At 70.8% G+C, this 40,723-nt stretch carries 37 protein-coding genes, 1 tRNA gene and 2 pseudogenes (1 of these 40 cut by a window edge); 28 read left to right on the plus strand and 12 right to left on the minus strand.

The window, feature by feature from the left end; genetic code table 11:
* Window positions 1-1,648, minus strand: partial view of an acetate--CoA ligase gene (acs, locus tag AB0C19_RS24215; RefSeq protein ID WP_357188854.1) — the 5' portion only. 317 nt of this gene lie to the left of the window's left edge; the window shows 1,648 of its 1,965 coding nt (coding positions 1-1,648); the start codon lies at window positions 1,646-1,648; its stop codon lies off the left edge, out of view.
* Window positions 1,649-1,867: 219 nt separating this feature from the next.
* Here acs and AB0C19_RS24220 point away from each other — a divergent pair, with 219 nt between their 5' ends.
* The gene (locus AB0C19_RS24220) at window positions 1,868-2,614 is read left to right on the plus strand and encodes an oxidoreductase (protein WP_357188856.1); all 747 of its coding nucleotides are present in this window, start codon (window positions 1,868-1,870) and stop codon (window positions 2,612-2,614) included.
* Between the two features lie 18 nt (window positions 2,615-2,632).
* On the opposite strand, the gene AB0C19_RS24225 is transcribed toward AB0C19_RS24220, so the two are convergent.
* Window positions 2,633-3,436: an HAD-IB family hydrolase gene (locus tag AB0C19_RS24225; protein WP_357188858.1), complete on the minus strand. Its 804-nt coding sequence runs from the start codon at window positions 3,434-3,436 to the stop codon at window positions 2,633-2,635.
* Window positions 3,437-4,085: 649 nt separating this feature from the next.
* Between AB0C19_RS24225 and AB0C19_RS24230 the strand changes: the two genes are divergently transcribed.
* The 10 genes and pseudogenes from AB0C19_RS24230 to AB0C19_RS24275 all read left to right on the plus strand — a co-directional run bounded on the left by AB0C19_RS24230 (window position 4,086) and on the right by AB0C19_RS24275 (window position 11,627).
* Window positions 4,086-4,289 carry a hypothetical protein gene (locus AB0C19_RS24230; RefSeq protein ID WP_357188860.1) on the plus strand — a complete coding sequence of 68 codons (204 nt, stop codon included), beginning with the start codon at window positions 4,086-4,088 and terminating at the stop codon, window positions 4,287-4,289.
* A 111-nt stretch (window positions 4,290-4,400) separates the two neighbouring features.
* Window positions 4,401-4,955 carry a sigma-70 family RNA polymerase sigma factor gene (locus AB0C19_RS24235; protein ID WP_357188862.1) on the plus strand — a complete coding sequence of 185 codons (555 nt, stop codon included), beginning with the start codon at window positions 4,401-4,403 and terminating at the stop codon, window positions 4,953-4,955.
* On the plus strand, window positions 4,955-5,965 hold the full coding sequence (locus AB0C19_RS24240) for a CU044_5270 family protein (protein ID WP_357188864.1): 1,011 nt from the start codon (window positions 4,955-4,957) through the stop codon (window positions 5,963-5,965). Before AB0C19_RS24235 ends, AB0C19_RS24240 begins: the two co-directional genes overlap by 1 nt.
* A 220-nt stretch (window positions 5,966-6,185) precedes the next feature.
* Entirely contained in the window at window positions 6,186-7,289 is a 1,104-nt protein-coding gene (gene ssd / locus AB0C19_RS24245; protein WP_357188866.1) for a septum site-determining protein Ssd, read from the plus strand.
* A complete protein-coding gene (locus AB0C19_RS24250; RefSeq protein WP_357188868.1) occupies window positions 7,286-8,497 on the plus strand; it encodes a TadA family conjugal transfer-associated ATPase in 1,212 nt (403 codons plus the stop codon). Before ssd ends, AB0C19_RS24250 begins: the two co-directional genes overlap by 4 nt.
* A 725-nt stretch (window positions 8,498-9,222) precedes the next feature.
* A pseudogene (locus AB0C19_RS24255) lies at window positions 9,223-9,816 on the plus strand (hypothetical protein); the annotation flags it as partial.
* A gap of 182 nt (window positions 9,817-9,998) precedes the next feature.
* Complete coding sequence (locus AB0C19_RS24260) at window positions 9,999-10,580, plus strand: type II secretion system F family protein (protein WP_357188920.1); 582 nt, start codon at window positions 9,999-10,001, stop codon at window positions 10,578-10,580.
* Window positions 10,581-10,603: 23 nt separating this feature from the next.
* Window positions 10,604-10,771 carry a DUF4244 domain-containing protein gene (locus AB0C19_RS24265; RefSeq protein WP_357188870.1) on the plus strand — a complete coding sequence of 56 codons (168 nt, stop codon included), beginning with the start codon at window positions 10,604-10,606 and terminating at the stop codon, window positions 10,769-10,771.
* Window positions 10,772-10,854: 83 nt separating this feature from the next.
* The gene (locus tag AB0C19_RS24270; RefSeq protein ID WP_357188872.1) at window positions 10,855-11,214 is read left to right on the plus strand and encodes a TadE family type IV pilus minor pilin; all 360 of its coding nucleotides are present in this window, start codon (window positions 10,855-10,857) and stop codon (window positions 11,212-11,214) included.
* On the plus strand, window positions 11,214-11,627 hold the full coding sequence (locus AB0C19_RS24275; RefSeq protein ID WP_357188874.1) for an Rv3654c family TadE-like protein: 414 nt from the start codon (window positions 11,214-11,216) through the stop codon (window positions 11,625-11,627). The genes AB0C19_RS24270 and AB0C19_RS24275 overlap by 1 nt, the downstream gene beginning before the upstream one ends.
* 532 nt (window positions 11,628-12,159) lie before the next feature.
* Here the strand turns inward: AB0C19_RS24275 and AB0C19_RS24280 are convergent.
* The 3 genes from AB0C19_RS24280 to AB0C19_RS24290 all read right to left on the minus strand — a co-directional run bounded on the left by AB0C19_RS24280 (window position 12,160) and on the right by AB0C19_RS24290 (window position 15,584).
* Window positions 12,160-12,738, minus strand: coding sequence for a hypothetical protein (locus tag AB0C19_RS24280; protein ID WP_238684778.1), 579 nt, complete (start codon window positions 12,736-12,738; stop codon window positions 12,160-12,162).
* A gap of 164 nt (window positions 12,739-12,902) precedes the next feature.
* Window positions 12,903-13,112: a hypothetical protein gene (locus tag AB0C19_RS24285; RefSeq protein ID WP_328651309.1), complete on the minus strand. Its 210-nt coding sequence runs from the start codon at window positions 13,110-13,112 to the stop codon at window positions 12,903-12,905.
* 99 nt (window positions 13,113-13,211) lie between these two features.
* Window positions 13,212-15,584 carry a DEAD/DEAH box helicase gene (locus AB0C19_RS24290; RefSeq protein ID WP_357188922.1) on the minus strand — a complete coding sequence of 791 codons (2,373 nt, stop codon included), beginning with the start codon at window positions 15,582-15,584 and terminating at the stop codon, window positions 13,212-13,214.
* Between the two features lie 188 nt (window positions 15,585-15,772).
* Here AB0C19_RS24290 and AB0C19_RS24295 point away from each other — a divergent pair, with 188 nt between their 5' ends.
* The 9 genes from AB0C19_RS24295 to AB0C19_RS24335 all read left to right on the plus strand — a co-directional run bounded on the left by AB0C19_RS24295 (window position 15,773) and on the right by AB0C19_RS24335 (window position 26,083).
* A complete protein-coding gene (locus AB0C19_RS24295; protein WP_357188877.1) occupies window positions 15,773-16,129 on the plus strand; it encodes an STAS domain-containing protein in 357 nt (118 codons plus the stop codon).
* Complete coding sequence (locus tag AB0C19_RS24300) at window positions 16,126-16,563, plus strand: ATP-binding protein (RefSeq protein ID WP_238684776.1); 438 nt, start codon at window positions 16,126-16,128, stop codon at window positions 16,561-16,563. Before AB0C19_RS24295 ends, AB0C19_RS24300 begins: the two co-directional genes overlap by 4 nt.
* Window positions 16,564-16,879: 316 nt before the next feature.
* A complete protein-coding gene (locus AB0C19_RS24305; protein ID WP_357188879.1) occupies window positions 16,880-19,240 on the plus strand; it encodes a sodium-translocating pyrophosphatase in 2,361 nt (786 codons plus the stop codon).
* Window positions 19,241-19,343: 103 nt separating this feature from the next.
* On the plus strand, window positions 19,344-19,883 hold the full coding sequence (locus AB0C19_RS24310) for a hypothetical protein (protein ID WP_357188881.1): 540 nt from the start codon (window positions 19,344-19,346) through the stop codon (window positions 19,881-19,883).
* Window positions 19,874-20,635 (plus strand): hypothetical protein, encoded by a 762-nt coding sequence (locus AB0C19_RS24315; RefSeq protein WP_357188883.1) that lies wholly within the window; start codon window positions 19,874-19,876, stop codon window positions 20,633-20,635. Before AB0C19_RS24310 ends, AB0C19_RS24315 begins: the two co-directional genes overlap by 10 nt.
* Window positions 20,636-21,077: 442 nt before the next feature.
* Window positions 21,078-23,918 carry a type I DNA topoisomerase gene (gene topA, locus AB0C19_RS24320; RefSeq protein ID WP_357188885.1) on the plus strand — a complete coding sequence of 947 codons (2,841 nt, stop codon included), beginning with the start codon at window positions 21,078-21,080 and terminating at the stop codon, window positions 23,916-23,918.
* Between the two features lie 142 nt (window positions 23,919-24,060).
* Window positions 24,061-24,690: a TetR/AcrR family transcriptional regulator gene (locus AB0C19_RS24325; protein ID WP_357188887.1), complete on the plus strand. Its 630-nt coding sequence runs from the start codon at window positions 24,061-24,063 to the stop codon at window positions 24,688-24,690.
* Window positions 24,687-24,986: a hypothetical protein gene (locus AB0C19_RS24330; RefSeq protein ID WP_357188889.1), complete on the plus strand. Its 300-nt coding sequence runs from the start codon at window positions 24,687-24,689 to the stop codon at window positions 24,984-24,986. The genes AB0C19_RS24325 and AB0C19_RS24330 overlap by 4 nt, the downstream gene beginning before the upstream one ends.
* Window positions 24,983-26,083, plus strand: coding sequence for a GDSL-type esterase/lipase family protein (locus AB0C19_RS24335; protein WP_357188891.1), 1,101 nt, complete (start codon window positions 24,983-24,985; stop codon window positions 26,081-26,083). Before AB0C19_RS24330 ends, AB0C19_RS24335 begins: the two co-directional genes overlap by 4 nt.
* A gap of 30 nt (window positions 26,084-26,113) precedes the next feature.
* Here AB0C19_RS24335 and AB0C19_RS24340 read toward each other — a convergent pair whose 3' ends face one another.
* Window positions 26,114-27,430, minus strand: a complete 1,317-nt coding sequence (locus tag AB0C19_RS24340) for a D-arabinono-1,4-lactone oxidase (protein WP_357188894.1) — start codon at window positions 27,428-27,430, stop codon at window positions 26,114-26,116.
* A 226-nt stretch (window positions 27,431-27,656) separates the two neighbouring features.
* On the opposite strand from AB0C19_RS24340, the gene AB0C19_RS24345 reads away from it, so the two are divergent.
* Window positions 27,657-28,262 (plus strand): TetR family transcriptional regulator, encoded by a 606-nt coding sequence (locus AB0C19_RS24345; RefSeq protein ID WP_357188924.1) that lies wholly within the window; start codon window positions 27,657-27,659, stop codon window positions 28,260-28,262.
* 50 nt (window positions 28,263-28,312) lie between these two features.
* Here AB0C19_RS24345 and AB0C19_RS24350 read toward each other — a convergent pair whose 3' ends face one another.
* Window positions 28,313-29,518 (minus strand): amino acid deaminase/aldolase, encoded by a 1,206-nt coding sequence (locus tag AB0C19_RS24350; RefSeq protein WP_357188896.1) that lies wholly within the window; start codon window positions 29,516-29,518, stop codon window positions 28,313-28,315.
* 307 nt (window positions 29,519-29,825) lie between these two features.
* Between AB0C19_RS24350 and tmk the strand changes: the two genes are divergently transcribed.
* The 6 genes from tmk to ricT all read left to right on the plus strand — a co-directional run bounded on the left by tmk (window position 29,826) and on the right by ricT (window position 35,829).
* Complete coding sequence (gene tmk, locus AB0C19_RS24355) at window positions 29,826-31,925, plus strand: dTMP kinase (protein ID WP_357188926.1); 2,100 nt, start codon at window positions 29,826-29,828, stop codon at window positions 31,923-31,925.
* Entirely contained in the window at window positions 31,925-33,187 is a 1,263-nt protein-coding gene (locus tag AB0C19_RS24360) for a DNA polymerase III subunit delta' (protein ID WP_357188898.1), read from the plus strand. The genes tmk and AB0C19_RS24360 overlap by 1 nt, the downstream gene beginning before the upstream one ends.
* Window positions 33,188-33,309: 122 nt before the next feature.
* Window positions 33,310-33,639, plus strand: coding sequence for a YbaB/EbfC family nucleoid-associated protein (locus tag AB0C19_RS24365; protein WP_007454690.1), 330 nt, complete (start codon window positions 33,310-33,312; stop codon window positions 33,637-33,639).
* Between the two features lies 1 nt (window position 33,640).
* On the plus strand, window positions 33,641-33,946 hold the full coding sequence (locus AB0C19_RS24370; protein ID WP_357188900.1) for a hypothetical protein: 306 nt from the start codon (window positions 33,641-33,643) through the stop codon (window positions 33,944-33,946).
* The gene (locus tag AB0C19_RS24375; RefSeq protein ID WP_328651296.1) at window positions 33,946-34,626 is read left to right on the plus strand and encodes a hypothetical protein; all 681 of its coding nucleotides are present in this window, start codon (window positions 33,946-33,948) and stop codon (window positions 34,624-34,626) included. The genes AB0C19_RS24370 and AB0C19_RS24375 overlap by 1 nt, the downstream gene beginning before the upstream one ends.
* A 363-nt stretch (window positions 34,627-34,989) precedes the next feature.
* Window positions 34,990-35,829 carry a regulatory iron-sulfur-containing complex subunit RicT gene (ricT, locus tag AB0C19_RS24380; RefSeq protein ID WP_238684762.1) on the plus strand — a complete coding sequence of 280 codons (840 nt, stop codon included), beginning with the start codon at window positions 34,990-34,992 and terminating at the stop codon, window positions 35,827-35,829.
* 154 nt (window positions 35,830-35,983) lie between these two features.
* Here the strand turns inward: ricT and AB0C19_RS24385 are convergent, their stop codons facing one another.
* Entirely contained in the window at window positions 35,984-37,738 is a 1,755-nt protein-coding gene (locus AB0C19_RS24385; protein ID WP_357188903.1) for a metallophosphoesterase, read from the minus strand.
* A gap of 144 nt (window positions 37,739-37,882) precedes the next feature.
* On the opposite strand from AB0C19_RS24385, the gene AB0C19_RS24390 reads away from it, so the two are divergent.
* Window positions 37,883-37,959 (plus strand) — tRNA-Thr (locus AB0C19_RS24390).
* Window positions 37,960-38,051: 92 nt separating this feature from the next.
* Here AB0C19_RS24390 and AB0C19_RS24395 read toward each other — a convergent pair.
* The 4 genes and pseudogenes from AB0C19_RS24395 to AB0C19_RS24410 form a co-directional block, all read right to left on the minus strand.
* Complete coding sequence (locus AB0C19_RS24395) at window positions 38,052-38,738, minus strand: site-specific integrase (protein WP_357188905.1); 687 nt, start codon at window positions 38,736-38,738, stop codon at window positions 38,052-38,054.
* A gap of 95 nt (window positions 38,739-38,833) precedes the next feature.
* Window positions 38,834-39,229, minus strand: a pseudogene (locus AB0C19_RS24400) (hypothetical protein); the annotation flags it as partial.
* A 283-nt stretch (window positions 39,230-39,512) separates the two neighbouring features.
* Window positions 39,513-39,974, minus strand: a complete 462-nt coding sequence (locus AB0C19_RS24405) for a hypothetical protein (protein ID WP_357188907.1) — start codon at window positions 39,972-39,974, stop codon at window positions 39,513-39,515.
* On the minus strand, window positions 39,971-40,384 hold the full coding sequence (locus tag AB0C19_RS24410) for a hypothetical protein (RefSeq protein WP_357188909.1): 414 nt from the start codon (window positions 40,382-40,384) through the stop codon (window positions 39,971-39,973). Before AB0C19_RS24410 ends, AB0C19_RS24405 begins: the two co-directional genes overlap by 4 nt.
* Between the last annotated feature and the right edge of the window lie 339 nt (window positions 40,385-40,723).

The following is a 40,723-nucleotide window of genomic DNA, read 5'->3' on the forward strand; positions in this document are numbered from 1 at the left end:
TCGCGCCGACGACAGCCGCCTCGGCCACCGACGGGTGCGACACCAGCGCCGACTCCACCTCGGTCGTCGAGATGTTGTGCCCGGACACCAGCATCACGTCGTCCACCCGGCCGAGCAGCCAGATGTGCCCGTCGTCGTCCTTCTTCGCACCGTCGCCGGCGAAGTACATGCCCTGGAAACGCGACCAGTACGTGTCGATGAACCTGTCGTCGTCACCCCAGATGGTGCGCAGCATCGACGGCCACGGCTCGCGCAGCACCAGGTAGCCGCCACCACCGTTCGGCACCGACTGGCCCTGGTCGTCCACCACGTCGGCCACGATGCCCGGCAGCGGCGTCATCGCCGAACCCGGCTTGGCCGCTGTCACCCCCGGCAACGGCGAGATCATGATCGCGCCCGTCTCGGTCTGCCACCAGGTGTCCACCACCGGCAGCTCGCCCCGGCCGATGTGCTCCCGGTACCACATCCAGGCCTCCGGGTTGATCGGCTCGCCGACGCTGCCCAACAGGCGCAGCGACGACAGGTCGAAGCCCGCCGGGATGTCGTCGCCCCACTTCATCATCGTCCGGATCAGGGTGGGAGCGGTGTACAGGATGCTCACCCCGTACTTGTCGATGATCTCCCAGAACCGGCCCTTGTTCGGCGTGTCCGGGGTGCCCTCGTACATGACCTGGGTGGCGCCGTTGGAGAGCGGCCCGTACACGATGTAGGAGTGCCCGGTGACCCAGCCGATGTCGGCGGTGCACCAGTAGACGTCCGTCTCCGGCTTCAGGTCGAACACCGCGTGCGTCGTGTACGACGCCTGGGTGAGGTATCCGCCGGTGGTGTGCAGGATGCCCTTCGGGCGGGCCGTGGTGCCGCTGGTGTAGAGGATGAACAGCGGGTGCTCGGCGTCGAACGGCTGCGCGGTGTGCTCGGCCGAGGCGGTCTCCACCGTCTCGTGCCACCAGTGGTCCTTCTCCGACCACGCCACGTCCTCGCCGGTGCGGCGAACCACGAGCACGTGCTCCACCGACGGGGAGTTCGCCACCGCCTCGTCCACTGTGGGCTTTAACGCCGACGGCTTGCCCCGCCGGTAACCACCATCCGCGGTGATCACCACCTTGGCGCTGGCGTCCTGGATCCGGTTGCTCAACGAGTCGGCGGAGAAGCCACCGAAGACCACACTGTGCGCGGCGCCGATCCGGGCGCACGCCAACATGGCCACCGCCGCCTCCGGGATCATCGGCAGGTAGATCGCCACCCGGTCGCCGGCGGTCACCCCCAGGTCGGTGAGCGCGTTCGCCGCCCGGCAGGTCAGCTCGTGCAGGTCCGCGTACGTGATGGTGCGGGTGTCGCCCGGCTCGCCCTCCCAGTGGATCGCCACCTTGTCGCCCCGGCCCGCCTCGACGTGCCGGTCCAGGCAGTTGTACGCGACGTTGAGCTGCCCACCCACGAACCACTTCGCGAACGGCGGGTTCGACCAGTCGAGCACCTCATCCCACTTCTTCGACCAGGCCAGCCGATCGGCCTGCTTCGCCCAGAAGGCCAGCCGGTCGGCCTCCGCCTCGGCGTACGCGTCGATGGTGACGTTGGCGTGCGCGGCGAGTTCGGCCGGCGGGGGGAACTGGCGCGTCTCGTTCAGCAGATTGGCCAATGCCTCGCTCATGCCGTGACTCCTCATCCTCGGGGTGACCTGGGTCTCGATGGCACGAGGGTAGTCGCGGGGCCCGCGAGCGGCCACGGCTGCCCACCGCGTCGCGCCGAGCGGCCCCCGCCGCGCGCCCGGCGGCCCGTCCCCGTCGGTACGCCCCCGGGGCGGGTGGTCCCGGTCGCGTTGCGGGCGGGTGCGGCCCGCCGCGCCGGGCCGGGTCGTTAGCGTGGCGGGGTGACCACCGACCCGCTCGCCCCGCTGCTCGCGCTCGCCGACATCACCGCCGCCGTCGACCAGGCCCGCGCGCGGTTCGACCAGGCGCTCGGGCACCGGGCGCTGCGCCGGCACGGTGGACAGGTCGCCGCCGAGGTCAGCCTCCGCTCCGCGGTGGCCAGCGCGGCCCTGGAAGGGGCCGGGCACGAGCGTGAGGCGGTCCGGGCTGGCACAGTCACCGACCCGGTGCTCCAGGGCTCGCTGCGGGTCGCCGGAGCGCTGCCGGGCCTGAGCGAGCTGTGGCCGAAGGCGCCCCGGCAGGCCCTCGCGAAGCTGCACGTGCTCGCCGCCCGGGACCTGGTGTCGGAAGCCGAGCTGGGCCGCCCGATCGCCGACCCGGTGGTCGGCACCCGGCTGGACGGGCTGGCCGGCCTCGTCGCCGGCGGCACGAAGGTCTCCCCGCTGGTGCTCGCCGCTGTCGTACACGGGGAGTTGCTGAACCTGCGCCCGTTCGCCGGGCCGTCCGGCGTGGTGGCCCGCGGGGCCGCCCGGCTGGTGCTGCTCGCCAGTGGCCTCGACCCGCGTGGCCTGCTCCCCGTCGACGTGGGGCACCACGAGCGGGAACCCGAGTACGTCGGCGCGGCCGGCGCCTTCGCCACCGGCACCCCGGACGGGCTGCGCTCCTGGCTACGCCACTACATGGCCGCCGTCGAGGTCGGCACCGACCAGCTCACCGCCATCGGAGACGAGATCCTCGCCGCCGCCTGAGCAGTTGGACGGGTGGTTTCAGGCGGTGGTGGCGGCCCGGGTACGACGGTGCCTGCCGTACCAGGCGATGCCGATGGCCACGCCCACCCCGACCCCCAGGGCCGCCGCGGCCACCGGGACCGCAGGACGTTCCCGCAGGCGCCGGCCCAGCGGGATCGGGTGCCGGAACTCCAGCACCGGCCACGCGTTCTCCGAGGCCAACTTGCGCAACTGCCGGTCCGGGTTGACCACGCTCGGATGACCGACGCACTCCAAGAGCGGGCGATCGCTGTACGAGTCGGAGTAGGCGTACGAATCAGCCAGGTCGTAGTCCCGGGCGGCGGCCAACTCGCTGACCGCATCGACCTTGCTCGGGCCTGCCGCGTAGAACTCGACCTCGCCGCTGTACCGGCCGTCTTTCACCGTCATCCGAGTGGCGATCACGTCGGTCACCCCGAGCAACTCGCCGATCGGCCGGACCATCTCCTCGCCGGACGCCGACACCAACACCACGTCCCGCCCAGCCGCCTGGTGCTCCACGATCAGGGCGGCGGCTTCGGCGTACACGTAGGGGTTGATCAGCTCGTGCAGCGTCTCCGCGACGATCTGGCGGACCTGCTCCACCTGCCAGCCCTTGCAGAGCGCAGCCAGGTAGTCCCGTGTTCGGGCCATGGTCTGCTCGTCGGTGCCGCCCAGCCGGAACATCAGCTGCGCGTACGCCGACTTGACCACGTCACGCCGGGTGATCAGCCCATCCCGGTAGAACGGACGACCGAACGCCAGGGCGCTCGACTTGGCGATGACGGTCTTGTCCAGATCGAAGAAAGCGGCACTTCGGCCCACGGCGCGAAAGTCTAGCCGGATGGTCTATCGTCGGCGGGTGCCCGGGGTCATGCCACCCCTCAGACCTGCGGGCTCTCCGCTCCGCGTGATCACGCTCACACTCTGCGAGGAGATTTTCGCAGTGAGTGGAGGCAGCACCACTCGACGTGACGGGCCCGCTCAGGCAGACTTGTCCGTACGACGAGCTTTCACATCCTCGAAACAGGCAGACCCTCAGCGGTTGCACCCCCCGTGACCGCTGAGTGGTTCGGCTCGACCCCCCCGGAGCCGAACCTCCGACGACCCCCGTCTCCCCCCGACGGGGGTCGTCCCTTTTCCCCTGGAAACGCTCCATCGCAGGAAGCACCTGTGCTGAGCGGTACTGCTCCTCCCCACCTCTTCGCACGGACCGTGCGATCGCCACGTCGCGTGTAATTTGCCAAACGGGACGAGCCGGGGAGGAAACACGTGGCTGCTGGTGGTTTCTCGCCGAAGCGGCTGGCTCGGCTGCAAGGGTTGCTCGAGCACCACGTCGAGTCCGGCTTCGTCCCGGGCATGGTGGTCGTCCTCGCCCGGCACGGCGAGGTGCACATCGAGCCTGACCCCCACGCAGAAGGCAACCTCCGGGTTCTGGCCGGGCTACTTCGACGCCATCGGCTGGGGTTTCGGAATGTCGGTCCGGACCCGGCGTACGCACCTCGGGCCCTCGGTCGGCAGTTACGGATGGCCCGGTTTCTACGGCACCGCCTGGTACAACGACCCCGCCGAGGACCTGACGACGATCGTGTTCATGCAGCGGGCGCACGCAGGTGACCAGCGGCTGCCGATGTGGCACGACTTCTGGACCACCGTCTACCAGGCGATCGACGACTGAACGCATCGCTCGTTTTCCCGATCGGCGGCACCCGCCCTCGGCCGTGCGGTAATCCCGGGGCCCTCAGCGACACAAGCCACTGTGAGAGTCGCCGAGGCAATGGGGGTTCGGGTGGGTCCACCGAAGAAGCGGGACGAGGGCTGGTTCACCAGGCTCTACGCCGCCGAGTACGAGCACATGGTCCGGTACGGCCTGCGCCGGCTCGCTGACCGGGATGCATCGGCGGAACTTGCCCAGGAGGTCTTCGTCGTCGCCTGGCGTCGCCGCGTCGAGGTGCCGGACCGCAGCCTGCCCTGGCTGTACGGGGTGGCCCGGCGCCTGCTGGCGAACCAGTGGCGGTCTCGACGCAGCACACCGGACCTCCTCTCCATCACCGATGTCGACCTCGAGCGGCTGGCCGGATCGTCGGGCGCCGACACGACAGTCGGGGTCGCCGACGTCCGGGCCGCTCTGGCCACCCTCAACGATCTCGACCAGGAAATCCTCCGGCTGATCGGCTGGGAGGAGCTGACGGTGTCCGAGGCGGCCAAGGTTCTCGGTTGCACCGGGGCGACCGCCGCGGTGCGCCTGCACCGCGCCCGCCGTCGTCTTGCCGAAGCAATGTCGGGCCGGCCCGCGCAGACCCGGCGTAGCCCGGTGTTGGTGACCATTCGAGAGGATCTGTGATGTTCGGAGCAGAGCGCACCCGTACTCTTCTGGGCCCGGCCGACCCGGCCCGGAACGCCGCTGTCGGGCCGCCGCTGGTCTCGGCGCGCGAGCTGATCGAACGCGCCAGCGCTACCGAAACGGTCGCCGAGCATCGTCACGTACGCCCGACCCGCCGGCTGGTCCTGACGGCCGGGACGCTGGCGGTCGCGGTCGGTGCCGTGGCGGTGCTCCAGCCGTTCGGCGAGGACGCACCGGACACGCCGGTCGGGCCGCCGGCGGCAGCGGGGTTGGTGCTCGTGCCGGTCGCGTACCAGTTCGACGCGGATCCGCCGGCCGCCGGTCCGCAGCTACGCATGCTGGCCGACAAGATCAAAGACGCGGGGTACGACCACCAGAGCGGGCGCTACATGTATCACCACACCAAGGTGTGGGGCAGTCCGGTGATGACGTCTGCCGACGGTCGCCACCACGTGGCCTTTGCCAGTGAGACGAAGATCTGGCAGGCCCTCGACGGGACCGGTAACCAGATCAGGATCCAACTGGAGCCGCAGTACCCGGACCAGGAGTCCCGGGACTACTGGCAGCGCGAGAGCGCTGCGCGGCCAGCAGCCACCGGCACCCCCGCACCGAGCGTCAGGCCGCTGTCGCCCGAGGATGTCAGGCCGCTGTCGGCCGACCCGTCGGAGCTCCGGGAGCGGCTGAAGGTCGAGTACGGCGCGGGGGCGGCGAGCAAGTGGGTCGGCACGCTCTACGCGCAGTACGTCGTGCCGCGTGCGACCCGAGCGGCGGTCCTGCGGGTTCTCGCCGACGTGCCCGGCTTCCGCTGGCGGGGGCAGGTCACGGACCGTGCCGGCCGCAAAGGAGTCGCCGTCACCTTCGACGACCGCGAACACGACCAGCAATGTCTTCTGATCTTCGATCCGAAGACGGGCGAATTGCTCGCCGATGAGCTGTTGACGCTGTCGCCAGTGCGGATCAGCTCGTACAAGGTGATCCTCGATGCCGCTTGGACAAATCAGCCCGGCTGACCACCGACTCGCGGGGCCGCTCCTTTCGGGAGCGGCCCCGCTGTTTTTGGCTCAGCGGCGCTAGCTGCTGATGTGCCCGTGCCCGTAGCAGATCAACTGTCTCGGCGGGGATTTTCCACAGGCCACCAGGTTGTCCACAGGCGACGACATCTGGGCGGCCCGTGGGGCGGATTCCGAGCACTGTCGGCGGCATACCAGAGCCCGACCGCTGGAGGCCGCGATGCCACCCCGTACCACGGTTCCGCCGATCCGCCGGCTCCCGCTGGTCGTCACCGGCGACGACGAACTGCTCGATGATGTGCTTCGGCTCGCCGCCGTTGGCGGGACCGAGGTGGAGCTTGCCCGCGACCCAGCGGCTGCCCGTACCCGTTGGCTTCCCGCGCCCCTGGTGCTGCTCGGCGCCGATCAGGCGCAGGCGTGTCTGCGCGCCCGGTTGCCGCAGCGGCCCCGGCTGGTGCTGCTCGGCCGGGCCGGTCAGCTCGACCCGGGCTGGCAGATCGCCGAGCTGATCGGGGCCGAGCACGTCGCCACGCTGCCGGCCGCGGAGCCGTGGTTGGTGGATCGGTTCGCCGAGCATGACCCGGACCGTCCGGCCGGCGTCGGCGCCCGCGTCGTAGCGGTCCTTGGTGGGCGGGGCGGCGCGGGCGCGAGTGTGCTCGCCGGTGGTCTTGCGGTGACCGCCGCCCGGGCCCGGCTGCGCACCCTCCTGGTCGACGCCGACCCGCTCGGTGGTGGTCTCGACCTCGTGCTGGGCTGGGAGCAGCTGGAGGGCCTGCGCTGGCCGTCGCTCACCAGCGCCGACGGGCGGGTGGACGCCCCGGCGCTGGTGCAGGCCCTGCCCAGCCGGGGTGACCTCGTGGTGCTCTCCTGGGACCGCGGCGAGATGCTGACGTTGCCAGCGACGGCGATGGCGGCGACCGTCGACGCGGCCCGGCGTGGGCGGGACTTCGTGGTGATCGACCTGCCCCGACAGTTGGACGACGCGGCAGTGGTGGCGCTGCAAGCCGCCGACCAGGCGTTCGTCGTCGTGCCGGCCGAGTTGCGTGCCACCGCTGCGGCCACTCGCGTGGTGGCCGCGGCCGCCCCGCACTGTGCTGCGCTCTCGGTGGTGGTGCGCGGGCCTGCCCCCGGGCGATTGCGGGCGTCCGAGGTGGCACGCGCGCTGCGCCTCCCGTTGGCCGGCACGCTGCGTCCCGAGCCGGGGCTCTGCCGTGGGCTGGAACGGGGCGAGGCGCCGGCCGCCGGGGGCAAGGGCCCACTGGCCGTGCTCTGCCAACGGATCGTCACCGACCTGACCGGCGTGCCGGCCACGGGTGCGGCATGACCGCCGGGCCGGAGGACGGCACGCTCGCCGCCCGGGTACGCCAGCGGATCGCCGCCGCCACCACCCCGGTCACCGCGGCGGCGATCGTCTCCGCGGTACGGGCCGAGCCCACCGCCGCGGTGCTCGGTGACACGGCCATGCTGCGGATCGCCGACCGGGTGCGCGACGACCTCGTCGGCGCCGGGCCACTGGCGCCGCTGCTCGCCGATCCGGAGGTCACCGACGTTCTCGTCAACGGCGCGCGGGTCTGGGTCGACCGCGGATCGGGGCTGCACCAGGTCGCCGTGCCGCTGGGTTCGGTGGAGGACGTCCGCCGGCTGGCGCAGCGCCTGATCGCCAGCGCGGGGCGGCGGCTCGACGACGGCTCGCCGTACGCGGACGCGCGGCTTCCCGACGGCACCCGACTGCACGCCGTGCTGCCGCCGGTGGCGACCGAAGGTCCCTACCTGTCCCTGCGGACCTTCCGACACCGGCCGTTCACCCTCGACGAGTTGGTACGCCAGGGCACCGTGCCGCGACCGCTGGCACCACTGCTCGCCGCCGTCGTCGCGGCCCGTCTGGCGTACCTGGTGACCGGGGGCACCGGTTCAGGCAAGACGACCCTGCTCAACACGTTGCTGGGGATGGTGTCGGCCACCGAACGGATCGTGCTGGTGGAGGACGCCGCCGAACTGCGTCCCGGACATCCGCACGTGGTGGGGCTCCAGGCGCGTACCGCCAATGTGGAGGGTACGGGCGTTGTCAGTCTGGCTGACCTGGTCCGACAGGCGTTGCGGATGCGTCCGGACCGGCTGGTGGTCGGGGAGTGCCGGGGCGGTGAGGTGGTCGATCTGCTGGCCGCGCTCAACACCGGCCATGACGGGGGTGCCGGCACGCTGCACGCCAACACAGCGTCGGACGTGCCGGCCCGGTTGGAGGCCCTGGGCATGTTGGGTGGGCTGCCTCGCGCCGCGCTACACGCCCAGGTGGCCGCCGCGCTGCAGGTGCTGTTCCAGGTACGACGTGGCGATCGAGGTCGCGTCCTGGAGTCGGTCTGCCTGCTGCTGCCCGAGGGGCCCGAACGGATGGTGACCGTCGTGCCCGCCTGGGTGCGCGGCAGTGGGCTCGGCCTCGCCGCCCGTGCCCTCGGGGCGCTGCTGCGGGAGCGTGGGGTGACGGTGCCGCCCATTCTCAGCGAGCCGTGGCCCGGATCGGCGGGTCCGGCATGACTGGCGAGACGATGCTGGTGGCGGCGCTGCTGCTGGTCGCCGCTGTCCTGGTGGCGTGGCCCATGCGGAGCATTCGGGCCCGTCGACGTCGCGTGCTGGCACCGGGACGGAGGGCCGGCGGCGTCGATCCGGATGACGCCCTGGTGCAGTGGATCAGGGAACTAGGTCGCACGCCGGGCGGGCCGGTCGATGGCACCGGCGCTGCCCCGGGACATCCAGTTGGCATCGCGTTCGAGTCGGCGACTACTGCGGGCGCCAACGGACGACGGACGGCACTCGGCTGGCCCGACCGGGACGTCACCCGCAGCCCGAGGTGGCCGGGGGCGGCAGACGGGTTCACGCGTCCAGAGGGCTCTACGCGCCCGCCGACCCGTCGGGATCCCCGACGGCCGACCGGCACCGCCCGCCCGGAAGTGGCTCCCACCATGCTCGACGCTGAACAACGGTCGGGCGTATCGGCGGCCACGACCACGATCAGTGTCAGCGGTGTGGACGCGGCTGGTCGGAGTGACGTCTCCGGTCCGGCAACCGCAGATGGGCACAGCGACCTGGACGCCGGCTGTCGGGGCGACGCGTCCGCCAAGGCGGCGTCCGATGGGGCGGCGTCCGGCGGGGTGGCGTCCGACGGGTGCGCGATCGTTGATTGTCGTGCCCACGGGCGCGTCGGCCCGACCGACAGAACGCCGGGTACGAACCCGTCGGTGCGCATCTCGCGATCGACGACGCGCGTGCTGCCGGTGGTCGGTCTGCTCGGGGGCGGTGTGGGTGCCGTGGTCGGTGGTCCGGTGGCCGCGGTCGCCATGGCCGGGTACGGCACGCTGGCCGTACGCGCCGCGCTGCGCTGGCGAGTGAACCGGAGCGCCGAGCGGAGCCGACGACATGGGCTGGACCAGCTCTGCGGCCTCGCGGCGGACCTACGGGCCGGCCTGCCCGTTTCACACGCGCTTGACGTCACAGCCATCGAGAGTGACGGGGCGAGCCGCCTACGTCAGCTGACCTCGGCGGCGGTGCGCTTGGCCGACCAGACCGGTGCGCCGCTGGCGGAGCTTCTGGAGCGGATCGAGGCGGACGCTCGGGCAACCGACCGGGGTCTGGCCGCGGCGGCCGCCCAGGCGGCCGGTGCCCGGGCCACGGCCTGGCTACTGGCGGCTCTGCCGATCGGCGGGATCGGGTTGGGGTACGGCATCGGCGTCGACCCCATGGCGGTGCTCCTGCACAGCACTGTCGGCGGTGTTAGCGCGGTTGTCGCGGTCGCACTTCAGGTCGTGGGCCTTCTGTGGGCGGAACGGCTGGGCGCGACACCGGGGCGGGCAGAATGACGGCCCGCGGCCCAGCCGGCCGGCCCAACCCAGCCGGTCAACGCAGACCGGGGAGCCAACGCAGCGGGGCAGGCCAACGCAGCGGGGCAGGCCAACGCAGCGGGGCAGGCCAACGCAGCCCAGTCGGCCAAGCCAGCTCGGCGAGCCAGCCCAGCTCAACCAGGCGGCGGCGGCCGGACGCGATCCGGCTCGTGGCGGTGTTGGCTGGGCTCGCCGTGGCCATCGTCGTCGAGGGCTGGCTCGGGCTGCTCGGCGCTCTCCCGGCCGCGTTCCTGCTTGATGTCCTGTTGCGGCGGATCGAGTCGCCCGCTGTGCGGAGGCGGCGGCAGCAGGAGGCCGCTGACCTACCGCTCGCCGCTGACCTGCTGGCTGCGGCGATGCGGGCGGGTGCCCCAGTGGATCGCTCGGTGCTGGCCGTCGCCGAGGCGCTGGACGGGCCGCTCGCCGGCCGGTTGGCCCGGGTTGGCCGCACGTTGCTGCTCGGTGGTGGCCCAGCAGAGGCATGGTCCGCGCTGGACGGCGTGCCCGGCGCCGAGCGCCTGACCTCGGCGGCGTTGCGCTCGGCCAACAGTGGTGCCGCCCTGGCCGGCGCGCTGACCCGGCTCGCCGACGACCTGCGCGCCGACCGTGCCACCGCTGCGGAGGCATCGGCCCGGCGGGCGGGTGTGCTCATCGTCCTGCCGCTGGGGCTCTGCTTCCTGCCGGCGTTCATTCTCGCCGGACTCGTGCCGGTGATCGTCGCCGTTCTCGGCGATGTGCTCTGACCCATCGAGAAGGGGAAACAGTAATGCGCAAACTCATCGATCGCCTACGCGGCGATGCCGGGATGAACACGGCCGAGTACGCCGTGGGCACCCTCGCCGCGGTCGCCTTCGCCGGGATCCTGTTGAAGGTGCTGACCTCCGGCAACGTCCAGTCGGCGCTGACCGCTGTCATCGACCGGGCGCTGAAGTGATCGGGCGCCGGCGGGCCGGCCGCGATTCAGGGTCGAGTGTTCCCGGGCTGGCGGCACGCGGCGGGCGGAGACTTCGCGTCCTCGTGCGGACCGTTGGCGGGGACCGGGGGTCCTTCACCGCCGAACTGGCGGCCGGCCTGCCGGCGCTGCTCCTGCTTCTGCTGGCCGGCCTGACCGCTGTCAACGCCGTCAGCGTGCAGGCGGGTTGCCTGCACGCGGCCCGGGAGGCTGCGCTAGCCGCCGCCCGGGGCGCGGACGGCAGCGCGGAGGGTGGCCGGGCAGCGCCGCCGGGGGCGGCGGTGTCGGTGTCCGTCGACGGCGACCGGGTGCGGGCGACGGTAAGGGCACCCGTCCGGACGTTGGGCGGTCGGCTACCGCGAATCACAGTGGTCGCCACCGCCGTCGCCGCCGTCGAACCGGGCGCGCATGAGGGGAGCTGGTAGTGCAAAGAGATCCGTCACCCCGCTCCGGTCGAGAACCGGCTGCCGGAGGGCTCGTTGCTGGCCGGCCGGACCGGCAGCGAGGTGGCGCGACGGTCCTGCTGCTGGCGATGGGGCTCGTCCTCGTGGTGTTCGGGACGTTCGGCGCCGCCATCGTCGCCGCCGGAATGGCGAGCCAGCGAGCGGCTGTGGCAGCCGACCTCGGCGCGCTGGCCGGGGCAGCCCGGGCGCTCGACGGCGACGCTGCGGCTTGTGCGTCCGCGTCCGACCTCGTCGGTCGCAACGATGGCCGGCTGGTCGGCTGTCGCCTCGACGGGCTGGACGTGCTGGTGACGGTCGAGGTGGCGTTCACGCCACTACCCGGCCTGACGCGGGTGGCCGCAGCGAGCGCCCGCGCCGGTCCGGTGCGAGGCTGACCCTCGCGGCGGCGTCACTGCTCACCGCCGCGTCCGGCGGCGCGGTGCGGGCAGCCCAGGCGCGCCCCGTGGTCGGGCGCGGCGTGCGCAGGGCGGGGCCTGTGGAGAGAGCGGCCTGTGGCGTTCCCGAATTGACTCGTGGTGCGGCACCAGGCGCAGGTACGGGCCAGCGCGTGGCCGAAGGAGCCAGGGCCCTGGTGGGATTGGTGGGTGCTGTGGAGCTGAATCGGTTACGACATCAAGGGTGATTCGTTTACGACATCAGCTCCAGAGGGGGACCGGACCCGTCAGGACACCGAGTCACCAACGGCACGCCGCCCGAGAGTGCGGCCGACGGCCTGCCGGCCGGGGATCGCGCCCGACGTCTGCCGGTCGGGGATCACGGCCTGCCGGCCGGGACTGGTCGAGGTCCAGGTCCCGGCCGGCTGCCGAGGATTGGGTGGCCGCGACGGCGACCGTGGTGGGTCGCCGCGCCGAACCGCACCGAACCGAACGGCACCGCCCCGCGCCGCCCTGGTCCAGGCCGGGTGTGTCAGCGGGCCTGGAGCGCGTCGAGGGCGACGGCCATCGCGATGACCAGGCGGCGGTCGATCTGCGGGTTCTGCACCTCGACGACGTACTTGTCGCGCAGGCCCCACTTCTTGACCACGGTGAAGACCGGCTGGCCGTTCGCCGTGAAGTCGAAGTGGTACGGCAGCCAGGACAGCGAGTCGACGAATCGACGCAGCAGTGCCACCGGCATGCTGCGCTCCTGGCCCGTCACCTGCGGCAGGCCGCCCTGCTCGACGTGCCAGGTGGACCGCAGCAGCGACTGGGCGAAGTCCTTGCGGAACAGGCCGATCGCGTTGCCCGCAGCGTCGGTGACGTCGTACGTCGCGCCGAGGTCGATGCGCTGGCGGGCCTTGAAGCCGAGCAGAGGCTGCTGCTTGGAGTCATCCGTGTAGATGGTCACCTGCTCCTTGAAGGCGAGCCGCTTCTGCTGCGCGAACGCCAGCAGCTCACCCTCGGTGCCGTCGGGGGAGACCGCCCGGACCTCGTACTGGTTGACCATCATGCGCAGTCGCTGGCGGATGTGGAACTGGTGCTGGCCCTGCAAGTTGTCGAGCTGCATGTGTACTCCTCTGGGGGTTGGTGCGCCGGAGTCTCGCACAGCCCGACAACCGTCGCGCTCCCTGCTGCCCATGATCAGTTGCTGCTGGGTAGCCGTCGCGGTCGCCGGACGACTACCCAGCACGGAGTGGTCACTGGTGCCCTAGCAGGATCACTCCGAAGACCTCAGCGACTGTCGACGGAGGTCGCGGCCCGCAGCGACCAGGTGTTCAGGACCTGGTGGATGCCGCGCAGCCGCTCGTTGATCTGTTCCAGCCGTTCCGCCTGGGCCAGGGCGGCCAGTGCCGACCCCAGCGCGATCTGCTGGTCGAGGGTGAGATTGTCCTGGTCGATGGTGTAGAGCAGGTCGACGGTCTCGGCGATGGTGTCGGCCACAGCTTCTCCTCGGGCACGGGGGGCGATCAGCAACATTGGCATCGATGGAAGCGCTCCCACATCATTGTGCCCCGTGCCATGCCGATTCATGCAAGCCGGTCAGTTGGGCAGGTTCGTCAACACCACGTCGAGCACCCGGATCGCGTCCGGTTTGGAGAGGGGATTGTTGCCGTTGCCGCATTTCGGTGACTGCACGCAGGACGGGCAGCCGGCCTCGCAGCCGCACTCCGCTATCGCGTCCCGGGTGGCCCGCAGCCACGCCGCCGCCGTTCCGTACGCCCGCTCGGCGAAGCCGGCGCCACCCGGATGCCCGTCGTAGACGAAGACGGTCGGCGCCTCGGTGTCCGGGTGGATGGCGGTGGAGAGCCCACCGATGTCCCACCGGTCGCAGGTGGCCATCAGCGGCAGCAGGCCGATCGCGGCGTGTTCGGCGGCGTGCAGAGCGCCCGGCACGTCGGCCGGCTGGACCCCGGCGAGGGCCAACGACTGCGGTGACAGGGTGAACCAGACCGCCACAGTGCGCAGCTCCCGGGCGGGCAGGTCGAGCGGCCGGGTGTCGATCACCTCGCCGGTAGCGATCCGCCGCCGCTGGTACGACACCACCTGGCTGGTCACGTCCACCTCGCCGAGGAACATGCCGACCGGGCCGGCGTCCACGTAGGAGCGCACCGACACCACTGACAGGTCGGTGACGTCGCGGGCGTGGGTGGACCAGTCCGGCTCCTCGGCGCGTACCAGCGCGCAACCGTCGGCCAGGTCGAGCTGGTCGACCACGTACGAGACGCCCTGATGCAGATAGACCGCGCCGGAGTGCAGCAGGAAGTGCGACGAGCCGCCGTCGACGGTGCCGAGCAGCCGGCCGGTCGACGACTCCACCACGGCGACCGGGGCGCCGCCCTCACCGCGCAGGTCCACCTCGGGCCGCTCCCGGTGCCGCCAGTACCAACCGGTGGGCCGCTGCCGCAGCGCCCCCGCCGCGACCAGCTGGTCGACCGCCTCCTTCGCCCCGTCGCCGAAGAGCACCAGGTCGGCCGGGGTGAGCGGTGCCTCCACCGCGGCGCAGGCGAGCTGCGGTGCCAGCACGTACGGGTTGGCCGGGTCGAGCACCGTCGCCTCCACCGGCGCGCCGAAGATCGCCTCCGGGTGGTGCACCAGGTAGGTGTCCAGGGGGTCGTCCCGGGCCACCAGCACCGCGAGGGCCTCCTGCCCGGAACGCCCGGCGCGGCCCGCCTGCTGCCACAGCGACGCCCGGGTGCCCGGGTAGCCGCAGATCAGCACCGCGTCGAGCCCGACCAGGTCCACGCCCAGCTCCAGCGCGTTGGTGGAGGCCAGGCCGAGCAGGTCGCCGTGCAGCAGGGCCCGTTCCAGCTCGCGTCGCTCCTCCCGCAGGTAACCGCCCCGGTAGGCGGCGACCCGGTCGCCGAGCCCCGGCACCGCGTCGTCCAGCGCTCGACGCGCGTTGGCGGCCACCACCTCGGCACCCTTGCGGGAGCGGACGAACGCGAGGGTGCGTACCCCCTCGGCGACCGTGTCGGCGAGCAGGTCGGCGGTCTCGCGCAGCGCCGACCGGCGGACCTGGTGAAGCTCGTCGTGCTCGCCCGTCGCCTGCGGCGGCACCGGCGAAGAGGCCGACGAGTCGGGTGGCAGCAGCGGCGGTTCCCAGAGTGCGAAGGTCACCCCGCCGCGGGGGGAGGCGTCCTCGGTGACCGCCGTCACCGGCAGGCCGGTCAGCCGTCCGGCCGCGGTGGCCGGGTCGCCGGAGGTGGCCGAGGCGAGCACGAACACCGGGGTGGCCCCGAACCGGGCGCACTGCCGACGCAGCCGACGCAGCACGTGCGCGACGTGCGAGCCGAACACGCCCCGGTAGGTGTGGCACTCGTCGATCACCACGTACGCGAGTCGGCGCAGGAAACCGGACCACTGGGCGTGCCCGGGCAGGATGCCGTGGTGCAGCATGTCCGGGTTGGTCAGCACGAACCGGGAGTGCCGGCGGATCCACTCCCGCTCGGTGCGCGGAGTGTCCCCGTCGTAGCAGGCGGGGCGTACCCCCTCCAGCTCCAGCGCGGCGACGGCGCGCAACTGGTCCGCGGCGAGCGCCTTGGTCGGCGCCAGGTAGAGCACTGTGGCCCGGGGGTCGGCGAGCAGTGTGGCCAGGGCGGGCAGTTGGTACGCCAGTGACTTGCCGGAAGCGGTGCCGGTGGCGACGACCACGTGCTGGCCCTCGTACGCCAGGTTGGCCGCCTCGGCCTGGTGCTGCCAGGGCGCGACCACGCCGCGCCCGGTGAACGCCGCGCGTAACTCCGCCGGTGCCCACGACGGCCACGGCGCGGGCACACCGGCGCGGGCCGGCACCCGCTCGACGTGGGTGACCGGGTCGGCGGCGCCCCGGGCGCGTAGCCGGCGCAGCAGGTCGGCCGGCGCTGGCCCGGGGCCGGGACCAGCGGATACGGTGGCCGCGGACGACGACTCCAGGTCGTGGCGCGGCGTGCCGCGCGCGGAGCTGAAGTCGTCGGAGGTCACGCCCTGCACTCTCGCACTGGTGTTCGGAGATGAAAAGTCGGACACCGGGGTAAGGGGAAGCCGCCGCTGGCGTCCGCAGGCCGTCCCGGCGGTAGTGGTTAGATGCCCACGAGAGTTTACGGCTCTGGCGAGGAGGACCGATGGAGCTGTCACTGGCGACCCGCACCGTGGGCGAGCACACGGTGCTCGAGGTCGGTGGTGAGGTGGACGTCTACACCGCGCCCCGGCTCCGTGAGCGACTCCTCGAAGTGATCGACGGTGGCGCCCGTCACGTGGTGGTCGACCTCGGTCGGGTGGACTTCCTCGACTCCACCGGGCTGGGCGTGCTGGTCGGCGCGCTCAAGCGGCTCCGCTCGGCGAGCGGTTCGTTCGCGCTGGTCTGCGACAAGGAGCCGCTGCTCAAGATCTTCCGGATCACCGCGCTGGACCAGGTGTTTCCGCTGCACCCGACGGTCGACGCGGCGATCAGCGCCGACTCGGCGGGCGCCGGCGCGTGATGGCGACAGTCAAGCTCTCCTTCTCGCCCGCTCCGGTGCACGTGCGCACCGCCCGCCTGGTCGGCGTCGCCGTCGCCCGGCGGGCCGGGGTGCGTGAGGACCTGCTGGACGAGGTGCGCCTGGCCATCGGTGAGGCGTGCACGCGCGCGGTGGCCCTGCACCGGCAGTACGGCCTGGCCGACCCGGTGCTGGTGGAGATGTCCGACGGTGGCTCGTACGCAGTGCGGGTGGTGGACCGGGCGCCGATCGAGGCGGGTATCGGTCTGACCGCGCTGCCACCGGACGAGCTGGCCAACGAGGCGCTGACCGATGAGGCGCTGACCACCGGCGTCGGCTTCGCGCTGCTCGCCGGTTTCGTCGAGGACCTCCAGGTGCGCCCGGTCGACGAGGGCATCGGCACCGAGGTGCGGATGGTGTGGCCGGTCGGCCGCTGATCAATTCCGCTGCGTAGGCCGCGTCCCCTGCTGGGGATGCGGCCTTCTTTGCATGGATGGGGCCCTATATCAGATTTCGTTTCATAACACAGCGACGAAGATCATCGCGACACGGTGCCACCTGGGTGTGACCTCCAACACTGCGGAGGGCTACAGTACCCGGGTTGTCAGCAAGTGACCTATCCCGCAGCCAGCGGGTATGGGTGTTCATCGCTGGTCCGCTGGTGGGTTGGCGCGCGCTTGCGAGTCCGCATCCAGGCGTCGGTCAGTGCGTCTCCACTCACCGGCGCGATTGTTCGGTAACAGGAGGACACAGATGTCCGGGACCTTGGCCGCCGACGGCGGCGGGCTTTCCCTTACCGGAAGCAATGTCACCTACGTCGTCATCGCCGCGGTTGTCGCGCTGGTGGCACTCGGTTTCGCTGCCGCCCTGACAAAAACGGTGCTGGCCGCTGGTAAGGGCACCGAGAAAATGCAGGAGATCTCGGGGGCGGTCCAGGAGGGCGCCTCGGCCTACCTGCTCCGTCAATTCCGCACCCTGGCGATCTTCGTCGTCGTCGCCGTCGTGCTGCTCTTCCTGCTTCCGGTGCACGACACCGATGGCAGTGAGCTGGCTGTGAAGATCGGCCGCTCACTCTTCTTCGTAGTGGGCGCCCTGTTCAGCGCGTTCATCGGCGGCGCTGGCATGTGGCTGGCCACCCGCGCCAACCTGCGCGTGGCCGCCGCCGCACGGGAGCGAGTAGGCGGCCGCGAGGCGGCCATGAAGATCGCCTTCCAGACCGGCGGCGTCGTCGGCTTCTTCACCGTCGGCCTCGGCCTCTTCGGTGCGGCGATGGTCGTCCTCGTCTACCGGGGTGACGCGCCCACGGTGCTGGAGGGCTTCGGCTTCGGCGCCGCGCTGCTCGCGATGTTCATGCGCGTCGGCGGCGGCATCTTCACCAAGGCCGCCGACGTCGGCGCCGACCTGGTCGGCAAGGTCGAGCAGGGCATCCCCGAGGACGACCCGCGCAACGCCGCCACCATCGCCGACAACGTGGGCGACAATGTCGGTGACTGCGCCGGCATGGCCGCCGACCTGTTCGAGTCGTACGCGGTGACGCTTGTCGCCGCGCTGATCCTCGGCCGAGCCGCGTTCGGCGAGGAGGGCCTGGTCTTCCCGCTGATCATCTCCACCATCGGTGTGCTGATCGCGATCGTCGGCGTCTTCATCACCCGGCTGCGCGCGTCCGACCGTAACGCCCTGACCGCTATCAACAGGGCCTTCTACCTGTCGGCGGTGCTCTCCGCGGTGCTGGTGGCGATCGCCGCCTACGCGTACCTGCCGGCGACCTTCGGCGAGTTCGACAGTGGCCTCACCGACGCCACCGGCAACCCGCGGCTGGTGGCCATCGGCGCGGTAGTGATCGGCATCGTGCTGGCCGCCGCGATCCAGGCGCTGACCGGCTACTTCACCGAGACCAAACGGCGACCGGTGCAGGACATCGGCAAGAGCTCGCAGACCGGTGCGGCGACAGTGATCCTGGCCGGCATCAGCATCGGCCTGGAGTCGGCTGTCTACTCGGCGCTGCTGATCGGCGCCGGCGTCTTCGGCGCCTTCCTCCTCGGCGGCAGCTCCATCACGCTGTCTCTGTTCGCTGTGGCACTGGCCGGCACCGGCCTGCTCACCACCGTCGGCGTGATCGTCGCGATGGACACCTTCGGGCCGATCTCCGACAACGCCCAGGGCATCGCCGAGATGTCCGGCGACATCGACGAGCACGGCGCTCGCACGCTGACCGAGCTGGACGCGGTCGGCAACACCACCAAGGCGATCACCAAGGGCATCGCGATCGCCACTGCGGTGCTCGCCGCGACCGCGCTGTTCGGCTCGTACACCGACACGCTCAGCAGCGCGTACGCGACGGCTGGCGTGGGCGACGTCGGCAACGAGATCCTCAACGCGCTGAACGTGGCGAACCCGCGCAACCTGGTCGGCCTGATCATCGGCGCGGCTGTGGTCTTCCTCTTCTCCGGGCTGGCCATCAACGCGGTGTCCCGCTCGGCCGGTGCCGTGGTGATGGAGGTCCGTCGGCAGTTCCGTGAGCTGCCCGGCATCATGGACGGCACCCAGCGCCCGGAGTACGGCAAGGTCGTCGACATCTGCACCCGGGACGCGCAGCGCGAGCTGATGACCCCCGGCCTGCTCGCCATCCTGGCGCCGATCGCTGTCGGCTTCGGCCTCGGGCCCGGCGCGCTCGCGGCGTACCTGGCCGGTGCGATCGGTGCCGGCACCCTGATGGCGGTGTTCCTGTCCAACTCCGGTGGGGCCTGGGACAACGCCAAGAAGCTGGTCGAGGACGGCGCGTACGGGGGCAAGGGCTCCGAGGCGCACGCCGCCACTGTCATCGGCGACACCGTCGGCGACCCGTTCAAGGACACCGCCGGCCCGGCGATCAACCCGCTGATCAAGGTGATGAACCTGGTCTCGCTGCTGATCGCGCCCGCCGTGGTGGCCTGGAGCGTCGGCGACGAGCGCAACGTCGGCCTGCGGGTCGGCATCGCGCTGGTCGCGACGCTGATCATCGTGGCGTCGGTGGTGTTCAGCAAGCGCAAGGGCATCGCGATGTCCGACTCGGACGCCGATGGCAACACCGGCGCGGGCAGCACCGATCACCGCCCGGAGACAGTGAACGCCTGATCCACCAACGGCCCGGGGTCCCCGGTCGACGTAGCCCGTCGACCGGGGACCCCGGCCGTCCGGCCCGATGCCACACCTGGCCAAAGGCCGTACGCTGCAACGCATGCGTACGTGCCGGGCGTCTGCCGCCGGAAAGCTCACGGTGGTCCTGGCCACGATCGTCGTTCTCGCCGGCTGCGGCGGGGGTCCCAGCCCACGGGCCTGGGCGGCCTCGGTCTGCGGTGCCCTCACCCCGTGGCGCTCTGAGATCAACAAGCTGACCAGCAGCACTGACGAGCAGATGACCGCGCAGACCACGCCGGCGCAGGCCAAGGAGAACCTGGTGCGGCTCTTCGACGGGGCGGAGCAGGCCAGCGAGGCCGCGCGCCGCAAGGTGGAGAAGGCGGGTATCCCGGAGGCGGAGAACGGCGAGGCCATCTCCGCCGGTTTCCGCAGCTCCCTGGGGAAGATGCGGGACGCGTACGGTCGCGCCCGGGACACTATCGACGGCTTGGGCACCGGCGAGCCGACGGCCTTCTACGACGGCGTGCGGGCCGCCGTGAAGACCCTCAACACGGAGTACGACGCCAGCGCGCTGGACACCAGCAAGCTCAACTCCGAGGAGTTGAAACAGGCATTCGACGAGGTGCCGGAGTGTCGCTGAGCGGGCTCGGTGACACCGGGAAGGCGCAGCCGCCCCCGGCGCTGTTTCCCGCGCCCGAGTCCGACACGCCCACTCCCGGGCGACGCCGCGGCGGCGCGCCGCAGAACCGCTCGTCGCAGAACCGCCCGTCGCAGGACGGCGCAGTCCAGAACGGCCCACCCCGAACTGACGACGCGGACCGGCAACTTGTCTTCTTCGGCGCGGACGCGGCCGAACCGACAGTCGCCGATCTGGCCGGGCTGCTCGCCGGGCCGGGTGAGGTGGTCCGGATGGGCGGCACCGCCCGGCTCTCGGTGCAGGTGGACGCCGCCTGGCGGGTGCACGTGCTCGTCGCCGAACTGGCGTCGCGTGGGCTGGCGGCGAGCTGGGAGCCGGCCGAGGGCGCGCGACACGCCGTTCGTACGTCGTACACCCGGGTCTTGAAGCCGCTCGCGGCCGCCTGGCTGCACGGTACGACGAAACGCCCGCCGGCCGCGTTCCACCTGACCGGCCGGCGGTTGCGGCTGTGGCTCGCCGCCGCCGGGATGCCGGAGCCTCCGGACTGCTTCCTGTTGCGGCTGGGCGCCGACGATCAGGGGTGTTGGGAGCCGATGGGCGTGGCGCTCGCCTCGGCGGGGCTGGCTGGGACGCTGCTCGGCCCGGGTGAGGGCGGCCCGGCGTACCGAATAACCGGCCGCCGCCGGTTGGCCCGCCTCGCCGAGCTGGTCGGCGGGCCGCCGACCGCAGCACCGGCCGGCGCCTGGCCAACCTGATCCACCCCACCTTCACCGGGTCGATCATGAAGTTGTGGTGGGGGACGTATTGCCTGTTCGGGCTTAAAGCGCCCACCATAAGTCCATGATCGACGGGGTTGGGCGGCGGCCCTGGGGTGGGCCGGCCGGGTGTCCGGTGCCGGACAGCGGGCGGGTCGATCCAGGCGGAAAACGGGCGGCTCGGGCCTCGGTCGTGGGCCCGCCATCGTCACAGTGACCCGCTTCGAGCCCTACCCACGGTGTACGGTGGCGCCGTCCGGCAGTGCCGAGCGCGGCAGGGTGGCGTCGACAGCCGCCTTGAAGCGGTTTGCGGCCCGCGAAACCCGAAACGCGGGCGGCGCGTTACGTTGGACATCCGGACCGCCGGTGCGACGGCGGGGTCGAAAGCGGTCGCTGTCCGGGCGCCGGCAGACCACGAGCAGGAGTGAGGTCGGGGAGAGACGTGCCGAGCAACGCTGGAACCACCCGTCTGGTCATCGTCGAGTCACCGGCGAAGGCCAAGACGATCTCGGGCTACCTTGGCCCGGGGTACGTCGTGGAGGCCAGCTTCGGTCACGTCCGCGACCTGCCGCGCAACGCCGCCGACGTGCCGGCCAAGTACAAGAAGGAGCCCTGGGCCCGGCTCGGGGTGGACGTCGACAACGGCTTCCAGGCGCTCTACGTCGTCTCCGCCGACCGTAAGCAGCAGATCAGCAAGCTGGTGAAGCTGGCCAAGGAAGTCGACGAGATCTTCCTGGCGACGGATGAGGACCGCGAGGGCGAGGCGATCGCCTGGCACCTGGTCGAGACGCTCAAGCCCAAGGTCCCGGTCAAGCGGATGGTCTTCCACGAGATCACCAAGCCGGCGATCCAGGCGGCGGTGGCCAACCCCCGGGAGATCGACCGCGACCTGGTCGACGCCCAGGAGGCGCGCCGGATCCTCGACCGCCTGTACGGCTACGAGGTCTCCCCGGTGCTGTGGAAGAAGGTCATGCCGCGGCTCTCGGCAGGCCGGGTGCAGTCCGTGGCGACCCGCATCGTGGTCGAGCGGGAGCGGCAGCGGATGGCCTTCCGCACCGCCGAATACTGGGACATCCTGGCCACCCTCGCGGTGGCCAACGTCGGCGAGGGCCCGCGTGCGTTCAACGCGACCCTCATCGCGCTCAACGGTGACCGGATCGCCACCGGTAAGGACTTCGAGCCGACCACCGGCCGGGTGAAGCCTGGCGCTGGCGTCGTGCACCTCGACGAGAGCGGGGCCCGTGGTCTCGCGGCCCGCTTGGAGGGGCGGCCGTTCACCGTCACCCGGGTCGAGGAGAAGCCCTACCGCCGTCGCCCGTACGCGCCGTTCATCACCTCGACCCTCCAGCAGGAAGCGGCCCGCAAGCTGCGCCTGTCCTCGCAGCAGACGATGCGCACCGCGCAGCGCCTGTACGAGAACGGCTACATCACCTATATGCGTACCGACTCGGTCAACCTGTCGGAGACCGCCATCTCGGCGGCGCGTCGACAGATCGTCGAGCTGTACGGCGAGCGCAGCGTTCCGCCGGAGCCGCGCCGCTACACCGGCAAGGTGAAGAACGCGCAGGAGGCACACGAGGCGATCCGCCCGGCGGGGGACAACTTCCGTACCCCGGGCGAGGTGGCCAAGGAGCTGTCCTCCGAGGAGTTCAAGCTCTACGAGCTGATCTGGCGGCGCACCATCGCCTCGCAGATGACCGACGCGGTCGGCTCCAGCGTGTCGGTGCGCATCCGGGCGGTCTCCACCTCGCAGGAGGAAGCCGACTTCGGCGCGACCGGTAAGACCATCACCGACCCGGGCTTCCTGCGCGCCTACGTCGAGTCCAGCGACGACGAGAACGCCGAGGCCGAGGACGCCGAGCGCCGGCTGCCCACCCTGGTCAAGGATCAGCCGCTGACCGCCGACGAACTGGCCGCGCAGGGCCACCACACCCAGCCGCCGTCGCGCTACACCGAAGCGTCGCTGGTCAAGGCCCTGGAAGAGCTGGGCATCGGCCGGCCGTCCACCTACGCGTCGATCATGCAGACGATCCAGGACCGGGGGTACGTCACCAAGCGCGGCCAGGCGATGATCCCGACCTTCCTGGCCTTCGCGGTGATCGGGCTGATGGAGCGGCACTATCCCCGCCTCATCGACTACGACTTCACGGCCACCATGGAGAACGAGCTGGACGAGATCGCCGGCGGTGACCACGCGGCGGTCGACTTCCTCACGGCGTTCTACTTCGGCAGCTCCAACGGTGCCGGCGACCAGGACATCGCCCGTTCCGGTGGGCTCAAGAAGCTGGTCACCGAGAACCTCAGCGACATCGACGCCCGCAGCGTCAACTCCATCCCGCTCTTCACCGACGACGACGGCCGCGAGGTCGTCGTGCGGGTCGGCCGCTACGGGCCGTACCTGCAACGGGAGCTGCCCGGCGGTGAGCAGCCGGCACCGGCCGCGGCAACGGGCGAGGGCGAGGAGGGCGGCTCCCAGGGTGACCGGGCGCCGATCCCCGAGGGCCTGGCCCCGGACGAGCTGACCCCGGAGAAGGTGCACGAGCTGTTCCTGGGCGGCAGCGGCGAGCGCAAGCTCGGCGACGACCCCGGCACCGGCGAGCCGATCGTGCTCAAGTCCGGCCGGTTCGGCCCGTACGTGTCCAGCGGCGAGCGGAAGTCGTCGCTGCTGCGTACGCAGACCCCGGACTCGCTGACGCTGGAGGAGGCGCTCAAGCTGCTCAGCCTTCCCCGGCTGATCGGTGTCGCGCCGGACGGCGTCGAGATCTTCGCGAACAACGGTCGCTACGGCCCGTACGTCAAGCGGGGCGAGGAGTTCCGGTCGCTGGAGTCCGAGGACCAGATGTTCACTGTCGGTCTGGACGAGGCGCTGGCTCTGCTGGCCGCGCCGAAGGCGCGTGGACGGCGAGCCGCGGCCCCGCCGTTGCGCGAGATGGGCGTGGACCCGGCCACCGAGAAGCCGATGGTGATCAAGGACGGCCGGTTCGGCCCATATGTCACCGACGGTGAGTTCAACGCGTCGCTGCGGCGCGGGCAGACTCCCGAGGCGCTGACCATCGAGGAAGCGTCCGAGATGCTGGCCGAAAAGCGGGCGAAGGGCCCGGCACCGAAGAAGAAGGCGGCGGCGAAGAAGGCGCCCGCGAAGAAGGCCACGGCCACCAAGAAGACGGCCGCCGCCAGCAAGTCCACTGCCGCGAAGAAGACCACCACGGCCAAGGCGACGGCGGCGAAGAAGGCTCCGGCGAAGAAGGCCGCCCCGCGCAAGGCCGCGACCAGCACGGAGTAGCGACAGTTCCTTTCGCGTCTGAACACCCCGGTTTCGGTGAAGCCGGGGTGTTCTGCTGTCGGTGACGTCCCTTGACGTCGAGTGGGTCACATCCCGGGCCGGAACCTACTCGCGCTGACCGGTACCGCCGTACCGTATGTCCATGCCGACGATCAGGAAGAGGCGTGCGGGCGGGGAGAAGCGGGACTCCGTTCTCGACGCCGTGGCAGGTGTGCTGGCGACACGCGGGTACGAGAACACCCGCTTCGCTGACGTGTCCGCTGCCGGCGGGGTCGCGATCAGCACCCTCCAGACCTATTTCGGCTCCCGCGAAGACATGGTCATCGAGGCCATGCAGGTGTTCACCGACCGGGAGGTGGAGGCCCTGCGGGCCGTCTCTGCCGCCGAGGGCGATCCGTGGCGACGACTCGTCGCGCTTGTCGACCGGAGCCTGCACAACTCGGAGCAGACCCGGCAGGTGCTCGTGGAGTTCTGGCGCTCCGCGATGCGCGACGACGAGCTGCGCGACTACAGCGCCACAGTGCAGGAGCGGTACCGGGCGCTCTTCCTGGCCGCCGTCCGGGAGGGTGCCGCGCGGGGGGCGTTCACACTGGCCCACGACGCCGAGGTGGTGACGGACCTCCTGCTCTCGGCGCTGGCCGGCCTGATCATCTTTCGCGTCCAGCGCGACCCCACGCCAGCACCCGCCGACTTCCGCGATGTCCTCCTGACCCAGCTCCGGCAGATGCTGGGCGTCAACGGCTCCCAACCCGAACGGATCGAGGCACGATGACCACAGTCGAAATCACCCGCTTTCGCGTCCCCGCCGAGCGCGCTGACGCCCTGCTGGCCGCGCGGCCGGCGATGCTGCGCGACTTCCAGGCCGATCGTGGCGGCTTCCTCGACGCGCGACTGATCCGGCTGTCGGCCGACGAGTGGCTGGACGTCGTCTTCTGGGGCTCGTCCGAGGACTACGCCGAACCCCGCCGCCGAGGCGCCAACCTGCCCGGCATTCAGGCGTTCTTCTCCCTGATCGATTCGGTGATCAGCATCGAGGAGGGCACCACTACCGACCTGGACCAGCCATGATCTGGACCGCCGGTTTCCGCACCGGGCTGCTCAGTCCGTACGAGCAGCTCCAGTTCAGCGAACCCCGTGGCTTCGCCGACCAGACCGTTCGTCAGGTGCTGCACCTGGCCGGCGGCGGGGAGGCCTTCCGGGTACGGCTGACGAACCGTTACGGCCGCACTCCGTTGACCATCGGGGCTGCCACTGTCGCCGTCGGCGGTCGGTGGGTCGCCCTCACCGTCGACGGCGCGGAGCGCCACGTCATCCCGGCGGGCGAGGAGGCTGTCACCGACCCGGTGGACGTCCCCGTCGCGGCCGGCACGGATCTCGTGCTGAGCCTCTACCTTCCGGAGCGGACCGGTCTGGCCACCCATTCGCACAAGCCGGCCGAAGTCGCCCGGATAGTCGGCGGCAATCACGTCACGTCGTCCGTACTGCCGGGGGCCGAGCAGGTCGAGGCGAGGTTCTACCTCGCGGGCGTCGACGTGCTCGCCCCCCGGGACACCGCCGTCGGTGTTGCCTTCGGCGATTCCTGGTTCGAAGGAGTCGGCACCACGACGAGCGCGAATCGTCGTTCGGTCGACGTCCTCAACCGGCGTCTGAAGCGCGGATGGGTGGTCAACCAGGGCATCGCCGGGAACCGTCTCCTGCGCGACGGCGTCGGCGAACACGGGCTGGCGCGCTTCGACAGTGACGTTCTCTCCATCCCCGCCCTGACCCACGTCCTGGTCCACTTCGGTATCAACGACCTCGGTCTTCCGGTCATGTTGGGCGAGCCGCCCGTCACCGCCGACGCCCTCGTCGAGGGCTTCCGTGCGCTGGCCGACCGCGCCCACGGCGCCGGTCTGCGGATCGTCGTCGCCACCATCGGCCCGTTCGCGGGCGCCGGCCCGGAGATCAGCACCCCGGCGGGTCTCGCCACCCGACGCGAGGTGAACGACTGGATCCGTACGACGGACGCCTTCGACGCCGTCTTCGATGTGGCGAGTGCTGTCGCGGACCCGCACGCCCCCGACCACATCCACCCGGCGCTGGACAGCGGCGACGGCATGCACCTGAACGACAGGGGCGCGGAGGCGATGGCCGACGTGGTGAACCTGAACGACCTGGCGCTCTAGCGCTGGTCACCGCCATGGCGCGTACCGACGTCAGGCCCCGAGGACGTGGTTCAGGTGGGCGTTGGTGAAGACGCGATCAGGGTCGAGCCGATCACGGACGGCCTGGAAGTCCGCGAAGCGGGGGTATGCAGTGGCCAGCGAGGCGGCGTCGCGGTAGTGCAGCTTGCCCCAGTGCGGGCGACCACCCAGCCCGGCGGCCACCTGCTCGAAGGCCCGGAAGTACGGCTCGTAGGGCATGCCGACGTACTGGTGCACCGCGATGTAGGCGTTGTCCCGGCCGTAGCCGTGCGACAGCCAGATGTCGTCGGCGGCGGTGAATCGCACCTCCACCGGAAAGAGCACCTTGAACGGCAGGCCGTCCACGATCCGCTGGAGCGCGGCGAGTGCCTCGGGCAACGCCTCGCGGGGCAGGCCGTACTCCATCTCCACGAAGCGGACCCGGCGCGGCGTGCAGAAGACCCGGTCGGAGCGTCCGGTGTAGTGGCGTTCGGTGAGGGCGCGGGCGGAGACCGCGCTGATCCCCGGGGCCAGCGCGGGCACGGCCCGGCCGAGTCGGCAGGCACCGGCGAAGACCCGGTTGGACAGGAAGTCGTCGTCCATCCAGCCGCGCCAGCGGGACAGCGGTCGGTCGTTGGCGGGCACCCGGTCGTTGGCCTTGACCTGGACCCGGGACGTGTACGGGAACCAGTAGAACTCGACGTGGTCGTGCCGGCCGATCAGCTCGGGCAGTTCGCCGAGCACGTTGGCCAGCTCGGCCGGTCGTTCGTGGGCACGCAGGACGAAGGCGTCCACGCAGCGCAGTGTCACCTCGACCAGGACGCCGAGCGCGCCGAGTGACACCCGGGCGGCGGCGAGGACGTCGGGATGCTCGTCGGCGGAGCAGCGCAGCACCTCGCCGGTGCCGGTGACCAGTGTGATCGCCTCGACGAAGGTGGAGAGACACCCGTAGCCGGCTCCGGTGCCGTGGGTGCCGGTGGAGATCGCCCCGGCGACGGTCTGCGCGTCGATGTCGCCGAGGTTGGGAAGCGCGAGGCCGTGCCGGGCGAGCAGGCCGTTGAGCGTGTGCAGGGTCATGCCCGCCGGCACCGTGACCAGTCGGTGTGCGACGTCCACGCTGACCATGGTGTCCAGGTCGGACAGATCCATCCGACGATCGTCGGCGAGCGCGACGGCGGTGAACGAGTGGCCGCTGCCCGTCACCCGGATCCGGCCGCCGTCGGCGGCGGCGGATCTGACGGCTTCTGCGACGTCTGTCGGCGAGCCGGGGCGCAGGATCGCGCTGGCGCTGCCACGCTGGTTCCCGGCCCAGTTGGACCATCCAGCCCCGAGCGGTGCGGTGCGGACCATGCGCACTCCTCATTCATGAATATGAACTGACTTCATATCAGGAACGTTCTAGCTGGTAAATACCGCAATTGCGATCCGCTCGTTGTACCGGTAGTCACGGACTCGTGACGTGGAGATATGTTCATCCGTCGAAGGGGGGTGGCGCAGAGTGTCCACACCAGCCGCCACGACCGGGCCGCTGCGCCGCGTACCGGTGCAAGGTCGAAGTGTCGCGCGGGTACAGCGCATGTTGGATGCCTGCGCCGAACTCGTCGACGAGGTGGGGTACGAGGGGCTGACCACCACCCTGCTCGCCGAGCGGGCCGAGGTGGCGATCGGGTCGGTCTACCAGTTCTTTCCGGACAAGCGGGCGATCGTGCAGGCGTTGACCCTGCGGACCATGGAGTCCTATCTCCAGCGCCTCGACGAGCGGTTCGCCTCCGACGAGATGACCCACTGGTGGGACGGCGTCGACGCGGGCATCGACGAGTACATCACGATGCACCGCACCGTCCCCGGCTTCCGTACCCTGCACTTCGGCGACGTGGTCGACCTGCACCTGCTCGACGAGCAGCGGGACAACAACGGCGTGATCGCCGACCAGTTGGCCCGGGTGCTCACCGAGCGTTTCGGGCTCACCGACGTGCCCAAGCTGCGCTTCGTGCTGGAGATCGCGGTCGAGGCGGCGGACGCGCTGATCAAGCTCGCGTTCCGCCGCAAGTCCGAGGGCGACGAGCGGGTGCTGTTGGAGGCGAAGGCGTTGATCCGGGAGTACCTGCACCGCCAGGTGGACGGCCCGGACAACGGTCGGCCCACAGTCGGCAAGCAGGCTGAGGCGCCCCAACCCGCCTGAGTCGGCGTGGGGCGCGGGCTCCGGCCGGCGGTGAGGGTGGCTGTCCGGTCTCAGAGGAATGCCTGCCCCTCACCTCGGTAGGTGGGGACTGTCGCCACCACCGCGTCGCCCTGGATCAGGTGCAGCTCGTTGACCCGTTCGCACAGCTCACCTGCCTTGGCATGCCGGAACCACACCCGGTCGCCGACGCGCAGCCCGGCCGCCGCCGGGCCGGTCAGTGGGGTCTGCACCTCTCCGGCGCCCTCGGTGCCGACCAGCTTCAGCCCCGCCGGCAGCCACGGCCGGGGCAGTCGACTGTCGGCGGCCTGACCGGAGGCGATCCAGCCACCGCCGAGCACGGTCGCCAGCTCCGGCGTCGGTCGGCGGACCACAGCGCAGGCGAAGAACGCTGCCGGAGTGGGCCGCCAGGCGCGGTACGCGTCGAACAACGTCGGCCCGTACAGGCCCGATCCCGCGGTGATCTCGGTGACCGCGGGATCGGCGCTGGTCGCGGCCACGCTGCCGGTGCCGCCGCCGTTGACGAACTCCAGGTCGGCGTGCTCGCGTACCGCGGCGACCGCCGCGCCACGGCGGGCCAGCAACTCGCGGTACGACCCGCGCTGGGCCAGCCTGATCGCGCCCGCCAGCAGCGTCTTGCCCGGCGGCGCGTCACCCAGGCCGGCGATCTGCGCCTCGTACGACATCAGCCCGACCAGCCGGAAGCCGGGCCGGCCGGCGACGGCTGCGGCGAGCGTGCCGGCTGCCCGCGCGCTGTGCACCGGCGAGCGGCGGACGCCGACGTGCACCCCACGCAGCGGTCGCCAGGAGGCGTCCAGATCCAGGCAGAGTCGCAGCTCGGCGCGCTGCCCCGGAGCCTCGACGGCGTCGATGAGGTCGAGTTGGCCGGTGCTGTCGATCATCAGGGTGATCGCGGCGGCGAGCGTCGGGTCGGCGCCCAGTTCGGCGAGGGCGGCCCGGTCCGCGCTCGGGTACGCGACAAGCACGTCGTCGCTGACGCCGGCGCGGACCAGCCAGATCGCCTCGGGCACTGTGAACGCCATCACGCCCTGCCAGCCGGGCCGGGCGAGGGCTCTACTGATCAACTCCCGGCTGCGGACCGACTTGCTGGCGAGGCGGACCGGCTTTCCGGCGGCGCGATCGGCCAGGGCGACCGAATTGGCGTCGAAGGCGGTGAGGTCGACCACCGCGTACGGGGGGTCGAGGTGGGCAGTCGCCCGATCCAGGCGCTCGCGAAGTTTGTCGCTTTCGATGGCCACGTGTGCACGCTAACTGTCGGACGGAGAATGCGAAATACCCTCGCGTACGTCCGGGCTGCGGTCGGTACCCCCGGCGGCCTAGGCTCAGCGAGCAGGAGAATGTCGCCCGGGGGGTGGCCCCCACCGGGTCTAGAGTGTTGCACCGGAGGTGCCCAGCGATGGGCCGGCACGTGGAGGTACGGCCATCGAAAGCCAGAACAGCGGCGAGTCGCCCGGCGTGTCGCGCTCGGGTGACCAGTCGGACAACGCCGCCAAGCAGCCCAACGGCGGTCAGGTTGATCCGTCCGGTTATGCCGCAATCCGGTCCGTGCTGCGCATCCGGCCGTTCCGCCGGCTGTGGATCGTGCTCGGCGCGGCCTCCTTCGGTGACTGGCTCGGCCTGCTGGCCACCGCCCTCTTCGCCGCCTCGCAGGTGCAGGGCAGCACCGCCCAGGGCGCGGCGTTCGGCGGGGTCACCGCGATCCGGCTGCTGCCCGCGCTGGTGCTCGGCCCGGTGGCCGGCGTCTTCGCCGACCGGTTCGACCGGCGCTGGACGATGGTCATCTGCGACCTGCTGCGCTTCGTGCTCTTCGCCTCCATTCCGCTCTACGCCCTCAGTGGCGCCGCAGGCGGTCTGGTGGTCGGCTGGGCGCTGATCGCCACCTTCCTGATCGAGTCGCTCACCCTGCTCTGGATCCCGGCCAAGGAGGCCGCGGTCCCGAACCTGATCCCGCGGGCCCGGCTGGAAGCGGCCAACCAGCTCACCCTGATCACCACCTACGGCCTCACCCCGGTCGCCGCCGCCATCGGCCTTGCCGTGCTCGACCGTGGCGTCCGTGGTGCCGTCGGCGGCGACCTGCCCTCCTGGGCCGAGCCGGCCCAGCTCGCGCTCTGGATCAACTCCTTCTCACGGCTCGCCACCGCGCTGGTGGTGGCATTCGGGATCAAGGAGATCAGCGAGGCGCAACGCGGTGAGGCCGAGCGTGCCGAGCAGAGCATGTTCCGGCAGTTCTCCGAGGGCTGGAAGTACATCGGCCAGACCCCGCTCGTCCGCGGCCTGGTGCTGGGCATCTTCGGCGCGTTCGCCGGCGGCGGCATCGTGGTCGGCACTGCCAAGTTCTTCGCCAACTCGCTGGGCGCTGGCGACGCGGCGTTCTCACTGCTCTTCGGTGCCATCTTCGTCGGCCTGGCGCTCGGCATCGGGCTCGGCCCGATGGTCGTCAAGGAGATGTCCCGGCGCCGCTGGTTCGGCATGAGCATCGTGCTGGCCAGCGCCGCTGTGATGACCCTCGCCTTCGCCATCCACCTGTCCATGGCTATCGTCGGCGCGGTGCTGGTCGGCGCCGGTGCCGGAATGGCCTTCCTGGCCGGCACCACGCTGCTGGGCGGCGAGGTGGCCGACGAGGTGCGTGGCCGGGTCTTCGCGGTGGTGCAGATCGGCACCCGACTGGTGCTGATCCTGGCCATCGGGCTGAGCAGCGTGTTGGTCGGTGTCGGCGGCTCCCGCAAACTGACCATCGCCGACCTCGGCATCTCCGTCTCCTCCACCCGACTGCTGCTGCTCGCCGCCGGTGCCGCCGGCATCTTCGCCGGGATCAGCGCGTTCGGCCAGATGGACGACAAGAAGGGTGTCCCGGTCCTCGCCGACCTGTGGGGCTCCATCCGAGGCCGTCCGCTGATGCCCGCCGAGCCGTTCGTCTCCGCCGGGCTCTTCGTGGTCTTCGAGGGCGGCGAGGGCGCGGGAAAGTCCAGCCAGCTCACCGCGCTCTCCGAGCGGCTACGCGGTCACGGCCGAGAGGTAGTGGTCACCCGCGAGCCCGGGGCCACCGGCGTCGGCCGGCGAATCCGGTCGCTGGTGCTGGACACCTCCGGCGACGACGCGCCCTCCCCCCGGGCCGAGGCGCTGCTCTACGCCGCCGACCGGGCGCACCACGTGGCCACAATCGTCCGGCCCGCGCTGGTTCGGGGCGGCGTGGTGATCAGTGACCGGTACGTCGACTCGTCCCTGGCGTACCAGGGCGCCGGCCGGACACTGCCCGTCGACGAGGTCTCCTGGCTCTCCTCCTGGGCCACCGGAGGGCTCAAGCCCGACCTGGTGGTGCTGCTGGACATCGAACCGCGCACCGGCCTGTCCCGGGTGGCCTCGCGCAACACCGGCACCGACCGGCTGGAGGCCGAGTCGGTCGCCTTCCACGAACGCGTCCGGTACGCGTTCCTCGACCTCGCCGCCGCCGACCCGAAGCGCTACCTGGTGCTCGACGCGTCCCGGCCGGCCGACGAGATCACCGGGCAGGTGGTCCGGCGGGTCGAGGAGATGCTCGGCAAGCCGGGTGGCATCGTGCACCCGCGGCCGGCACAGGGCCCGGACACCTCGGTGCAGCCTGAGTTATCCGACGCGGAGCTGGTGACGATGGAGCACAAGACCTGATGCCGGACGTCTTCGCCGACCTGGTCGGTCAGGACGAGGCGGTGGTCGAGCTGCGGCGCGCCGCCGCCGCGGCGGCCGCCGTGCTGCGTACTGGCGCGGCCGCGTTGGTCACCGCCGGCCCGGCCAGCGGTGACGAGCAGGCTGCCGACGACGCAGTGACCGGCGGGGTGGACCCGTCCACCGGGATGACGCACGCGTGGATCTTCACCGGGCCTCCTGGCTCCGGCCGCTCGGTCGCCGCACGGGCGTTCGCCGCCGCACTCCAGTGCGCGCACGGCACCGGCTGCGGTGAGTGCCCCGGCTGCCACACCACGATGGGCGGCACCAACGCCGACGTGCGGATGGTAGTGCCGGAAGGGCTCTCCATCGGCGTCGGCGAAATGCGCGCCCTGGTGCTCCGCGCGGCCAGCACCCCGTCCGGCGGGCGCTGGCAGGTGGTGGTCATCGAGGACGCCGACCGGCTCACCGAGGCCGCCGGCAACGCGCTGCTCAAGGCGATCGAGGAACCCCCGCCGCGGACGGTCTTCCTGCTCTGCGCCCCGTCCACCCACCCGGACGACATCTCGGTGACCATCCGGTCGCGCTGCCGGGTCGTACCCCTGCGGCAGCCGCCGGCAGCCGCGGTGGCCGAGGTGCTGGTTCGTCGGGACGGCATCGCGCCCGACGTGGCGCAGTGGGCGGCGGCGGCCGCGCAGGGCCACGTGGGTCGGGCCCGCCGGCTGGCCCGCGACCCGGAGGCCCGCAAACGACGCGAGGCGGTGCTCGCGGTGCCCCGCCGGTTGACAGGTGTCGGCGCGGCGTTCGACGCGGCGTCCGCGCTGATCGAGGCGGCCGAGGCGGAGGCCGAGGCGTCGGTCACCGAGGCCGACACGACCGAGCGTGCGGCACTGGAGACCGCGCTCGGCGCGGGCGGCACCGGCCGGGGCGCGGCCGGCGCCATGCGAGGCGCCGCCGGGCAGCTCAAGGAGCTGGAGAAGCGGCAGAAGTCCCGGGCCACCCGGGCCCAGCGGGACGCACTCGACCGAGCGCTGGTCGACCTCGCCGGCTTCTACCGGGACGCGCTCACCATGGCGCTGCGCGCACCCGTCGCGCCGGTGCACACCGACACGGCTGCCCTGGCCGGCGCCGGCGCGCAGAAGTGGGACTCCGAGGGGTCGCTGCGCCGGTTGGAGGCAGTGCTCGCCTGCCGTGCGGCGATCGAGGCGAACGTCAAGCCGAGGATCGCGGTCGAGGCGATGATGCTCGCCCTCTGGAAGGGCTGACCCGCACTCCCCGGCCGTTGTCCACAGGCATCGACAGGCCCGATTGTGGTGCGGTACGGTCCCTGTGCCGTGGTGACGGTGGCACCACACTGAGTGATGGATCACCCGGGAGGAGTCGGCCGATGCCGCGGGGGGAGATCGACGAAGCCTGGATCGAGGAGGCGGTGCGACGCTACCGCCGGATCGAGTCCCTCCAGGCCGAGTTCGACCAGGCGGTGTCGACCGTCGAGGTGACCGTCCGCTCGCCGGACGGCCTTGTCGAGGTGGTGGTCACCGCCGGTGGACGCATCACCGACGTCCGGTTCCTCGGGCCGCTGCACACCCGCAGTCCGCGCGACGTGGCCGGTTCCGTGCAGGCCGCGGTCACCGCGGCGGCCGACGCCGCCGAATGGGCCCGGGAAAAGCTGCACAACGAGACGTTCGCCGCCTACCGACCGCTCGCGGGGGCCTGAGATGGACACACTGCGCGCGCTCTCCGCCCGACTGGACGAGGCGAGCGCTACGCTCACAGTCGTTTCGCACACCGTCACCGCCACCGATCCGGCCCAGGCCGCGTTCGGCGCCGACGCACCGGGCCGCCCGGGCGAGATCGGTCGGGCGCTGCACCGGCAGTGGACCACCGCCACCGACGATCGGGCCCGGGAGGCCCGCGCCGCTGCCGGTCGACTGGCCGCCGCCGCGGCTGCCGTGCGGGAGGCCGCCGATCGCTACGCCGAGGTCGACCGGGCGGCCCGCCGCCGGCTAACCGGGGAACCGTGATGGACGCGCTGGACCGGCTCGCCGAGCCCGGCCTCGACCTGCTTCGCCGGGTGGACAGACTGATCGCGGCCGGCGTCCCCGAGGGGCACCGGGTCTGGCCGCTGCTGCGCCGCATGCAGGTGCTGCCGGGCGACGCGGTTCGCAGCTTCCTCGACCTGCACCCGGTGCCGCTCGCCAGCGCCGGCCACGCGGTGCGCCGGCTCGTCCGGGGGTACGACGACGTCTCCGCCGCGCTCACCGACTCGGTGCTCTGGTCCGGTCCGGCCGCCACTGCGTACGGGCAACAACGGGCGGCGCTGTTACGCCACCTCGACGAGGGGCCGGACAGCCTGGTCGGGCGACTCGAATCCACAGCCGGTTACGCCGACGCCCTCGCCGACTGGGTGGAGGGCAGCCGTCTTGCGCTGGCCCGCACGTTGGCCGACGTGCTCCGCTCGGCCGAAGCGGTCGCCGTGGTCGCCGCCACCGCCACCGGTGCGTCGACGCGCCCCGGGCCGGTCGGGCCCGGTGTGGCCGACGCCGCCGAAATCGCCGCACGGGTGCTGGCGGTGCTCTGCGTCGCGTACGACGGTGCGGAGACGCTGCTGCGTCAGTGGGCGCCGAGCCTGGCCGAGACCGCGTGGCGCCCGCCAACGGACGGCCGACCCCGCTACGACCAGCCCACCCGGGTCGGCTGGTAACCGAGCCCGGCCCTGCGGCCGAGGCGGTGTTGCCTCTGGCTGCGCTCGCGTTGCCCCGGTTCTTGGTCCTCTGGCTGCGATCGCGTTGCCCCGGACAGGCCACGGCGTCGCTCGCGGGCACCTGACCTGAAGCCGGCGCCCACGGCGACGCCGTGGTCTTCCCCCTGCACCCCCGCAGGTCTGCCTCCACTCAACGCCGCCGAGGCACGTCTTGTCTCCTGCCCGGCCCCGGATTCAACCGTCCGGGCGAGCAGCAACGGCACGACGGGACGTTCGGCAATAGGTCGAGTCGACGGTCATGAATGGGAGCGGGGCGTAGCCGGCCGCTGCGCTTCGCGGCGTGACCCGTCGTAGGGTGGGGGGATGGGCATGCTCTGCGCGGTCAGCTTCAACCGGTACGGGCGGCTCTACTACCTCGACCCGGGCGAGTTGCGTCCGCAGGTGGGCGACCGGGTGCTGGTTCCCACCGATGACGGGCCCGAGGTGGCGGAGTGCGTGTGGGCCGCGCAGTGGGTGACCGAGGAGACCGACGGCTTCCCCCGCCTGGTCGGGCTGGCCGGCGACGACGACCTCCGCCGGGACGAGGCGTTGCGTCGGCGCAAGGCCGAGGCCAAGGTCGCCGCGAAACGGCTGATCCGCTCGCACGGCCTGCCGATGAAGGTGGTGGCGGTCGACCATGTGCTCGGCTCCGCCGAGAGCGGCGGTGAGCGCAGCACCGTCTACTTCACCGCTCCGCACCGGGTGGACTTCCGGTCCCTGGTCCGTGACCTGGGCGCGACCCTGCACTGCCGGGTGGAGCTGCGCCAGCTCTCCGCACGCGACTCCGCGCGGGTGCAGGGCGGCATCGGCTCCTGCGGTCGGGACCTGTGCTGCGCCACGTTCCTCACCGACTTCGAGCCGGTGACCATCCGGATGGCGAAGGACCAGGACCTACCGCTCAACCCGCTGCGTATCTCCGGCGCGTGCGGTCGACTGATGTGCTGCCTCAAGTACGAGCACCCGCTGTACCAGCGCTTTCAGGAGACCGCCCCGGCGGTCGGCAGTCGGGTCTCCACCCCCGAGGGTGACGGCCGGGTCGTCGGCCACAGCGTCCCGAGAGACGCGGTGACGGTACGCCTGGACGCGGACGGCTCCCGCTCAATGTGCTCCCGCGCCGACGTCTGCGGTTCCCGCCAAGCCCACGACCAGCAATACACCCCCTAACCCCGCGCCCGTTCCCCTCCCGCCCGCCCCCCCGGGCTCCCGCCCGCCGCTTAGCCCAGTTGATCAAGAAGTTTGCGTCAGGAATCGGGTCCGTCATGACGCAAACCTCTTGATCAACTCGGGTGGGGTGGGGTGGGGGTGGGGTGGGGGGGGGTTAGTGCAGGACTGTGGGGGGTTCGGTTAGGTGGGGGGTTAGGGGGGACTTGGGGATCAGCCAACTCTGGGTCGGGGACTGGTCGGGGTTCACCCGCCAGTCGCGGGAGACCCGGTCCACCCCGAGCGGGTAGATGGTCAACGTGCCGTCCGGGTCGATGCGCAGTCGCAGGAACGACTTCGAATCCTCGATGCCCTGTCCGGCGAAGAGTTCATTGACGTTCACTCCGAAAGAGCCCGCCACCAGCAGGTACGCCGCGACCAGTTGGCTGGCCACCAGACCGATCACCGGGCCGTAGAGCACCGCCGCCGCGACCGCCGGCAGCGGCCACGGCCAGTCGTAGAACGGCAGCGCCAACCAGACCCAGGTGCCGGCCGCCCCCAGCGCCACCTGCGCCACGCCGTGGCCGACACCGAGGATCCAGTGCCGCGCATGGCGTTTGCCGCTCGCGCTCGGCGGCTTGGCGAACAGGGCCGCCGCGATCACCGTCACGAGCACCATAACCACCAGCGGGACGCTGAACAGCCGCTGGTTGGTGCTGTCGGCCCAGTTCGCCGTCGCACCGGCCATGGCCAGCATCAGCAGTGTGTGCAGGGTGCCGAGCAACGTGGTGAAGCCGGGATTGCGGAACGGCAACCGGGGGAAGATGCCCCAGCCGTAGCGGCGCGACCGCGCGGCGTCCGGGTAGCGGGCCACCAGGTCGTACGGCTGGGCGGAGCTGGCCTTGCGGGCCAGCGTGTCCCGCGGTGGCACCTCGATGCGCTCCGGCAGCTTGTGCGTGGGGTAGAGGTACGCGCCGCCACCACCGCAGGTGATCAGCTGCCGGTCCGGCCCGGAGTAGCGGGCGTAGTGGTGCAGGTCCCCGGAGAGCAACAGCCGCACTCGCGCCCCGGTGGGGTCGATGATGGTGCGGATGAAGTAGTCGATCGAGTCGTACGCCGTGGGGTTGTCGGCGGCCTTGACCCAGGTCGGTGCCGGCGCCGCGATGATCACCTTGCACTCCGGCCCGAGCCGCCGGGCCACCTCGTCGAAGTAGGCCAGTTGCGGGTCGTCCAGGTACGAGCCGGACTGGTCGTCCACGCCGAGCAACCACCAGCCGGCCGGCAACTCCACAGCGAAGTACGACCGGGACTGCCCGGTGCCCCAGCCCGCGAAGTTGCGGTCCCGGGAGCGGACGAACAACCGCAGGAATGCGGTGAGGCCGTCGTACCAGTCGTGGTTGCCCGGTACCGCGAAGAGCGTCGGCTTCTCGGCCGGCGCCACCGGCAGGGCGGCCTGGTAGGGGCCCTTGCACCGGTCCTCGTAGGCGGCGTAGGCCGCCGACGGGTACACCTGGTCGCCGCCCATCACCAGGGTCTGCGCCCGGGGCAGGCGGTGCCCGTCGACGGTCAGCTCGGGCTGCGCCAGCAGGTACGCCACCGAGTAGGTGGCGTTGAAGCCGTCACCGAGGTCGGCCACGTAGTCGAGCCACAGCCCGCCGTCCGGCCCGACCTGGCGGAAGACGCCGTCGCCGAACGCGTTCTGCAACTCGCGCTTGTCGAGGTACGCCCCGAAGAGCACCGCCAGCAGCGTCCGGATGCCGGTGCTGATCAACAGGAACGGCGCCAGCCACGGCACCGGCTTGCGCGGCGTGAAACCCAACTCCAGCGGGTCGGTGCTGCGCGGCCGGTGGGCGGCGCGCTCACCGGCCGGCGCGCGGTCAGGGCGTTCGGTCGTCTCGTCCTGACGTTCGGGGTGGTCGCGTTCGTCACTCACCCGCCGCAGCGTAGTCCCGGACCCAATCATCCGCTGTCCGGTAAGCGTCCAGATGACGGCCGATGTCCGGTTGGTGCTGGCCAGCGCGGCGGGGGTATCCCGTTCGGTCGGTGCCGCCGGGGTGCCGTACACTTGCTGATCGTTGCCGCCTTAGCTCAGTCGGCTAGAGCGACGCACTCGTAATGCGTAGGTCGACGGTTCGATTCCGTCAGGCGGCTCCACTGAAAGGCCCAGGTCACCGGCTTGATCGCCGATCATGACCTGGGCCTTTTGCCTGCCGTCGGGAGGCCGAGCAGCCAAGCGAGCAGCCAACCTACTCACCGGACCACAGCGCCCCCTTCAGCCGTGCCGCAGCTTCCCGCGCGACCTCAGGGGCCACGTGTGCATAGATGTTGAGAGTGACGCTGATCTGAGAGTGACCGAGGATCTCCATCACCACACGGGCGGGTACGCCCTGGGCGAGAAGGACGCTGGCCGCCGTGTGCCGCAGGTCGTGAAGACGAACCTGCCGTAGGCCGGCCCGCCGGATGATTTCTCGGAACGACCGGTAGTCGTTACGCGGGTGGACGGGCGTGCCGACAGCGGTGGCAAAGACCAGACCCGGGTCGGCCCAGTTGTCGGCGTCGAACCGTTCCGCTGCCTGGTGTTCCTGGTGGCGTCGGAGTGCCGTTAGCACGGTGGGCGGCAGCGGAAGAGTTCGGCGAGACCGGGCGGTCTTGGTCTCTACGAAGACCAGAGCACCCGTGTCAGGGTCACGCTGCAACTGTCCCCGCACACGCAGCGTTCCAGCGGTGAGGTCGATGTCATCCCACCGCAGTCCCAAGACCTCGCCTTGGCGGAGCCCGAGGGCGATCCCGATGAGCCATCGAGCTTCTAGCCGGAGGCCTTCCACAGCCTTGAGGAAGCGTCGCGCTTCGGCGAGCGAGTAGGGCCGCACCTCAACGTGGGGCTTGAGGGTGGCTCCACGAGAGCAGCCGGGTTGCTGTGGATCAGCTGCCATCGCACCGCCACGTTGAGCGCTCGGCGAAGATTGGCGTGCATACGCCGGACACTGCCGACCGAGAGAACCGTCACCCGATCCCGGTAGAAGGAGGTCAGGTGTGCCGGGGTCAGCTTGTCGAGTCGGTGCCGGCCCAGCATCGGCCCGATGTGGTGCTCGACCTCTTCGCGGTATCGGTGCAGGGTCGATGGCCGGACTTTGGCCGAGGCAACCTCTGACAGGTAGGTCTCCATCCACTGCGACAAGGTGGGCACCCGTTGCGTGGAAAGTCGACCAGTCTCGGCGAGAACGGTCATTTCGTCACAGTGGACGGCATTAAGAGCTGGTACACCGACCACGTATTGAAGGTTGTTCGTGGAGTAGCTAAGGCTGCTGGATTTGCTGGCCGGAAGGTCTACGTGGCTGGTCGCGGAAGGAGCGTGCTCGGCGTACCGCGTCGTCCAGCGGCGCCCTTGCCTCGCAGGCGACCGTAGCTCAACCCCTAGGGACATCTGCTCGCGTCGCTCATCGTCATCACATCGCCCCGCCGGCTGACCGTAATTGCGGCGTGGGACAGCGCTTCCACCGAGTCATAATTCGCCCCTCAAGGTAGCGCGAGAGGGTGCGTCCAACACTGGGACGCACCCTCTCTACTCGTCGAGGTCGCCGGACAATTTCGAACGCAGCTGGCCAACCGTGGGGGCATGAGCTGGCTAGATGATGCCTCACCGTCCCACAGACGCTATCCTGAATCCGAACCTGTGTCGCTCATGCTAGCCGCGTGTGTTCACAGACTCAGGATGTAATGATTCCAGTCGTCAACCTGACGTAACCGCTCAGCGAGGTAATCTCCATCACGCCATAGAAATTGTCACTTGACGAGTAGTCAGGGTAAGTAATGGCATGGGAATCGCTCGCGATCGAAAACGGCTTTTTTCCCATGGTTACGTTCTTCTTGCTCTGAAGAATCTGGTCGCCATTGCGGAACATTATGATTCTGATAGTTGCGACTTGCGGTTCATTGATGATGCCGGTTCCAGTTGGGCACACGAAGCCTCCGTACACCTCAATCTTGCCGCTGGACGTCGCGTCGCTTACAACGACATTGGCGTCACAATTTCTCGATTTGTCCCATCCATCTTTCCCTGCCACGGAGGAGGCCGCATAAGCAGGAGTGGAGATCAGGCCGACTGCAGCAGTCGCGCTGACGATGCCAGCGACGGCAAGAGCGGCTCTGGAATTGAAATTACGAATCATGATCGAATTGTCCCCGTGTCGATGATGGTGCTCGAGAATCCCGGCCTGAAAATGGTGAGCTTGGCCCGCCAGTCCTGTGGATTTACGGGATTTGAGACGGTAATGCCGAGGGAGTCTCCGTTGCCGTTAACGCCCTTTTTGGCCTCGCTAACCTTGGCTCCATTCTTGAAAAGCTGCAAGGTCATGGTGCCCGAAAACTCTCTGCCAGTCTCGCAGAAGAAGCCTCCGTAGGCGTCGATTTTCCCAACGGATCCAACCAAGTCGTCCGCGACCGTAACGTTCGCATCACAGCGCGGAAAGAAGTCATCGGCAAAACCCGTTGAACTCTTTGCCGAAGCAGGCGAGGCTAGCGCCAAGGCGGCCGCCAGGGGCGCAGCTATGACACCCACTCTAAATGCTTTTCGTCTCATCAGTAACCTCGATTCACTTGATGTTCTAATTCACCGATAAACCCCGACGAGTCACTCGGTGAATCAGTTCTAAATTCTCCTCCGGCCGAGAAGTAACGTAGCAACGATCACTGCATGAGTCGATGCCCTAATCGATTTATCGGCCTAATCTTGAGGAAAAGTTGAGGTTACCTACTTGGACCGCATCGGCGCATCTGGCCCGGGAACCCGAAGACGTCGACGGTTCTCCGTCGGGCCGCCAGGCGGGGGGGTGTCCCTATGGGTTTCGTCAAGCGGGGATGGGTGCCTGATCTGTGGGCCGTGGTTGGTAGGGGATCTTGTCGCGGAGCATGGCGAATA

This window comes from Micromonospora sp. NPDC048842 (genome assembly GCF_040649935.1).
In the GTDB taxonomy this organism is placed as follows: Bacteria; Actinomycetota; Actinomycetes; order Mycobacteriales; family Micromonosporaceae; genus Micromonospora; species Micromonospora hortensis.

Excerpts from the sequence above, each read along its gene's own strand:
- AB0C19_RS24230 (WP_357188860.1), top strand. The coding sequence starts at position 4,086 with ATGTCGGTCCGGACCCGGCGTACGCACCTCGGGCCCTCGGTCGGCAGT.
- AB0C19_RS24240 (WP_357188864.1), top strand. The coding sequence starts at position 4,955 with ATGTTCGGAGCAGAGCGCACCCGTACTCTTCTGGGCCCGGCCGACCCG.
- ssd (WP_357188866.1), top strand. The coding sequence starts at position 6,186 with ATGCCACCCCGTACCACGGTTCCGCCGATCCGCCGGCTCCCGCTGGTC.
- AB0C19_RS24250 (WP_357188868.1), top strand. The coding sequence starts at position 7,286 with ATGACCGCCGGGCCGGAGGACGGCACGCTCGCCGCCCGGGTACGCCAG.
- AB0C19_RS24265 (WP_357188870.1), top strand. The coding sequence starts at position 10,604 with ATGCGCAAACTCATCGATCGCCTACGCGGCGATGCCGGGATGAACACG.
- AB0C19_RS24280 (WP_238684778.1), bottom strand. The coding sequence starts at position 12,738 with ATGCAGCTCGACAACTTGCAGGGCCAGCACCAGTTCCACATCCGCCAG.
- AB0C19_RS24295 (WP_357188877.1), top strand. The coding sequence starts at position 15,773 with ATGGAGCTGTCACTGGCGACCCGCACCGTGGGCGAGCACACGGTGCTC.
- AB0C19_RS24305 (WP_357188879.1), top strand. The coding sequence starts at position 16,880 with ATGTCCGGGACCTTGGCCGCCGACGGCGGCGGGCTTTCCCTTACCGGA.
- AB0C19_RS24310 (WP_357188881.1), top strand. The coding sequence starts at position 19,344 with ATGCGTACGTGCCGGGCGTCTGCCGCCGGAAAGCTCACGGTGGTCCTG.
- AB0C19_RS24325 (WP_357188887.1), top strand. The coding sequence starts at position 24,061 with ATGCCGACGATCAGGAAGAGGCGTGCGGGCGGGGAGAAGCGGGACTCC.
- AB0C19_RS24330 (WP_357188889.1), top strand. The coding sequence starts at position 24,687 with ATGACCACAGTCGAAATCACCCGCTTTCGCGTCCCCGCCGAGCGCGCT.
- AB0C19_RS24335 (WP_357188891.1), top strand. The coding sequence starts at position 24,983 with ATGATCTGGACCGCCGGTTTCCGCACCGGGCTGCTCAGTCCGTACGAG.
- AB0C19_RS24340 (WP_357188894.1), bottom strand. The coding sequence starts at position 27,430 with ATGGTCCGCACCGCACCGCTCGGGGCTGGATGGTCCAACTGGGCCGGG.
- AB0C19_RS24345 (WP_357188924.1), top strand. The coding sequence starts at position 27,657 with ATGTTGGATGCCTGCGCCGAACTCGTCGACGAGGTGGGGTACGAGGGG.
- AB0C19_RS24360 (WP_357188898.1), top strand. The coding sequence starts at position 31,925 with ATGCCGGACGTCTTCGCCGACCTGGTCGGTCAGGACGAGGCGGTGGTC.
- AB0C19_RS24365 (WP_007454690.1), top strand. The coding sequence starts at position 33,310 with ATGCCGCGGGGGGAGATCGACGAAGCCTGGATCGAGGAGGCGGTGCGA.
- AB0C19_RS24370 (WP_357188900.1), top strand. The coding sequence starts at position 33,641 with ATGGACACACTGCGCGCGCTCTCCGCCCGACTGGACGAGGCGAGCGCT.
- AB0C19_RS24375 (WP_328651296.1), top strand. The coding sequence starts at position 33,946 with ATGGACGCGCTGGACCGGCTCGCCGAGCCCGGCCTCGACCTGCTTCGC.
- ricT (WP_238684762.1), top strand. The coding sequence starts at position 34,990 with ATGGGCATGCTCTGCGCGGTCAGCTTCAACCGGTACGGGCGGCTCTAC.
- AB0C19_RS24395 (WP_357188905.1), bottom strand. The coding sequence starts at position 38,738 with ATGGCAGCTGATCCACAGCAACCCGGCTGCTCTCGTGGAGCCACCCTC.
- AB0C19_RS24405 (WP_357188907.1), bottom strand. The coding sequence starts at position 39,974 with ATGATTCGTAATTTCAATTCCAGAGCCGCTCTTGCCGTCGCTGGCATC.
- AB0C19_RS24410 (WP_357188909.1), bottom strand. The coding sequence starts at position 40,384 with ATGAGACGAAAAGCATTTAGAGTGGGTGTCATAGCTGCGCCCCTGGCG.